General features: G+C 41.1%; 44 protein-coding genes and 1 pseudogene (2 of these 45 cut by a window edge). 31 read left to right on the forward strand and 14 right to left on the reverse strand.

Features of this window, described 5'->3' with window-relative positions; all coding sequences use genetic code 11:
* From F8C76_RS01600 to F8C76_RS01615, 3 genes and pseudogenes are all read right to left on the reverse strand, one after another.
* Positions 1 to 560 carry the 5' portion of a helix-turn-helix domain-containing protein gene (locus tag F8C76_RS01600; RefSeq protein ID WP_170283935.1) on the reverse strand. Its footprint begins 304 nt before the window's first position, so only the first 560 of its 864 coding nucleotides appear in the window; it begins with the start codon at positions 558 to 560; its stop codon lies beyond the left edge, outside the window.
* Positions 561 to 714: 154 nt separating this feature from the next.
* Positions 715 to 977 (reverse strand): annotated as a pseudogene (locus F8C76_RS18935) (transposase); the annotation flags it as partial.
* Complete coding sequence (locus F8C76_RS01615; RefSeq protein WP_152130166.1) at positions 978 to 2,081, reverse strand: alkene reductase; 1,104 nt, start codon at positions 2,079 to 2,081, stop codon at positions 978 to 980.
* A 10-nt stretch (positions 2,082 to 2,091) separates the two neighbouring features.
* Here F8C76_RS01615 and F8C76_RS01620 point away from each other — a divergent pair, with 10 nt between their 5' ends.
* Positions 2,092 to 3,048 (forward strand): AraC family transcriptional regulator, encoded by a 957-nt coding sequence (locus F8C76_RS01620; RefSeq protein WP_152130167.1) that lies wholly within the window; start codon positions 2,092 to 2,094, stop codon positions 3,046 to 3,048.
* Between the two features lie 101 nt (positions 3,049 to 3,149).
* Here the strand turns inward: F8C76_RS01620 and F8C76_RS01625 are convergent, their stop codons facing one another.
* The 6 genes from F8C76_RS01625 to F8C76_RS01650 form a co-directional block, all read right to left on the reverse strand.
* Positions 3,150 to 3,494 carry a VOC family protein gene (locus F8C76_RS01625; protein ID WP_152130168.1) on the reverse strand — a complete coding sequence of 115 codons (345 nt, stop codon included), beginning with the start codon at positions 3,492 to 3,494 and terminating at the stop codon, positions 3,150 to 3,152.
* A 179-nt stretch (positions 3,495 to 3,673) separates the two neighbouring features.
* Positions 3,674 to 4,147 carry a hypothetical protein gene (locus F8C76_RS01630; protein ID WP_152130169.1) on the reverse strand — a complete coding sequence of 158 codons (474 nt, stop codon included), beginning with the start codon at positions 4,145 to 4,147 and terminating at the stop codon, positions 3,674 to 3,676.
* A gap of 155 nt (positions 4,148 to 4,302) precedes the next feature.
* On the reverse strand, positions 4,303 to 4,920 hold the full coding sequence (locus tag F8C76_RS01635) for an SRPBCC family protein (RefSeq protein WP_152130170.1): 618 nt from the start codon (positions 4,918 to 4,920) through the stop codon (positions 4,303 to 4,305).
* 77 nt (positions 4,921 to 4,997) lie between these two features.
* Positions 4,998 to 5,855 (reverse strand): ester cyclase, encoded by an 858-nt coding sequence (locus F8C76_RS01640; RefSeq protein WP_152130171.1) that lies wholly within the window; start codon positions 5,853 to 5,855, stop codon positions 4,998 to 5,000.
* A gap of 85 nt (positions 5,856 to 5,940) precedes the next feature.
* On the reverse strand, positions 5,941 to 6,771 hold the full coding sequence (locus F8C76_RS01645) for an alpha/beta hydrolase fold domain-containing protein (RefSeq protein WP_170283936.1): 831 nt from the start codon (positions 6,769 to 6,771) through the stop codon (positions 5,941 to 5,943).
* Between the two features lie 86 nt (positions 6,772 to 6,857).
* Complete coding sequence (locus tag F8C76_RS01650; RefSeq protein ID WP_152130173.1) at positions 6,858 to 7,307, reverse strand: DoxX family protein; 450 nt, start codon at positions 7,305 to 7,307, stop codon at positions 6,858 to 6,860.
* Positions 7,308 to 7,991: 684 nt separating this feature from the next.
* Between F8C76_RS01650 and F8C76_RS01655 the strand changes: the two genes are divergently transcribed.
* The 6 genes from F8C76_RS01655 to F8C76_RS01680 all read left to right on the forward strand — a co-directional run bounded on the left by F8C76_RS01655 (position 7,992) and on the right by F8C76_RS01680 (position 13,086).
* The gene (locus tag F8C76_RS01655; protein WP_152130174.1) at positions 7,992 to 8,822 is read left to right on the forward strand and encodes an alpha/beta hydrolase fold domain-containing protein; all 831 of its coding nucleotides are present in this window, start codon (positions 7,992 to 7,994) and stop codon (positions 8,820 to 8,822) included.
* 127 nt (positions 8,823 to 8,949) lie between these two features.
* Complete coding sequence (locus F8C76_RS01660; protein WP_152130175.1) at positions 8,950 to 9,363, forward strand: DUF6157 family protein; 414 nt, start codon at positions 8,950 to 8,952, stop codon at positions 9,361 to 9,363.
* Between the two features lie 419 nt (positions 9,364 to 9,782).
* The gene (locus tag F8C76_RS01665; RefSeq protein ID WP_152130176.1) at positions 9,783 to 10,628 is read left to right on the forward strand and encodes an MBL fold metallo-hydrolase; all 846 of its coding nucleotides are present in this window, start codon (positions 9,783 to 9,785) and stop codon (positions 10,626 to 10,628) included.
* A 101-nt stretch (positions 10,629 to 10,729) separates the two neighbouring features.
* Positions 10,730 to 11,359: a LysE family translocator gene (locus F8C76_RS01670; RefSeq protein ID WP_152130177.1), complete on the forward strand. Its 630-nt coding sequence runs from the start codon at positions 10,730 to 10,732 to the stop codon at positions 11,357 to 11,359.
* 43 nt (positions 11,360 to 11,402) lie between these two features.
* Positions 11,403 to 12,320 (forward strand): methylated-DNA--[protein]-cysteine S-methyltransferase, encoded by a 918-nt coding sequence (locus F8C76_RS01675; protein ID WP_152130178.1) that lies wholly within the window; start codon positions 11,403 to 11,405, stop codon positions 12,318 to 12,320.
* A 235-nt stretch (positions 12,321 to 12,555) separates the two neighbouring features.
* Positions 12,556 to 13,086 (forward strand): cysteine hydrolase family protein, encoded by a 531-nt coding sequence (locus F8C76_RS01680; protein WP_152130179.1) that lies wholly within the window; start codon positions 12,556 to 12,558, stop codon positions 13,084 to 13,086.
* A gap of 114 nt (positions 13,087 to 13,200) precedes the next feature.
* Here F8C76_RS01680 and F8C76_RS01685 read toward each other — a convergent pair whose 3' ends face one another.
* Positions 13,201 to 14,064, reverse strand: a complete 864-nt coding sequence (locus tag F8C76_RS01685) for a helix-turn-helix domain-containing protein (RefSeq protein WP_152130180.1) — start codon at positions 14,062 to 14,064, stop codon at positions 13,201 to 13,203.
* Positions 14,065 to 14,410: 346 nt separating this feature from the next.
* The gene (locus tag F8C76_RS01690) at positions 14,411 to 15,007 is read right to left on the reverse strand and encodes an RNA polymerase sigma factor (protein WP_152130181.1); all 597 of its coding nucleotides are present in this window, start codon (positions 15,005 to 15,007) and stop codon (positions 14,411 to 14,413) included.
* Positions 15,008 to 15,121: 114 nt separating this feature from the next.
* Between F8C76_RS01690 and F8C76_RS01695 the strand changes: the two genes are divergently transcribed.
* The 11 genes from F8C76_RS01695 to F8C76_RS01745 all read left to right on the forward strand — a co-directional run bounded on the left by F8C76_RS01695 (position 15,122) and on the right by F8C76_RS01745 (position 34,736).
* A complete protein-coding gene (locus tag F8C76_RS01695; RefSeq protein ID WP_152130182.1) occupies positions 15,122 to 16,285 on the forward strand; it encodes a FecR family protein in 1,164 nt (387 codons plus the stop codon).
* Positions 16,286 to 16,490: 205 nt separating this feature from the next.
* Entirely contained in the window at positions 16,491 to 19,877 is a 3,387-nt protein-coding gene (locus F8C76_RS01700; protein WP_170283937.1) for a TonB-dependent receptor, read from the forward strand.
* A gap of 34 nt (positions 19,878 to 19,911) precedes the next feature.
* A complete protein-coding gene (locus tag F8C76_RS01705) occupies positions 19,912 to 21,474 on the forward strand; it encodes a RagB/SusD family nutrient uptake outer membrane protein (protein ID WP_152130184.1) in 1,563 nt (520 codons plus the stop codon).
* A gap of 43 nt (positions 21,475 to 21,517) precedes the next feature.
* On the forward strand, positions 21,518 to 22,465 hold the full coding sequence (locus F8C76_RS01710; protein WP_152130185.1) for a DUF4380 domain-containing protein: 948 nt from the start codon (positions 21,518 to 21,520) through the stop codon (positions 22,463 to 22,465).
* A gap of 100 nt (positions 22,466 to 22,565) precedes the next feature.
* On the forward strand, positions 22,566 to 24,743 hold the full coding sequence (locus F8C76_RS01715; RefSeq protein ID WP_211372098.1) for an outer membrane protein assembly factor BamB family protein: 2,178 nt from the start codon (positions 22,566 to 22,568) through the stop codon (positions 24,741 to 24,743).
* Positions 24,744 to 24,767: 24 nt separating this feature from the next.
* Positions 24,768 to 25,961, forward strand: a complete 1,194-nt coding sequence (locus F8C76_RS01720) for a lactonase family protein (protein WP_211372099.1) — start codon at positions 24,768 to 24,770, stop codon at positions 25,959 to 25,961.
* A gap of 25 nt (positions 25,962 to 25,986) precedes the next feature.
* On the forward strand, positions 25,987 to 27,231 hold the full coding sequence (locus tag F8C76_RS01725; protein WP_152130186.1) for an aminotransferase class V-fold PLP-dependent enzyme: 1,245 nt from the start codon (positions 25,987 to 25,989) through the stop codon (positions 27,229 to 27,231).
* Positions 27,232 to 27,784: 553 nt separating this feature from the next.
* Positions 27,785 to 28,300 (forward strand): RNA polymerase sigma factor, encoded by a 516-nt coding sequence (locus F8C76_RS01730; protein WP_170283938.1) that lies wholly within the window; start codon positions 27,785 to 27,787, stop codon positions 28,298 to 28,300.
* Positions 28,301 to 28,412: 112 nt separating this feature from the next.
* Positions 28,413 to 29,555 (forward strand): FecR family protein, encoded by a 1,143-nt coding sequence (locus F8C76_RS18635; protein ID WP_170283939.1) that lies wholly within the window; start codon positions 28,413 to 28,415, stop codon positions 29,553 to 29,555.
* A 181-nt stretch (positions 29,556 to 29,736) separates the two neighbouring features.
* Positions 29,737 to 33,111, forward strand: a complete 3,375-nt coding sequence (locus F8C76_RS01740; protein ID WP_152130188.1) for a SusC/RagA family TonB-linked outer membrane protein — start codon at positions 29,737 to 29,739, stop codon at positions 33,109 to 33,111.
* Positions 33,112 to 33,185: 74 nt separating this feature from the next.
* On the forward strand, positions 33,186 to 34,736 hold the full coding sequence (locus F8C76_RS01745; RefSeq protein WP_152131438.1) for a SusD/RagB family nutrient-binding outer membrane lipoprotein: 1,551 nt from the start codon (positions 33,186 to 33,188) through the stop codon (positions 34,734 to 34,736).
* 558 nt (positions 34,737 to 35,294) lie between these two features.
* On the opposite strand, the gene F8C76_RS01750 is transcribed toward F8C76_RS01745, so the two are convergent.
* The gene (locus F8C76_RS01750) at positions 35,295 to 35,888 is read right to left on the reverse strand and encodes an RNA polymerase sigma factor (protein ID WP_152130189.1); all 594 of its coding nucleotides are present in this window, start codon (positions 35,886 to 35,888) and stop codon (positions 35,295 to 35,297) included.
* Positions 35,889 to 36,340: 452 nt separating this feature from the next.
* Between F8C76_RS01750 and F8C76_RS01755 the strand changes: the two genes are divergently transcribed.
* The 11 genes from F8C76_RS01755 to F8C76_RS01805 all read left to right on the forward strand — a co-directional run bounded on the left by F8C76_RS01755 (position 36,341) and on the right by F8C76_RS01805 (position 55,042).
* Positions 36,341 to 37,525 (forward strand): FecR family protein, encoded by a 1,185-nt coding sequence (locus F8C76_RS01755; RefSeq protein WP_152130190.1) that lies wholly within the window; start codon positions 36,341 to 36,343, stop codon positions 37,523 to 37,525.
* Between the two features lie 272 nt (positions 37,526 to 37,797).
* Positions 37,798 to 41,235 carry a SusC/RagA family TonB-linked outer membrane protein gene (locus F8C76_RS01760; protein ID WP_170283940.1) on the forward strand — a complete coding sequence of 1,146 codons (3,438 nt, stop codon included), beginning with the start codon at positions 37,798 to 37,800 and terminating at the stop codon, positions 41,233 to 41,235.
* Positions 41,236 to 41,263: 28 nt separating this feature from the next.
* Entirely contained in the window at positions 41,264 to 43,021 is a 1,758-nt protein-coding gene (locus F8C76_RS01765; protein WP_211372100.1) for a RagB/SusD family nutrient uptake outer membrane protein, read from the forward strand.
* Positions 43,022 to 43,050: 29 nt separating this feature from the next.
* A complete protein-coding gene (locus F8C76_RS01770) occupies positions 43,051 to 44,544 on the forward strand; it encodes an outer membrane protein assembly factor BamB family protein (protein WP_170283941.1) in 1,494 nt (497 codons plus the stop codon).
* A 94-nt stretch (positions 44,545 to 44,638) separates the two neighbouring features.
* Complete coding sequence (gene pafA, locus F8C76_RS01775) at positions 44,639 to 46,288, forward strand: alkaline phosphatase PafA (RefSeq protein WP_152130193.1); 1,650 nt, start codon at positions 44,639 to 44,641, stop codon at positions 46,286 to 46,288.
* Between the two features lie 189 nt (positions 46,289 to 46,477).
* On the forward strand, positions 46,478 to 47,365 hold the full coding sequence (locus F8C76_RS01780) for an N-acetylglucosamine kinase (RefSeq protein ID WP_152130194.1): 888 nt from the start codon (positions 46,478 to 46,480) through the stop codon (positions 47,363 to 47,365).
* Positions 47,362 to 49,239 carry an endonuclease/exonuclease/phosphatase family protein gene (locus F8C76_RS01785; protein ID WP_152130195.1) on the forward strand — a complete coding sequence of 626 codons (1,878 nt, stop codon included), beginning with the start codon at positions 47,362 to 47,364 and terminating at the stop codon, positions 49,237 to 49,239. Before F8C76_RS01780 ends, F8C76_RS01785 begins: the two co-directional genes overlap by 4 nt.
* Positions 49,240 to 49,327: 88 nt before the next feature.
* Positions 49,328 to 50,803, forward strand: coding sequence for an outer membrane protein assembly factor BamB family protein (locus F8C76_RS01790; protein ID WP_170283942.1), 1,476 nt, complete (start codon positions 49,328 to 49,330; stop codon positions 50,801 to 50,803).
* 132 nt (positions 50,804 to 50,935) lie between these two features.
* Positions 50,936 to 51,775 carry an endonuclease/exonuclease/phosphatase family protein gene (locus tag F8C76_RS01795; RefSeq protein WP_152130197.1) on the forward strand — a complete coding sequence of 280 codons (840 nt, stop codon included), beginning with the start codon at positions 50,936 to 50,938 and terminating at the stop codon, positions 51,773 to 51,775.
* Positions 51,776 to 52,095: 320 nt separating this feature from the next.
* Entirely contained in the window at positions 52,096 to 53,310 is a 1,215-nt protein-coding gene (locus tag F8C76_RS01800) for an ElyC/SanA/YdcF family protein (protein WP_152130198.1), read from the forward strand.
* Positions 53,311 to 53,584: 274 nt separating this feature from the next.
* Entirely contained in the window at positions 53,585 to 55,042 is a 1,458-nt protein-coding gene (locus tag F8C76_RS01805) for a sodium:solute symporter (RefSeq protein ID WP_152130199.1), read from the forward strand.
* 309 nt (positions 55,043 to 55,351) lie between these two features.
* Here the strand turns inward: F8C76_RS01805 and F8C76_RS01810 are convergent, their stop codons facing one another.
* A complete protein-coding gene (locus F8C76_RS01810; protein ID WP_152130200.1) occupies positions 55,352 to 55,969 on the reverse strand; it encodes a Crp/Fnr family transcriptional regulator in 618 nt (205 codons plus the stop codon).
* Positions 55,970 to 56,202: 233 nt separating this feature from the next.
* On the opposite strand from F8C76_RS01810, the gene F8C76_RS01815 reads away from it, so the two are divergent.
* Both F8C76_RS01815 and F8C76_RS01820 read left to right on the forward strand, forming a co-directional pair.
* The gene (locus tag F8C76_RS01815; protein ID WP_152130201.1) at positions 56,203 to 56,742 is read left to right on the forward strand and encodes an SgcJ/EcaC family oxidoreductase; all 540 of its coding nucleotides are present in this window, start codon (positions 56,203 to 56,205) and stop codon (positions 56,740 to 56,742) included.
* Positions 56,743 to 56,763: 21 nt separating this feature from the next.
* Positions 56,764 to 57,411: an SDR family NAD(P)-dependent oxidoreductase gene (locus F8C76_RS01820; protein ID WP_152130202.1), complete on the forward strand. Its 648-nt coding sequence runs from the start codon at positions 56,764 to 56,766 to the stop codon at positions 57,409 to 57,411.
* Positions 57,412 to 57,512: 101 nt separating this feature from the next.
* On the opposite strand, the gene F8C76_RS01825 is transcribed toward F8C76_RS01820, so the two are convergent.
* Positions 57,513 to 57,671 carry the final stretch of an SRPBCC family protein gene (locus F8C76_RS01825; RefSeq protein WP_152130203.1) on the reverse strand. It continues 270 nt past the right edge of the window, so only the last 159 of its 429 coding nucleotides appear in the window; the start codon falls outside the window, past its right edge; it ends in the stop codon at positions 57,513 to 57,515.

Here is a 57,671-nt window from a genome sequence, read left to right on the forward strand (position 1 = left end):
TGTTCTTCGACCCTATTGTTCAGGGATTGGATGATTTCCTGCAAGATATACCAATCATGGGTAGGTGGTTTTATTAGGTCAAAAAGGCAATGCTCAATGTCTTGGATGAAATTATTGTCGATTAAAGGGGGAGTGTTATCCAATAAGGACATTTCACCACATGTCAAATAATCGGAAAGCTTTAGAATCCTATTGCTATACTCCTTGGCTGAAACCTTTATAAAAAGGGGCATGCAACCATACCTGAAACGTATGCCGAAAAATCTGAAACCTTGGCTGATTACAATGCGACTTACCTTATTCCGTTGACCTAGGATTATTGCTCCGGGCTCCATATGATCTGCACGGTCCTCTTCTGAATTGTACCAAACAAAAGAAGTGTCCGCTTGAATGATTTCCGTTCTACCTCCAGGTACCAATATTTCTTCAATGTATCCATCTTGCCCTGAATTCCCTTGGCATACCCAAAAGCATTCGATATAGGGTCGAAGCTTGGGGCCGGGTGTTATTTCCTTGTAGTCGAGATTGGAAGCCGTTGTGTAATATGCGGGTTTTGGCATTTCGAAAAAATTGGACGAGCTGTGGTCTAAAGCTAACCATTTAAATCCAATGGTAATGACCATGGAGGGGTTCATGAAAAGGATCTCAACCTTTAGGGAATACCCTGTCGCCATCTCCATTAAGCCATGTACTTCCTCCATTTACCCTAAACCATTCTGATTTGTTTTTGAGCACCCGGTTATGGAGCAACAGTTCGGCCACCGTTTCCTTGAATTGGGAGTTCTCCCAACGGAGTTCCCTTACCTCACTGGTATTGGCCTCGCGAATGGTGTCGCCCATCAGTCGTTTTTTCCTGCTTCAAGAAAATCCTTGCTCCAAAGGTAGTACAGTGCCGGGGCAATGCCCTCGCGCCTACAGATGCGGGATACCGATTCCTCGCCCTTGAGGTCTTCCAGTACGATACGAATCTTTTCCTCCTAGGGCAATTTATCATTATCATATAATACAGGATAATCAATATAACCATTTTCCCCACCATGGTAGAAGGTATCCTTATTGGGAATGGCCAACGGAGCATTATGTCTGATACGCTCTACCAAATCGGGGTTGGATATATAGGGCTTACCAAAACCAATAAGATCGGCCAGATTGTTCCTTAACGTTATTTCTGCTGATTTTGGACTATAACCCCCTGTAACTATAAGAAGATTTTTAAATCGTTTACGGACTTCTTGAATGTAGTTTGTACTTATAGAGTAATTTTCTTTTGAACCGATATTTGAAAGGTGGATATAGAGAATATCCATTTTTGACAATTCATCCGTTATATATTGATGGGCTTCAAATTCCTCATTATATGTGGACAGGCCATTAATTTCTGCAAAGGGAGAAAGCCTAACTCCTGTTCTCTCTTTACCTATGGAGGCCTGTACACCCTCCATTATTTCCATAAGAAACCTGCTTCGGTTTGTTATATTTCCCCCATAGGAATCAGTTCGATTGTTACTTTTGGGGTTTAGGAACTGATCTATCAAAAATCCGTGAGCAGCATGTATTTCAACCCCATCAAAGCCCAGTTCCATAGCATTCTTCGCTGAATGAATGAATAATTGAACCAATTCTTGCGTATCTTCAAAACTTAAAACTTTTGGTTTTGGCATTGGCAAATAAGTTCCTTCGGAAGTAAGTATGGTTTCATTTGCTGCATAATCGGAAGGTGCTACCAAAGGCATCCTATCTTTATGGTTTAGAGGATGTCCGATACGACCGGTATGGACCAATTGGACAAAAATTTTCCCATTTCTTTTGTGTACGGCTTCAATGACTTTTTTCCAACTTTCTCTTTGTTGGGAGTTATAAATTCCGGGAGTGTTTAAATAGCCAATGGCATTGGCCGCTATAGCTGTGTTATCGGTTATTATTAAACCTGCGGACGCCCTTTGCCCGTAATAGTTGACCATTGCGTCACTTGGCACACCATTCATAGCTCTACGCCTGTTCATTGGGGCCATTACAATTCGGTTTGAAAATGAAAGTAGTGATGTGTGTAATGGTGATAATATTTTTTTTGATAAAGCCATAATTGTTGTTTTGGGAATCAAAATTAGATACTGCGGTAATGACAGGCCATTTACAAAAAAGGGTTTGTTTTGTATATTTAGAGGTGTGAATGATAATATATTATATAGCCCTTTCGATATTCATGTTTCGGATTTGGAGCAATGGAACAACCTCCCAAGTATATCCCATTTCTTTGAAATCATTCATATTATGGAAGGTGAGGGGACTCGTGAGGTAAATAGAAACAAATTTCCTTATGCGAAAGGGAACCTGTTTTTGTTCACTCCATTGGATTGTCGAGGATTCGAGAGTGTTGCACCAACCCGTTTTTGTTCCATTCGCTTTTCGGAATTCTTCTTTTCCCAATGTAAAACGGCATGTGAAATAGAAAAAATAAATGTCTGGCTAAAAAGGTTAGAACAGATATTTTATCATCATAATCGTTTTGAGCAACTACAACTTACCAGTACGTCGGATTGTCAAATGATTACTGAGCTTGTTCATAATATGGTAGAGGAATATGAGCATAAGAAATCCTATTACAGGGAGAATATTCAACATTTCATAACCCTAATCCTGAATATTCTGGCCCGAAATGTAACAGATGAAAATAGTATTGTCATCAATACGGGAGATACCGAACCACTAATTAATAAAATGTTGGTGCATATTCGCCAACATATAAATGAGCCTGAAAAACTGCGTATAGCATATCTTTCCTCTAAGTTTAATTTATCTACAAATTATGTCAGTGAATATTTTAGGAAATTTACAGGAGAAAGTTTGCGACAATACACCAATAAATATAAATTGAGTTTAGTGGAACAAAGACTTATATACAGTGAATTGACAATTGGACAAATTGCCGACGAGTTTGGGTTTACGGACGAAAGCCATTTGAGCAAACAATTTAAAAAGCATAATGGAATAAGCCCTATGGAATATAGAAGAGAAAATCAAGGGTCAATTTACTCCCATGATATATGAAAAGAAGTTCTTATTAAATGTCAATACGAGTGGTATTTGATATTGGCAACTTGATATATTTTATTCACGCACAATACGGTGACTTCGGGTGTATTTTGTGATCAGCACACTACTTCAACGGCAAAACCGCCAGGTGCCACCACTATAAATGATAGGCCATGACCTCGTTTCGGCGGCTTGATGACAAAACCATCTTTTGTCAAACGTTCATATATTTTCAATACTGAATCTTCAGATTCTTGTATAAAACCAATATGCGTCGTTTGGGGTGTTGAAATATTATTCCCGGTTTCTTTGAACAGGCTAAGAATGGTTCCACTATCATCCATTAAATGGGTAATCTTATGGTTATTTTTCCCAATACCCTTCATTCCAAAATATTTTTCCAGAAAAATCCGGGCCGCAGCTACCTCTGTAACGGTTATGCCAAAATGGTTAAGCTTCATACTTTTATATTTGATTGCCGATCATTTTACTCGTGATCTCGTTTTGATGATGTTTGCAGGGAAGTGAGTGGGTTGTGGTCCGTAGATATCGTAAGATATCGCTGTGAATCTGGTCATTTGATGGATTCTCTTACTTTTATCAAGGTGCCCCATGACACCATAATAGGTGAGTTTGATTTTTACAGTTCCAATAATAACTCGGATCCATTATAAAACCCTTTCCTATCGATTTGAATCATCCCCGAAAAGTTCCTTTGAAAATATTGCATTAGTTTTCCGTTCACATCATGACCCTTGTCTTTCATTGCATGTATCGGCAATTGAACACAAATTATGTACTTTGTTCTCTTTAAGTGTCCAATCACTTTTTTCTTTTTTAGCTCATAGAAGTTTGGTGTGCCAATATATCCCAATAGCTCTTCCAGTTCCTCTTCCGCAAGTCCATCCGAATTTCCAACTAAGTTCAACTCAACCAAAAGCGGTGGGCTATTTTCATCATAGACCAATTCAAAATGATTCCAGTCTTTGGTTTGTAAATCCCTCTCGTTCAGATTGGAGCGTACTTCAACTCCATTAGCGGTTAAAAAGCACAAAATGTTTTGAACTGTAGGTTTGTTTTTGGTGACACAAAGAACTCTTGTATAATATCCCATTTGTTATTTTAATAAGAATTACAGCCTGTACTTGCCGGTTTTTGAGTTGAAGAGAATGTTTTCGATTCGACGTGTGGGTTACTTATTCCAATCGGATTTGGAGATAGACGAATCAACCGTAAGTTCAGCCATTCATTGCATATGCCCTGTTGGCCCTATTTCTTTTTTATCGATTCGGAAAGGCTCTTTATTTCATTCAATGTCCCCTCCCAGTTTTTATCGGCATGTACGTACATGGTCTGGTTTTTGATTTTGGAATGTACCAATTTCAATGAGGTATGTCCACCCTTTTCTTCAAGTTCAAATTTAACTTTTGAATAGTTTCCAGGTTCATCGATCAACCCGGAAAAATTGCTCCAATACGTATAGGCAAAGAGTTTATTCTTATCAAGTCCTATAATTTTTCCTTTGTCAACAAAACCTTTTCCATCCCAAGAAAATCTGAAAAGTATTGCGCTATTGATTCTCCAGTCTGATTCCACCTCGACACCCAACCATATTTTTATATATTCGGGTTTTGTCAAAACATCCCAAACCGCCGCTGTAGATGTTTCGATAGTTTGTTCTTTCTTTATTTCCATAATACTTTGGTTTTTCAATTCAAAGTAGGCCAGTGGCAATAATGTGAAAAGAAGGAATTCACATTTAGTTTTTATGCCCATTCTTCTTTTCCGGTAATGTAACCTTATATGGTTATCTCTTGGCAGTGGCCTAATCAGCCAATTGACTATTTCCATGGCTTTAAGTTCATGGGTTTCGTTACCTGTTTTCACTTTCTATGTTTTCAATATAAAAGTGAAATGACATACTTGATTTTATAGGTTATAACCGCTAAAACCTTGGCCAAGTATTACTCTTTATATGCTTTGTAAACCTCTCTTTCTCTTTGAATTCCCAAGCGTTGTGTAAAGGTTCTGGGATCAAAATTCACTTTTTTGTATTCTTCAAAGGCACGTTCCTTGGCATTTTCAAAGTGCTCTAAACTTTCCCAAAGAGCTATGGTTACCATTTTTACTGATGTGCCATCTTCATCATTTATCATTACTTCATCTTTGATAAAACCTGGAAGCTTTTTGATTACATCCCGACTAAGGGACATCTTCCCTAAAAATTCGGAATAAGCCTTTTTTGGGACAACAAACCTATCAACGAAATATACTTTTGAACTTGATTTATCTGACATCTCAATTCTATTGGAAGAGAGGTTATCCAATTGCTGCAAAAAGGAAGGTCTAGCCGTTAATATTTCAAAGTCAAGAATTTTTCCGCCTTCCAAGGTATAAATAACATATCCCGTACTGTACCTGGTATCATCTGATGTTAGGTGGTTGTTGGAATCTATTTGGCGAGTTCCCTTTATTGTTTGTTTGACAACAACTTTGTTGTCTTCGCAGATGAGTTCTTCGATAGACCATGAAGCAGTGGGAAAAATATCAATTATACCGCTAATCTCATTTTTAAATGCCTTAACCCCTACATGTCCCTTATCATTGATATATTTTTCCGATATAATCTTCGATAACTCATCCCACTTTCTTTCGTTGATTATTACATGATATAAGTGGTTGATAAGTTCTTTGTTTTGATGATGTGCTTCAATTTTTACTTCCATGGTTTTTGGTCTTGAATGTTCTGTATTTTCTTGAGCCTTTAATGATTGCAGTATTTGTATTGATAGTAGTAGTACAAGAAGCTTTTTTGGTTTCATGTTTCTCTAAGTGTTTGGATAATAATGAAAGACCATAATTTTATTTTTCTTTAAAGCGAGATCAAATGCAATAATCAAATCTGATTCAGTGGTTTAAGAACCCATTGATCTTTTTAAATAATTTTTGCGTAGGCCTAGAAGAAATATTGGTCAATGGCCAAACATGGGTCACTTCTTCAAATTCCAAGAAATCTGAATTTGGTTGGATTCCCTTTATGGTTTTGGCAAAATTTCTACCGTCGTCATAGAGTATTTCGTTTTTCCCAACCATGACTAGACATGGAGGAAATGTCGAAAACGATAAATTTGACGGAGCTACAACATTGATTTTTTCTCGACCTGCATACAAAACCGCATATTTTTTAAGTTCCGTCTTGGTCAAAATAGGGTCTTTATCTTTGTTGTAAACATAGCTTTCGGTATTGCAGTTCAAGTTCAGCCAAGGAGAGATTAAAATCACCCCATCGGGCTGGGATAGGTTGTCCTTTTCCAACTCATGGATAAAGGAAACCACAATAGCACCACCTGCGCTATCTCCTCCCACGAATATGCTTTTTTCCTTGTTTCGAGTACATACCTCTTGGTAGACCGATTTAAAATCCTTTATGCCATGGGGATATGGATATTCAGGAGCCAGTCCATACGCAACCAATATTATTTTTGTGTGCGTATTTTTGGCAAAATGGCTCATGAATGCCTTATGGGATTCAATACCTCCCAAAGCGAATGAGCCACCATGGGCATAGAGTAATATCTTATTTTGCTTTGCATCTTGTGGGCTAAAAGTATATGTCACAATCCCATTAATTCTCTCTTTATCCACTGTAACGCCATCAGAAGGAGGATAAATGGCCCCCAGACTATTGAAAAAAGTTCTTGTTTGCTTCAACTCTTCTTTAGAAATCGTTGCTTCCATAATTTTATGTTTTCGGCTTGAGGAACATGAAATGAATATTAATACAAACAGTAGTTGAGTTTTATTCTTCAATCTCCCGATCATAATCAACATTCTATCGTCTTTCCCTTTTGTGATTTTTGTACAATTTTTGCGTCCAATGAGTATCTTCCTCCACCTAAAACCATAATTGCCAAAGCAATTCCCAAAGCGAGTAAGTGATACTCAAAACCTTCTCCCTGTTGATTTCCGAACCAGTTCATGAAGAAGCCATTGCCCCAATGATAGGGTATTGCACCTGCCATGACCGTAAAAATTAAAAATGCCATTATTCTACTCGCAAATCCGACCAATAGTAACAAGGATGCAAAAAATTCTATAATCACTATTGGGAGAGCTAGAATCGGAGACAAGTCATAGTCTTGGATAAGATGTTCAATGGTACTGCTTATGTTGGTGATTTTATGATAACCGTGTGGCAACATAACGATCCCTAAACTATATCTTAAGATGGTAGGGGATATACTATTGTCAGTCTTGAATACCTTGTTCATCATGATAAAAAAATATTTATATAAGTATTGTCAATTTGAAAGACCACTCAACAGTAAACTAAAATGATCCTGAGCATCAATATTTCTACTGGTATAGTAGTTGGCAAATTTACATTTGCGTTCAATGATTTATATGTCCATATTTCGGTATAAAGGGTATGTTTTTCTTTGCGACCAGATTGCAGGTGTTTTCAAATTACAATCATATCAAACCGAAAAAAGTACTCTTTATACCGAAAATCAGATTGCTTAAAACACTACACTCCATGCTAATTTTACGAAAGGAAGGCAGGTTACCATTGCCCATTGGATGGGGCGTATCGCTTCTACTGAAAATGTGTTTGGAAGCAATGGATAGGTTTTCTATGACTGATTAATGGATGGTTGATGACTTTAAACAGATCTGTAAGTGACACCTTTATCCATATAGGCATATGACCATTATGTATTTCTAAACGATTGTATGTGGGAAGTCGATAAGATTAGGAAATTGATTCTTTCAAACGGAAGTACATGACCATATGCTATGAAAAAAATCTTGGATGTATTCAACAATCAGATAATATCGACTTAATGGCTTTAGGTAGCAGTATGGTTCGGAGTAGTTGGTCTATTGGCAAGAAATAGACCATATAAATTGGCCATAACCAATGACACTACACGCATTGTTTTAGATTATCATAAAGTATGAAACCTAATATTGATTGGCAAGAATTAGACCTGCAAAGAGAGCAATTTAACAAAATTGGAACCCTATATCCGATGGAAGAAAACGTCACTGTTTTCATGAAATCGGTTTCTAACGTTGATTGTTACTTTTTTACGCCTTCAAAAGTCTCCTCCAATAGAACGGTAATCTATTTGCATGGAGGATTCTATGCACTGGGAGGTATTGAATCCCATAGGGCTTTTGTTAGTCATTTATCCTTTAAACTGAATGCTCGGTTTATTTTCATAGAATATTCACTGGCCCCTGAATCACCTTATCCCAAAGGTGTCCAAGAAGTAGTGAATGTCTACAGGGAGCTCATTGAAAAAGGTGAAGGAAGTAACTTATTTATGATGGGAGACGGTTCAGGATGCGGGTTATTACTTCAAACGCTACATTACATTTATAAATCAAGTATATCTGCGCCTGAAGGTATTATAATGGTTTCACCATGGTTGGATTTGAATTGTAATGGTGCCAACCTCTTCTACAATGAAGAAAATGACAAAACTCTGACCATGGAAAAATCATTGAAGTATGTCTCTTTATATACCGGTTCAGATATAGAGAAGGAGTCCAATCCAATAGAAATAGAGTTTGATTCCTTTCCAAGAAATTTCATCCTTGTTGGAGATTCCGAATTGTTGTTTGAAAATAGTTTGGGATTCCATGAAAGTGTGCAGGCGGTCCAACCTCAATCTGAACTTTTTATATACAAGGGAGCGGGTCATGTTTGGCCGCTCATCGACATCGATTCAGAACATAGTCAGGAACTAATGGATGACATTTTGGAATTTCTCGAAGAATAAGGTGTTTTAAGTATGATATGGCTATCAGCCCTATGCAGGAAGAAGCCAAACAATGGTACCTAATTCTATGCAATTTAAAGACTTGGATAGAAACAGGTAATTTAATAAACCTACCAAATCAATAATTATGAAGCATACAGCAAATTACTACAATACGTTTATAGAAATAGCGGAAGATAGTAAAACTGACAAAGGAGAAATGCCACCAATAAAAGGAGGAAAGAAAACTGTGGCTAACTTGCAATTCGATATGCTTTATGAAAATCCATACAAATACACTTCTGATGATGTATTATTTGGTGTATTTGCAATCAGAAAAGAATTTGAAAAAGGAGAGATGGACGAACAAAGAGAGCATTATTTTGCCAAAGGCCAACCTTGTTTTCGTGCCTCACCTTTAACCAAATCATATGGTTGGGGAATACACAGTAACGAAGAAGGAAAAATTGCTATGTACGGAGCAGGAACAAAGGAATATAAGAAGTTTCTTTCAGACGATTCGATTAAGAAAGTGAAAGCAATGAGAAGTAAGCGAAAATAAGAAAGCCAGCCCATAACAATGGCTATGACGATAATGCCCCCTAAACGGTCCCACTACGCATAGCCGAGACCGTCAGACTGACTCAAAACCTCCCGTTTTGAGCAACGTATTCAGGTCGGTGTCTTTTGAGAATTTCCAAATACGGAAATCTCATGGAGGTAAAACGAGTTTTGAGACTGACTGCCGTTATGAATAGAACATTCTTCACTAATAGTTATGTAGGCAGGGACAATTTTACAAATTGACTCAGGCTAAATGAAGTGTAGGAATATTTTTCGTGGGTAACGTATAGCAAGAACTGGATTGTATTCCTTTCGGCGCTATTCTACATTTGAAAACAGTGCACATACATTAATCAATGTAGGAATTAATATCATCAACGATTATATCATTTAAAGGTTTTATACCATAACTAAAAAATGAAACGAAGAGCATTCATAAGGAAAAATGCAACAGCTGTCCCGATGGCTTTTGTGCCATCCATAATAAGATCTCAACAACCTGAAAATCATACTTTATCATCAAAAAATAGTAGCTCTATGAAAATACAGAGACTCGCGTGGGCGGGTATTAAGGTAGAACTGGATGCAACAACCCTATTTGTTGACGCCATTTTCGATAAGGAAACAAATGATATTGAACTGACCTGCGAAACAAAGTATAGACATGCAATTATAACACATCATCACACGGACCATTATGACCCTTCAGCACTTAAAACAGTGTTTGATAAAAACAGTCGCTTGTATTGTCATGAAGATGTGTTGCCCTGGATTGATACAAGGGACATAAGAACCCAAAGTGTCAAATTGCACCAACCTTCTGATATATCAATATGGACGGGAGATTTGATTGCAACACCAGTTCCGGCGGTAGATGGATTTGGTCATCCGCAAGTATCTTGGGTTATTACTGGTGGTGGTAAAAGGATCATTCATTGTGGAGATACATTATGGCATGGCCATTGGCGTGATATTGCCAATGCTTATGGTCCTTTTGATATTGCTTTTTTACCGATAAACGCGGCCCGTATCAAGTTGGAGGAGGTTGTTGATACTGGAATACCTGCAGTAATGAATCCTGAACAGGCAGTTGTGGCATCTAAACTTTTGAAGGCTAAAGTTGTTTGTCCTATCCACTATGGAAGACCATCAGAGGGGTATTTTGAAACACCAGACCCTGAAGGGAATTTTTTGCGTTTTGCAAAAGAGGGAAATGTCAAGCCTCTTATATTGGAGCAGGGGGAATATGTAAAGTGGGAATAATTGATCCAACAATCAGCTTGACTAAGCTACCTACAGTTGTCAAGTCTTTTTCATTGTGTGCTATGTAAAGGAACCACCCTGTTAAATTAAAAATATTGAATATGGACATTAATCTTTGGATCTCTTTTGTAGGGGCTGTATTAATTCTAACACTGACCCCTGGCCCCAGTGTGTTACTCGCTACGGCGAACAGCATGAAATATGGGGTTAAAAAAACCTCAGGAACCATTATTGGGGATTTGACGGCAAACTTGTTGCAAATTATTCTTGCGTCTGGTGGACTTGGGGCCATTTTAATTACTTCAAAGGAATTATTTATGCTGCTAAAATGGCTTGGTGTTTTTTATTTAGTTTATGCAGGAATTGGAAAAATAATTGATAAACCTAAGCAGGGACAGAATAAAAGATTTGCACAAAATAGAAGTTTTTTCAGTTTGTTCACTGAAGGATTTCTAATGTCCATATCCAATCCCAAGGCAATTGCATTTTTTGCAGCATTATTTCCATTATTCATTAGCCAGTCAAAGCCTTTCCTAGCTCAAGTGTTCATCTTGACCATTACATTTTTAATTTTAGATGGACTTTCTCTTTTGGGTTACACCTATTTTGCCACTAAGTTGAAAGGGTTCATGGAGAACAGTAAAAAAGTACATCTGCAAAACAAAATAGCAGGTTCATTGCTGATATTGAGTGGATTAATGCTCTCTATGATTAAACGTACAAATGGCTAGAAATTGAGCTGATGGAGATATTGGGCTGGAATACTTCTAATACATGGAAAACCTTAAGAAAAAAATGTGTGGCCAAAAAGATAAGATGCCGATTAAGTTGGTGAATTTCTATAGAGTGAAACAAGCTATTGAGTATTTATCAGATAATTTTAAAGAGCAACCCGACCTTTCCCTTATTGCAAATAAAATTAATATGAGTCCTTACCATTTTCAAAGAATTTTCAAGGATTGGGTAGGATTGAGTCCAAAGAAATTTTTAAGTTACCTGACCGTTGATTTTCTTCGTCACAAAATTCGGGAGACAGACAATATGATTCATGCTGCTGAAATTTCTGGGCTCTCAAGCCAATCTAGGGTTCATGATCTTTTTGTACATATAGAAGGAGTAACTCCGCACCAATACAAAACTAGGGGATTGGGAATGGAAATTGTATATGGATTCCACGGAACCCCTTTTGGACTATGCTTTATTGCTGTAACCGAGCATAAAATAGTTTCCTTAAAGTTTATTGATATGGATATGGCCGATGCCACATTGCATCTTTTTGAACAGGAATGGAACCGGGCTGATATAGTCCAAAAGCAAGAGTATACCCAAAAATTAGTGACACAGATATTTACTGCTGGAAATAGGAATGATCGTTTGGAATTATTGGTAAAAGGAACAAGCTTTCAGATTAAAGTTTGGGAGGCACTTATAAATATACCATTTGGACAAGTAGCTTCATTTCAACAAGTAGCTGAAATAATTGGGCAGCCCAAAGCGGTTAGGGCAGTTGGAAGTGCAGTTGGGGTGAATCCCGTCAGCTACTTAATACCGTGCCATAGAGTTATCGCCGGTAATGGTACAATGGGCAACTATCATTTTGGAAAGGCCAGAAAACAGTTAATGATTGGTAGGGAAGCAGTCTTCCACGACAGTGATATAACAAGTGGAAAACAATTGACCATGGGAACTTGAAAAACAAGCTGAAGAGGTACTGTATTAACCAGATCCGATTAAAAAATTAACTGCATATAATAGTTGAACAGAATCCATAGTTGCAGTTCAGAACGTGTAAGAAATCTTAATACAGGATTAAAACTGTTGGGCTCCAAAACCGGACATACCGGAGAAATTTCCCAATAGCAAGAAATGGATTGTTGAAAGCCCTTTATAGGGATAGTTTTGAACTATATTTTAAAATAGTGACATAATGAAGGCAATAATTATCGTTGATGCACAAAATGAATTCTCTGAAAAAGGAAAGCGTCCCGTTCCTGGTTTTTTAGATGCCGTAAAGGCAATTTCAAAACAAGTTGAAATCGCAAGGATTGAAAACACACCTATAGCTTGGGTAAGACATTTCAATCAGCCCCACGAAAGTCCTGCTTATATACCTGGTACATGGGGAAGCGAGTTTTATACAGGTTTAGGGCCTTTAAAGAATACAAAGTTAGAAAGGGAATTCCATAAGAATGTATATGGCGCGTTTACAGGATCTGATATAGGTCAATGGCTTGATTCATTACGCATCACAGAAGTGATCATAATGGGGTTTTATACACATGGCTGTGTCTCCACAACAGCTAGAGAAGCTATTATGCTTGGTTTAAATGTTTGTTTACATAGAGAAACTACTGGAGCTTGCGATATTGAGCATGGATTATTGGGAAAAATTGCTGCAGTTGAAGTCAGAAGGTCTGCTTTATTGCAATTGGCCAATATGGGAGCAACAATTTTATAGATTTTTGATTGGAGATATTTGTATAAAAACCTGCAGCAGGTTTTTCACACTATGACACCGAATTCTATCTAAATAAAAAGTTGTCAAAATAATCCTTGATGTTTTTTAGCAACGTTACTTCCTTCGATATTCCAACGGGGACAATTTTTCCATTTTTTTGAAAATTTTGGAAAAATATGAAGAATCTGAGTAACCAAGAATATACGATATTTCTTGGACACTAAGGGTTGTTTGCTTCAAAAGGCTTTTGGCATCAAGGATAACAACATCAATGATATGATTTTTTGCGGTTTTGCCAGTTTCGGAAAGTAAAAACTCACTTAGATATTTTGGAGTTATATTCATTTTTGAAGCATAGAAACTCACTTGTTTTTGTTCTCGAAAGAACCTGGCTACCATGGATTTAAACTTGAAAATCTGCTTTTCCTTTATGGTTAGTTTGGTTTGGTTTTCGGATAATTGTCTATAGTACAGTTTTTTTATGTATTCCAATAACGAATGTACTATACCGGGTAAAATACTGGCTTCTTTCTTAAACTGAGCCATAAATAGAAAAAAAGCCTTTATGTTTTTATAATCTTGATTTTCCAGTTTAAGGACATGGTGTCCTCCTGGCTGAAAAAAGGGTAATGAACTTAAAAAAGTGGATGTGGCAAGACCTTCCAACAATGTTTCCTGGAACAGGATTGTGTCCGTCGGTGCGTCGGAATAGGTCATCCACTGTGACACAATTCCCGGACCAAGTAATATTAAACTACTGTCTGTTATATTATAATGTTCACAAGCAATTTTTACTTGGACGTCCCCTGGTTTGGTAAGGGCTATTCCATAGAAAGTATTTCTAATGGGAAAGTCAATGGAAGCCGCTTTATACGTACTGCTATCCACCATCAAATAAGGTCGCTGTGTATCTTGGAAAAAAGTATGTTTCAAATAATCATAAACATCAAATGATGCAATATCCTTGGACTTTTTCATTTAGTGTGAATACTATAATAACAATCAAAAGTACAAAAAAACATATCTTTTAAATGTAATTTAAAGGTTAAAAACCGAAATAAATACTTTATTTTAAAGTTTAAGTATATTGATGGTTGTACAAAGTGTTTTGTTGGTATGTAGATGAATTATAACATTTCTGGCCCATCCCTCTTGCCATAAATTCGGGTAACTCAATTATATTCCACTTTTTTAAATTCAAGATTGGAACAGAAGTTTTAACCTCTTTCCTATCGATGGAACAGTTTAAAATCGGGGTTTTTCGTGAAGATACGTATACTGGGAACCGGTCCGAGCCCAGCTTCTAGCCATCCAAATTAAGGGATCAAACCCTTTTCTTCTCTAAAATGGGACCCTGTAGCAAAAGGAACAGTAAGGTATGATAGTTGTCTCCCAACTTCTTGCGAAGCAATCTGAAAGCCTTGGTAATATGGGATTCAACGGTTTTTACCGATACATCGAGGTAATTTGAGATTTCCAGATTGGTAAGCCCCTCCTTTCTGCTGAGCATGAAAATTTCCCGACACTTCGGGGGCAGGTTCTGTATTTCTTTGGTTATAATGGTGATGGCCCGCTCCAAACGGTTCTCATCTTGGATAAGGGCAATCTTTTCCAGACTTTCAAAATATTTTTGCTCTATGTTCAAGTTGGTCCGCTGCTTTTTGTATTGGTTGATGAACTCATTGTGGACCGAACGGAAGAGATAGTTCTGTAGGGAAGAGGTAATATGCAATTTCTTTCGCTTTTCCCATGTCCTAAGGAAAACGTTTTGCAGAATATCCTCGGCCATGGCAGAATCGTTGGTCAAGGAAATGGCATACCCGAACAAGCGATGGTTATAAAGATCAACCAAATGGATATACGCTGCTTCGTTTCCCTTCTTCAAGTCTTGGATCAACGACCTTTCATCAGTATGATACATGGCTAATTTTTTTTCTTTAAAAGATATTCTTGATTACAAATGTTATAAAAATATTATAAAAAAGTTAGGGTTTTCAAAATAGGGATTGTCATTCTATAGAGAATGTGAAAAAAGATGCCTCCAAAGAATATAGAAAACCTAATTGTAAAATATTTGCTCAATGAAGCATCAGCCAAGGAGCTGGACCTTTTGTCCGAATGGATTGCCCATACACAGAACGAACATGTTTTTGAGGAATATGTACAGTGTCATTACCAAATCTCACTTTCGATGAACCAACCTGATGCCGATAAGCTTAAAAAGGTCCTGTTGCAAAAGATCAAAAAGGACAAGAAGAAACAGAGTATGCATTTTGCATATAAAATGTTCAAGTATGCCGCCGTTGTCTTGGTCTTGTTTGGTTTGGGATATTTCTATAACAAAGAGACCGGACTGGATTCCGATCATGGGCATGCCAAGTTGGTCCCGACAGAGGAAGCCATAACCATTGAATTGGACAATGGGGAGGTCAAAGTCCTGGTCGCGGAGCAAAGGAAGGTGATACGGGACAAAAAAGGTAGGGTGATGGGGGAACAGAAAGGCTCAATGTTGGTCTACTCGAACCAGCAAAACAGGAAAGAGCTGCTCTACAATACGTTGAAAGTGCCTTACGGAAAGCGTTTTGATGTTGTGCTTTCGGATGGCACCCATGTGTATCTCAATGCGGGAACGACCTTACGGTATCCTGTCCAGTTCATGGATGGGATGAACCGGGAAGTTTACCTCACTGGAGAGGCCTATTTCGATGTGACCAAGAAAAAGGAGACAGGCCAATCATTCATAGTCCATGCAGATGCCATGGATGTGCAGGTCCTTGGAACAAAATTCAATGTTCGCAATTATCCGGAAAACACCATGGTTCAGACCGTATTGGTGGAAGGTTCCGTGGAATTGATGAGTGAACGGGACCCAAGCTTGGCCTCTACCAAATTGGAACCCGGTTATAAAGGGGAATGGGACGGAACGACCCCCGATATTTCAGTTGAAAATGTGAACACTCATTTATATACTGCTTGGATACAGGGCAAGCTGATTTTTAAGAACACCTCTTTTAAAGAGATCAGGAAAGCATTGGAGAGGAAGTACAATGTCAGGATCAAGAACAAGAACGAACATCTGGATCGACAATTTTTCGATGCTACCTTCGACATTGAGAGCATCGACCAGATCTTGGAGTCCTTTAGCCGAAGCTATGCCATCGAATACAAGATCATTGACAATGAAGTAATCATCGAATAACCTAAAACCAAAACCTATGTAAGCACCAACCAAAGACCAATCGAAGAACAAGAGCTTTGTCAAATAAAAAATCGGAAAATGCGCACACATTTTCCGATTGGGCGAAGTGATTTAAAAGAATTAAATCAAATAACAATTCAAAATTATGAAAAACCTCTTAAAACCATTGGTTTTACTGGAATATTTTCCTAAACCAAGTTTAAAAATGAAACTAACGGCACTATTGGTATTGATCTCACTCTTTCAAATACATGCCAACTCCTATGCCCAGAACAAAAGGATTTCATTGGATATGAGGCAAGTATCGGTTGCCAAAGTGATCCAAGAAATTGAGCATAAATCGGACTTCAAATTTTTACTGAACCGAAGGGACGTGGACCTTGACAGAACCGTGAGTATCCAGGCAGACAAAGAACCCATTAAAAAGATACTTTCCCGGCTGTTTAGGGGCACGGGAGTCAGTTTTGAACTTTTGAACAAGCAGATCATCCTACGACAGATTGTCCAAGACAATTCCTCTTCAAAACCCAACGGGAGAGCCTTGGACCGTAAACCGGACCAACTCACCATCTCTGGAACCATTACCGATGGGAATGGGGTTCCCTTGCCCGGCGCCACTGTCATTGAAAAAGGTACCATGAACGGCACGGCCGCTGATTTTGATGGAATCTATGCATTGGAAGTTTCGGGTCCCGGGGCGGTACTGGTGTTCAGTTCCTTGGGGTTTACCACACAAGAGATCACCATAGGAAGTGTATCGACCATCAACGTGTCGATGTTGGAAGATGCCGAACAACTTGAAGAAGTGGTATTGGTGGGATATGGCACCCAAAAGAAAAAGGATCTGGTGGGGTCGGTATCAACTTCTTCCAGAGAGGATTTTGGGGATGTGGCCGTCAGCAATACCTCAGAGCTCATCCAGGGAAAAATGGCCGGAGTCCAAGTGGTCAACAATAGTGGGAACCCCGGTTCGGACACACAGATCATTATTAGGGGAACCGGTTCCTTTACCAATGTGGCCCCCTTATATGTGATCGATGGAATCCAGAGTGATCAGACCATATTCAATTCCTTGAGTCCTTATGACATTGAGGATATCACCGTACTGAAAGACGCCTCCTCCGTGGCCATTTATGGGGCCCAGGGCGCCAATGGGGTGGTCATTGTGACAACCAAGAATTCGAAAAGAGGGAAGGCACAAATCACCTATAATACTTACGCGGGACTTTCATCGGCATGGAAACAGTTTGATATGCTGAACGCTGCGGAGTATACGGCAGTGATCAAAGAGTGGTATGCCAATGCCGGACAGCCATTGCCCCCAAGACTTCAAACACCTGAAGCACAGGTAACGGCGACCGATTGGCAGGATGAAATGTTCAGGACGGGAAAGCTCACCGAGCATCATATCAGTGTGGGTGGCGGTTCCGAGAATGTAAAATATGATTTCTCCATGGGGTATACCAATCAGCAGAGCCAAATAGTAAAAATGGATTTCACAAGGTTCAATGTCCGATTGAATTTGGTCGAGAACATTGGAAAGCGATTTAGACTTGGTCAACAACTGAACCTTCAGTACAGAACGACCAAAGGGGTCACGGCAAACATATTGGCCGGGCTTCGAATGCCTCCCTATATTTCCGTGCTGGATCCAGAAAATGAATTGGGGGGATATGGAATTGCCACAAGCGCCCTTGATGGGAATGATAGTCAGAATCCATTGATACAGCCAAACTTAAGGGACGTAAGGGACCGTAGGTTAAACAATTATGTTCAGTTGTTCGGGGAAGTCGATCTTTTTGATGGACTCAAGTTCCGGTCCCAATTGGGAGTGACCTTCAACTTTGGCCAATACTACAATTACAACCCCACCTATGCAGGGAATCAGCTTATTACGCAAAGTCAGATAAATGAAAGCTATGATTATGGACTGAGGTACATTGTCGAGAATTTTTTCTCGTACAATAAAACTTTCAACAATCACAATGTACAATTGACCTTGGGGAACTCCTATAGGGATGGGGGCATTTCGAGAGGGGTAGATCTTACGGGATCCAATTTTGCCAATGAGATCATCCATCAGATCGGAGTGGCAAAAACGGTCAGCCTTGGATCGGGCTATGCCAATTCCAACGCCCGTTTTGTATCTTATTTTGCCCGTGTCAACTATACCTTGAAAGATCGTTATATCCTCAGCCTTACCGGGCGTCGTGATGCCACTTCTTTGTTCAGTAAGGACAATAGGGTAGGGTATTTTCCTGCAGTTGGATTGGGATGGAAACTTTCCGAAGAGTCTTTTCTGAAAGAGTCATCCTTTATATCCAATCTAAAACTACGGGCCAGTTGGGGCAAGACCGGAAACTCCAATATCCCTGGTTTCCTTTATCAATCCAATGTATGGACCGGTTCAGGAAACAGTGTAGTGTATCCCTTGGGGGTTAACGAAGGATTGGTGAACGGGGCCACTGTGGCCATTGCGGCAAGCCCTGACCTGAAATGGGAAGAAACCACCACATTCGATGCCGGGGTGGACGCATCCTTTTTGAACAACAGACTGGAAGTGAACCTTGGCTATTACAATCGGGACAACGAGGACCTTTTGGTGGAAGTTCCATTGCCCTTGTCCACTGGTTATGGAGGGGTTTCGGGAGCGAACAGTAACCAGACCATCAATGCAGCTTCCGTATACAACCGTGGTGTTGAATTTTCCGTGGGATACCAGGATACCTTTGGAGAACTTGATTTTGGTATCAATATCAATGGGGCCTATAACAAAAATGAGGTTACTTCCCTTGGCACGCAGAATGCGGTCCCCATTATAGATGGGTCGTTTTACTCCGTTCCTGCCATGACCCGCACCGAGGTGGGACAGCCCATAGGATCTTTCTATGGCTATGTGTACGATCATGTTGCCATTGATGATGCCGATGTGGAAAAGTACAATGCCATTGCCCGGAATGCAACGGGTGATGCCGGAGCGGTGTACCAATCCGGTCTGTTGCCAGGAGATAGGATCTTTAAGGATCTCAATGGGGATGGACAGTTGACCGAAGAGGACCAGACTTTCCTTGGAAACCCCATACCCAAATGGAACTATGGGGCAAACATCAATTTGGGATATAAGAATTTTGACTTCATGTTGTCCCTTCAAGGGGTTGCGGATGTGGAGATCATCAATGCCACCAAATATTATTTGGAGGGGATGGCCCTGCCGTTCAATGCCAAAAGAAAGGTTTTGGACCGTTGGCAAAACCCAGGGGATGTTACGGATATAGCCCGAATCGGTCAAAATCCTGGAACTTCTGACAATTTGCGGAACTCTTCCTGGTTTGTGGAGGACGGTTCCTTTACCAGGGTGAGGAACATCACTTTGGGGTATACCGTTCCGAGGGATGTCATTACCAAGTTGACCCATGATACGGTAAGGAACGCCCGGGCGTATTTCACGGCCCAGAACCCATTTACATTTACCAAATATTCAGGGTATGATCCTGAAATAAGTGGAAGCAACCTCATTTTTAGCAGAGGGATCGACACGGGCGCCGTCCCAATGTCGCGGTCGTTCATACTGGGTCTACAAGTAAGTTTCTGACCACATTACACTAACATTGAAAAATCTATATATCATGAAAAATAAAATTGGAATAATGTTCCTGATCATCATGCTGGTTTCTGTGGGCTGCCAAGATAACCTGCTGGATGTCGATAATATGAACGCCTATAGTGATGAGACCTATTTCAAAACCCAGGAACAGTACAATGAGGCCGTTATGGCCACTTATGCTGTGTTCAGTCATGAAGGGATGATGGCAAGGGAATGGTACTTTATATTTGATCTTTTGGCCAATGATGCGGAAAAGGCACCTCCCTTGGTAGGGACCGAACTGCAATTGGCGGAATACAGTTTTACCCCAACAAACCCGGATATTGTTGCCCTTTGGGCATCGCTTTATCGAATGGTGTTCAGGGCCAATTTGGCACTTTTTGTCATGGAGGATTGGGAGCCTACGCCTTCTGAGGTGGCGCTAAAGGAACAGTATATTGCCGAGGCACGCTTATTACGCGGATTTGCATACTTCAATTTGGTGACCAATTGGGGGAGGGTGCCCTTAAAAATGAATTATGAATCATCCCGACAGAATTCGGCACCGAGGGAAGAAGTTTCCACAGTATGGAAGGTGGTAGAGGAAGATCTTTTGGCGGCCATTCCCAATTTACCAGTGGAATATTCCGCAGATCAGTTGGGCAGGGGCACCAAAGGAGCTGCCATTGCATTTTTGGGAAAGACCTATCTGTTCCAAAAAAAATATGATGAGGCCATTGTGGAGTTCGATAAGCTTACCAAGGCTCCGTTCAACTACAGCCTAGACGCCGATTTTGATCGTTTGTTCGGGGAGGACAATATCAATACACCGGAAGCCATTTTTGCTGTAAACCATACCTATACCACTCCCAATACCCAATATTATATGTTCGGGGGACAGGAAGGCTCCAATGGGAGAACCTTCCATACGGGACGTGCCCAGGAATATGGTTTTAACGATTGGCAAAACGTTGTGGCCTCCAATGCACTTGTGGAAGCCTATGCGTATCCCGACCCACAAACCGATGCACCCTACATGGATCCAAGGGCAGGCTTGACCTATTACGGTACTGCTGCAAATGGTGGTGATATCCAATATTGCGATCACTGTCCGGATGGCCCCATCGATTACCCACAGGATTTCTTTGGCAACAGCTACAGAAAATATGAACCCTATGAATTCCAACAGTATACCTCTGCGCCAAGAAGTGGGATCAACACCCATGTCGTACGTTATGCGGATGTATTGTTGATGCTTGCCGAAGCCTATATCGAACAAGGTGCCGATGTACCAAAGGGAATGTCCTTGATCAATGAAGTAAGGAACCGCCCCAGTGTTATGGCCGTAAATTATCCAACCGGATTGAGTCAATCCGAAGCCCGTGATGCCCTAAGGCTGGAGCGTAGGATAGAACTTGCGGGAGAGCAGTCCCGTTGGTTTGACTTGAACAGATGGGGCATTGCGAAAGAGGTCTTGAACACCGAGCACCCCGAAGGCCCGGGACAACAACCTTTTTTGGACAAGCATGTATTGCTGCCTATTCCCCTACAGGAACGGAACACCAATCCAGAATTGGCAGCAGATGTGGATAATGACTGGAATTAAAGGACAGGCTTGGAGATTTTACGATCCAGGGTAATTTGAAATCATGGATTTCAGAATATTCAATGGTACCATGGGTATGCTATGCCTTTGGATGCTGTTGTTCCCCAGCTGTATGGATAAGGAACATGTTGTCCCAATCCTTGAGGATGGGCGCTATACCATACAGCTAGGGAATCAGATAATGGAAATTGATCCATCAACAGGGGGAAGGATAACTTCCTTGAAATTGGATGGAGAGAATTTTTTAACGGATGAGAATGTGGATTCCTTCAACTGGGGATCTACTTTTTGGCCCAGCCCCCAAAGCGATTGGGGCTGGCCCCCATCCCCTGAGCTTGACAATAAGCCCTATACGGATGCATCGATGGGCCCTGTTGTTAAGATGGTCAGCGGAAAGGACCCAAAGACGGGATATGTGATCACCAAAGCCATTAGGGGAAAGACAACAACGGCGTCCTTTTTGATTACCTATTCGATAACCAACACATCGGATAGTGTGCAAAAAGTGGCTCCATGGGAGGTGACCCGTGTCCATATCAATGGCATGGCATTTTACCCTATGGGGGCGGGGAAACGCACCGGGGGATTACTTCCCTTGGTCACTGAGAGGAAAGGTATAGTTTGGTTTGTATATGATGGTGGGGGGCTGCCAACTTCGGGCGATCGCCAATTGTATTCGGATGGATCGGAAGGGTGGTTGGCCCAAGTCAATGACTCTGTGATATTGGTCAAAAAGTTTGAGGACATCGCATGGATCGACAAGGCGCCGGAAGAGGGAGAAGTTGAATTATTTGCCAGCGATATCCGAAAGACCGGAACGGGATATGTTGAAATTGAACACCAAGGGGCATATCAGGAATTGGAACCAGGAGAGTCCTTGGTATGGGACGTGGAATGGTTTTTAAGAAAGCTGCCCCCGGAAATCACCCCCGAAATGGGAAATGATCGACTGGTGGAATATGTCCGTGACCTGATTCAGGCAAGGCCCTAAAGAAATCAGGAAATATGTGACAGGGATGGACAAAGAATGATTAAGAAGGGAACTCTCCCATAAGGGTAAGTTCGAACAATGATTTTAACAAAAACCAAAATTGAGAAAGACAAACATAATCACTGTATTGATCCCATCCATGCTATTGCTGGGCTTGGGATGCGATAAAAAGACCAATCTCGAAAGAACCTGGAGTATCTATAAGGCGGACAACCATAGCAGCAGCTATTCTCCCTTGGAACAGATCAATAGGGAGAACGTAGATGAACTACAGCCCATATGGAGCTTTAGGCCCAATGATGCCCCTAAGGGGACCAGGTTTTCAAGAAGTGAATCCAACCCCATTGTGGTGGATGGTATTATGTACACGACATCGGCCAGGCACCGTTTGTATGCATTGAATGCCAGTACCGGTGCCATGATATGGTCTTTTGACCCCTTTGACGGTGGACCTGGTGGTGGGGTAAACAGAGGGGTCACCTATTGGGAGGATGGGGATGACAAGAGAATATTGTTTACGGCAGGGGACCAACTCTATGCCGTGGAGGCAGGTACGGGAAGGCCCATTGACTCTTTTGGAGATAAGGGAAAGGCCAGCATGAATGTAGGATTGCGAGGTGACCCAGAGGCCATTTCCGTAATTCCTACCTCGCCCGGTATCGTATATGGGGACCTATTGATCATGGGGACCGAGGTATCGGAACTATATGGGGCCGAACCCGGGTACATCAGGGCCTATGACATACGGTCGGGTGCTTTAAAATGGAAGTTCCATACCATTCCCAAACCCGGGGAAATCGGATATGAAACCTGGCCCAAGGATGCATGGAAGTATGCTGGAGGGGCAAACAACTGGGCTGGTATGAGTATAGATGAGGAAAGAGGTATGGTCTTTATCTCCTTGGGGTCGCCCACCTATGATTATTATGGGGCCGATCGCAAAGGAATGAACCTTTTCGGGAATTGTGTGGTGGCCCTTGATGCCGGAACCGGGGAATATATATGGCATTTCCAGACCATTCACCATGATCTTTGGGACTATGACCTGCCCGCCCCACCTAACTTGGTCACCTTGGAACGGGATGGAAGAAAGGTGGATGCGGTGGCGCAAACTTCCAAAATAGGTTTCTTGTACGTACTTGACAGAGAGACGGGGGACCCTTTGTTCCCCATAGTTGAAAAGAAGGTCCCGGCCTCAAATATCCCTGGGGAACATGCGTGGCCCACACAACCTTTTCCCCTCAAACCGGAACCCTATGCCAAACAGTTCATCACCAAGGAAGATTTGAGTTTTTACTCTCAGGAATCATACGATTCCTTACTGAAGGCGTTTAATTCCTATCGTTATGAGGGGCTTTTCACCCCTCCTGACACAATTGGATCATTTTTCTTTCCAGGGAGTAGGGGAGGATCTAGTTGGGGAGGTGGGGCCTACGACCCGAACAGCGGAATTCTCTATGTGAAATCCAACAACTCTCCCGAGATTGGTTTGTTGAAAAGGATTGAAAACAAAAAGGATGTAGGGACAGATGTATCACTCTATGAGAGAGGGGAACAATTCTACGGGAACTTTTGTGTCAGTTGCCATGGGGCCGATAGAAATGGGCAAGAACCAGACAATCCTTCCTTACTGGGATTGCAAGTAAAGATGGGGCGCGAACAGGTCTTGAAAAAAATCAATGAGGGGGCTGGGAAGATGCCTTCATTTTCCAGTGTACTACCTGGGGAAGAAGAGGCGATATTGGCCTACCTGTTTGAACAAAAGAATAAAGGGTCCAAATGGGAGGACCGCCTATTGGAGGAAGTACAGACTAACGAAAAAGCAAATACGGAAGTGCAAACGGACACTTTTCCCAGATATTTGAACATAAGGGCGTATGGACATTTTCGGGATATGAAAGGGAGGCCGGGGATAAAGCCCCCTTGGGGCACCTTGAACGCCATCAACTTGAATACTGGGGAATATGAGTGGAAAATACCTGTGGGTAACGACCCTGAACTACAGGAGGAAGGAGCTCCCCCTACGGGAACTGGGGGATCTGCAGGGCCGATTGTAACTGCGGGAGGTGTGGTATTCCTCACGGGTACCCATGATGGAAAACTATTTGCCTTTGATAAGGCAGATGGCAAAAGGCTTTGGGAAATTTCCCTTCCTGCATTAGGGACTGCCACCCCAAGTACGTATATAAGTGAAGGCAAACAGTATTTGGCCGTTGCCGTTGCCGGCAATGAAGATGAACCCGGAGGGTATATTATGGCTTTTGCACTTCCCGATTAGAAGAATGTAGAAAACTAAAAAGTTATGAAATCGAACAAAACCATTTTGAAGGGCAGATCCAATGGCAGGATCATGAAGAGGGTACTGATGTCTTTGCTGGTGACCACTACCATTTTTTACGGTTCGGCCCAAGAACCGAACCGTGGGGAGTATAACCTTTTGATCGGTACCTATACACAAAGGGGCAAGGACAATGGAATATTTGTCTACCGATTCGATAGTGGTACAGGGGAACTAAGCTATAGGTCGGAAACCAATGGGGTCAAAAACCCTTCCTATCTGGTCATATCCAAGAATGGAAAACACGTTTATGCGGCGAATGAATTGGGTAGGGGAAATGGAACGGTGACCGCTTTATCCCTAGATCCGGAAAAAGGGGAACTTAGTGTCTTGAATGTTATGGGAACCGGAGGAGATGGCCCCTGCTATGTGGCTGTGGATGATATGAACCGATATGTTTATGCGGGCAACTATGGAGGGGGTAGTCTAGGAGCCATACCCATAAGGGAAGATGGTGCTTTGGGTTCTTCCATCCAGTCCATTAGACATGAGGGCGGTAGTATACGACCTGGGCAGAAGAGACCCCGGGTCCATGCAACGGTCTTATCCAATGACAACAGCTTCCTATACGTTCCCGATCTGGGAACGGATAAGATAAACATCTACAAAATAGATGCCTCCTCCAGCAACCCCATGGCCCCTGCCGATCAGTCCTTTGTAAGTGTTGAACCGGGCAGCGGTCCAAGGCATTTTGTATTCCATCCCAACGGCAAGTTTGCGTATGTGGTTCAGGAACTTATGGGAATAGTCACGGCCTTTGATCATGATGGTGGAAAATTAAAGAGCAAACAATCGGTGAGCTTGCTTTCCAAAACGTATAAAGGCGGAGTGGATGAGGCAGATGCCGCGGATATCCATATCTCACCTGATGGGAAGTTTTTGTATGCTTCCCTGAGAGGGGAAAGTAATGAATTGGTCATTTATGCCATTGAAGAAAATGGAATGTTGGAGTATGTGGGCAGGCAATCCACCTTGGGCAAGGTGCCAAGAAATTTTGTAATAGACCCATCGGGAAGGTTTGTATTGGTAGGAAACAGTGCCAGTAATGAGGTGGTTGTTTTTAAACGGGATCAAAGTACAGGGCTTTTGGAACCGACCGGAAATACCATTTCGGTACCTGCTCCTGTGTGTCTGAAGTTCACAAAAATGGACCTATAAACAAACAACCCAAAAACAATAACAGATGATTACAAGGAGAAAATTATTGAAAAACTTATCGGCTGTTCCGGTAGTAGGTGGATTGGTAGGTACCGGAATGGTATCGGCCTGTGAATTCAACAAGACCGACCCGGGAGCTGGAACAGAAGAAGCGACCAGGAACTTTTTTGAGGAACTGGGCGTGACACCGGTAATCAATGCGGGGGTTACCATGACCTTTCTATCGGGCTCGTTGATGCGTCCAGAGGTGATGGCGGCCATTAACTCCACCGCCCATGATTTTGCCAATATGTACCAACTACAGGACAAGGTAGGTGAAAAGATAGCCGAAATGCTCAACGTGGAAGCCGCTATGGTGACCTCGGGAGCAGCCTGTGCCATGGTATTGGGTACCGCTGCGACCATAACAGGTATGGATTTGAAGAAGAGAAGGCAATTGCCTGACCTTCCCGATCCACGTCCGGAAGTTATCATGCAGAAAAGCCATAGATATGTCTTCGATCAAGCAATTCCTACAGCAGGTGCTCGGATTGTAGAGGTGGATGGTGCCGAGGAAATGGAAGCTGCCATCAATGAGAACACCGTAATGGCCTTGTACTTCAATGCGGCAAGCGGACCAATTTTACACGAAGAGTTCGTAGCCATAGCCAAGCGTCATAATATACCCACGTTCATTGATGCCGCTGCTGATGTACCCCCAAAGGAAAACTTGTTCAAGTTTCAGAAAATAGGTTTCGACCTGATTACTTTCTCAGGAGGAAAAATGATCAGGGGACCTCAGAGTGCCGGACTTCTTTTTGGTAGAAAAGACCTTATTGAAGCGGCCAAATTCAACCATAGCCCCCATGAGGCCCCAATAGGTAGGCCAATGAAAGTCAACAAAGAGGAGATTTTTGGGATGTACGCAGCCCTTAAGGCCTATTTGGAACTGGATCATGAAAAGGAGTGGCAAGATTGGTTGGACCGTATTGAACGTATCAAAACCAAGATAACCACCATTGAGACCGTAAGTGGGGAGACCCATGTAAGCCCTGGTCCTGCAAATGCCTTTCCAAGTATGTTGGTGAGCTGGGATCAAGAAAAGGTGAAGATGAGCCCAAAAGAGGTTAGTGATGCTTTAAAAGCGGAAAACCCAAGTATTGTGACCAATATTAGAAGGGGAAGGGATGGTGCCGAGGACAGATTGAGCGTTGGTGTTGTGCTTCTAAAGCCGGAACAGGTAGACTACGTGGCCGAACGTTTGGCCGCCGTATTGAGTAAAGCCGTTTAAGGTTTTAAGATATTTGGTCATTGTGAATCCAAATGCAATGGCCCCGCTACTCTTCAAGTGGCGTGTAAAATCGAGCAATCATTGGAATTGTTTGGTTAGTTTTTTAGATTGTATGGGGCGCAGGTGACAACCAGCGCCCCTTTTTCACATACTTCATTGAATTATAGGTGTTTGGATGCTAAACTGTTAGTGTGGTAGAGCGTAAGATTTGATGGATGACCTCTTTATCTTCGTCATCAACTTTAAAGATTTGGGGATTAAAAATCATATAGATTTTTTATGGTAATATCTTACCCTCGGGAAATCTGAGTATTTAATGAAATTCCCCATTATAGTTTTAGAACAGGGGTAAGGTTATGGCTTGAGAAAGTAGAGTCGATGAAAAGGAAAACCCAGATGATAAAATTGAAAAATAAAAATCGAAAAAAATTAATAAGTTTATACTGATTTTTTGGATTTTTTAAGCTTTAATGCTGTAAAGTTCATAGAATAAATCATAAAATGACCAATGCCTATAATAGGTGTTAAGTGCAATATAAACCTTGATCCCTCTATGAAAACCTCGTTCAAAAACGAAATTAAGGCGTTGTTTTTGAAACATTATGAGGAATGGTGCCTGATTTCTTTCAGATATGTAAAGGATATGGCTGAGGCCGAGGATATTGTGCATGACGTCATATATAAAATGTTGACCTTGGGCGACAAGGCCATTGAAATTGCCCATATGAAAGGTTACATTGTAACCTCCATACGAAATCTGAGCATAAAGAAAGCGGGGGTCAAAAATAAATTGTCCAGACTTGAAGATGCGGAAGTGGTTGTGCCTGTGGAATTGCTCCAAGAGGAAAGACTCATATGGAAGGAGGACTCAAAGAAGATCCAGAAAGCCTTGGACAAGTTGCCCGAACAAAGCAAAAAAGTCTTTGAGCTATGCGTCATGGGAGGGGTAAAGTATAAAAATGCCGCCGAGATTCTTGGGATTTCCATCAATACCGTAAAGTATCATCTCCAAAAATCTTTTAAGATCTTAAGGATAAATTTGAAGAATTTTTATCTATTTCTCCTGTAGGGTATAACACTTGATTAACATTAAGTTAATATTTTCTTCTTTTTTCACTACCCTTTTTTTGTTTTCGGGAATCTTATAAGAAAGGCCTTTGCTTTTTAATTGACCCATGATTATGAAATTAGGTAAACTGATATATAAAAAATTGAACCATTCCCTTGCTGGTGAAGAAGAGTCGGAATTTATGCAATGGTTCAATGCATCAAAGGAGAACCAAGAGACTTTTCTTGCATTGAAATCTTTTTATGAAGAGGGAATAGATCTTTCCGACCTACAACATTTGGACGCTGAAAGGGCTTGGAAAAAATTGTCGGATCAGTGGAACGTCGATCATCCCAAAAAATATCCATTTAGGGTTTATGGCCGTTATGCAGCAATTTTTGTTGGTGTCTTGGGACTAGCTTATGGATATTGGCACTATTCCCAAAATGTTGGACTTCCAGCCATGCCTGTTGTAGGCGATGCCATCACCTTGGATCTTGGTAACGGCAATACCCTCAAGTTGTCTTCTTCCGAGTATGAAAAGATTACTGATGGAAAGGGGAACACTTTGGGAGTGCAAGAGGGAGAGACCTTGGATTACTCCCAAGGAGAGGGCACCAATGAATATGCAATTAATACACTGAGCATTCCCAACGGCAAACGCTTTACCCTTCTTTTGTCTGATGGGACCAGGGTCCATCTCAATGCGGGATCTTCGCTGCGGTATCCTGCAAAGTTCAAGGAGAAAGGCAATAGGGAGGTGTTTCTTGCAGGGGAGGCTTTTTTTGAAGTGAGTAAGAACCAAAAGCAACCCTTTATTGTGAACAGTGACAAAATGGACATCAAGGTACTGGGGACCAAGTTCAATGTATCGGCCTACCCGGATGATGAGATGATAAACACTGTTTTGGTGGAAGGATTGGTCCAATTGGGCTCCCCTGGACTGCCTCCTGACCAATCAACTTTTCTTGAACCTGGGTTCAAAGCGGAATGGGACAGTGGCCAAAAAACCATAAAGAAGGAAAAGGTGGATACAGGGCAGTATACTGGATGGATGGAAGGCAAGTTCATAGTTAGGGAGATGGAGTTCAAAAGCATTTTGAAAAAGCTGGAAAGGCATTACAATATTTCCATCACCAATAACAACAAAGCACTATCCAACAGGGCGTTCTCTGCCACTTTTACCACTGAGACCATAGAGGAAGTACTGAACACCTTTGCCTTGGAGACCAGCTTTGAGTTTGAAATATCAGATGATCATATAATTATTAAATAACCTTGACCTAAAAACTGAAGCCTATGAAATAAACGAAAGGAAATAAAAAAATCGGGACATGCGGTAACATGTTCCCGATTCGAATAATCAACTTAAATAAGCTAATTAAAAACATTACAAAAGTATGAAAAATTGCAATAGGCGAGTTTCGCTTAGTTTAAACCAACACTTTCTATTGACCATGAAACTTTCTGTTTTCTTTTTGATAGTTTCATTTTTCTCTGCGGAGGCCAGTACGTACTCACAAAAGGCCATGGTGACCCTTGATATGGAGAATGTGGAAATGGGGACGGTCCTTGAAAACATAGAGGCCCAGACCAAGTTCAAATTTTTCTTTGACAGCAATAAGATAAATGTCAGGCAAAAGGTGTCCATAAGTGCAGACAATACGGTGATAACTGATGTTCTGGACAATCTTTTTAAAGGAACCCAAATTTTCTACATCTTTAGAAAGGAACAGATAGTATTGAATATTAGGACACTGAAGAGCCATGCTTCCGACCAGAAGGAAAACATTTCAAAAAGTATATCCCCTGCACAAATGCAGGTTTCCGGGACCATAAAGGATAGCAATGGAACCCCTATTCCGGGGGTTTCTGTTGTGGAAAAAAATACCTCCAATGGTACTGCGGCCGATTTTGATGGCAACTATGCCTTGACTCTTCAAGGAGACAATGCAGTCTTGGTATTTAGTTCCATTGGATTTGCACCCCAAGAGATTCCCGTGGGACAATCTACACGGATTGATGTTGTTTTGAGGGAAGATGCCGAAAGCTTGGACGAAGTAGTGGTCACCGCACTGGGAATGTCCCGGGAAAAAGCTGCACTACCTTACTCGGTAAGCGAAGTAAAAGGAGATAAACTTACCCAAGCCAGGGAGATAAACTTGGGAACGGCACTTTCAGGTAGGGTAGCCGGTGTAAATGTGACGAGCACGGCCAATGGTCCCAATGGTTCCAGTAGGGTGATCATTCGTGGAAACGGTTCGCTTAGTGGTGAGAACCAACCCTTGTATGTGGTCAATGGCGTTCCAATGAACAATACCAATCAAGGAAACCCTGGAACCTATGGGGGGGTCGATGGTGGTGATGGTCTTGTGAGTATAAACCCTGATGACATCGAATCCATTTCGGTCCTCAAAGGTGGGACGGCAGCGGCTCTTTATGGATCTAGGGCGGCCAATGGTGTGATTTTGATCACAACAAAATCAGGTTCTGCCCAACAAGGTCTTGGTGTGGAAGTAAATTCAACCTTTACCATGGAGACTCCCCTTTCCTTTCCAGATTGGCAGTATCAATACGGTTCGGGAAGCCAAGGACAGAAACCAAGCTCACTATCCGAGGCTGTGGCCTATGGTAGGACATCATGGGGAGCACCTTTGGATGGTTCCCCGGTAATTCAGCCTGATGGAAATGAGCATCCATACTCAGCACAGAAAGATAACATCAGAAATTTTTACGACAATGGTACAACCTTTTCCAATACAGTGGCCATAAATGCTGGTAATGAAGATGCCCAAATGCGGTTTTCGGTCTCCAATATGGACAATAAGGGAATTGTGCCCAATGCATCCATGAACCGAAAAACGTTTAATCTTAGTGGAAATGCCAATTTGGGCAAGAGGATTGAGTTTGAGGGTAGGGCACAATATAGTATAGAACAGAACAAGAATAGGACCTATGTAGCAGACTTTACCAAAAATCCCAATGCATCCGTAGGTTTGGTTGCCACTAATATAGATGTCAGGACTTTGGCTCCCGGCTATGATGAACGTGGTTATGAAAAGGAATGGAACGACTATGTATTTGTAGTGAATCCCTATTTCGCTTCGGAAAAAGTAAAGAACCAAGATGAAAGAAGACGATTCATTGGCTCGTTCGTGACCAAGCTCAACATTACGGATTATCTCTATGCCCGTACCAGAATTGGGATAGATTATTTCAATATTGAGGCAAATGATATTACCCCAACGGGTATCCTATACAGTCCACGAGGTAGTATGAGTGAAAGGGAGGTCAAAACCTATGAGACCAATATTGAAGCCCTTTTAGGCTTTAATAAGCGATTTGGGAACATTTCTGTGAATGCCATTGCTGGTGGAAATAAAATGTATACCCAGAACAAGCAGGTTGAGTTCTCCAGTGGATTGTTCAATGTACCCTTTACCTATTTTATTACCAATGGCAGTAGTCCTACCTTTGAAAAGGGTTTTAGGGAAATGGCCATAAATTCCTTGTTCGGGTCTGTGGATATAGGGTATAATGACTATTTATACTTAACGTTTACGGGGAGAAACGATTGGTTTTCCACACTTTCACCAGAGAGTAACAACTTGTTCTATCCATCCGTTGGGGCCAGTTTTGAGTTTTCGGATGCTTGGGCGTCCAAACCGGAGTGGCTTAGTTATGGAAAGATTCGATCCTCTTGGGCACAAGTAGGGGGAGGGGCTCCAGACCCCTATGGGCTTAACTTGGCCTATGTGGCACAGACCGCATCACATTTGGGCCAACAGTTGATGAATGTTTCCAGCAACAATATCCCCAATACGCTTAAACCGTATACTTCCACAACCGCTGAGGTTGGTCTGGACCTACGATTTTTTCAAAGCAGATTGGGAGTGGATCTAACCTTGTACAACAGAACAACAACAGATGATATTGTCAATGCCTCTGTCCCCTTCTCATCAGGATACCGAAGTGTTTCCTTGAATGTGGGAAAGATAAGCAATAAGGGTGTGGAGTTGTTGGTAACAGGTACCCCGATCGATCGTTCCAAAGATTTTGGCTGGGAAGTGAGTTATAACCTGGCATACAACAAGAATACCGTGGAAAGAATAGCGGATGGGCTTACTTCCCTGCATTTACCGGGAGCTACTGCAAGGACCCAAAACGGATTCATATACCACTACGAAGGAATGCCATTTGGTATGGTGGCTGGTTATAAACGACAGACCAACGATAATGGTGATATAGTATATAATCAAGCCAATGGTTTGCCATTGCAGGGAGACTTTGTGGCCTTAGGCCGTGGAGTGCCCCCTCTTACCATGGGACTTACCAACAACTTTACCTATAAGAACTTTTCCATGGGTGTTTTGTTGGATGGCAAGTTTGGATCAAAGCTGTATACCTCCACAAATGCTTATGGAACGTACTATGGGCTACACAAGAATACTGTGGCCAATGGGGTAAGGGAGAATGGGGTACAGGTATCGGGAGTGGATACCAATGGGAATCCATATAGTGCTACCATCGATGCACAGACCTATTTTCAGAATACGGCCTTTTCCATAACGGATGATTTTGTATCCGATGCAGGCTTTATCAAGCTGAGACAATTGACTTTTGGGTATACCTTTCCCCACTCTATCTTGACCGAGACTCCTTTTGAGCATGTCAGTGTTTCCTTTGTTGCAAGGAACCTCATGTTATTGTACAGTCAAGTGGACAATGTAGATCCAGAGTCCAATTATAGTAATTCAAACGCCCAAGGTCTGGAAAATTTTGGGGTACCACCCACTAGGAGTTTTGGGCTGAACCTTATGGCGCGGTTCTAAAATCAAAGATTGTTTTACAATTAAAAAAAGATATGATGCAAATAAGATGTCTATTATATAAAAGAATAACTTGGATGATGATGGTGGTTACTCTGCTCTTTTCATCCTGCGATAGTGGATTTGAGGATATGAACCAAAATCCCTATGCCTATAACGAACCTGTAATCGGAAGTCTGTTTTCCTATGCTGTCGTGAAGACCGCTGGAGATGGTGATGGAAACACACTGTATCCCAATGATAAGCTGTCCGGTGCCTTCATGCAATATTTTGCCTCACTGAATCCATGGCAATGGACAGGTGACAAATATTTGTACAAGAATGAGTACAACAAAGGTCTTTTTGAAACAGCCTATAATGTTGAGCTGAAAGAAATCCAACAAATGCTCAATCTTCTCCAAGATGACCCAGAAATGAGCAATCAATATAACATCGCCAGGATTTGGAGGGTTTATATTCTGCATCGGGTTACCGATATGTATGGGGACGTACCCTATTTTGAGGCAGGAACAGGCTATATTGATGGCACCTATAAACCAACCTATGATGCCCAATCTACAATTTATGCTGATATGCTGAAGGAATTGGAAGAAGCTTCCCTGGCTTTGGATGCCGGCAAAAGTAGTTTTGGGTCTGCCGACTATATCTATGCAGGAAATACAGATCAATGGAAAAAGTTTGCACACTCGTTGATGTTGCGATTGGGCATGAGACTGACCAAGGTGGATGTTGCAATGGCCGAAACCTGGGCCAAAAAAGCGTTGGATGCGGGTGTCTTTGAAAGCAATGCGGATTTGGCCAAGCTGGACCACACGGATGGTACCTCAAACAATTTTTATTGGTCAGGAAGGGAACTTCGTGGAGGTGAAGGTGTGCCTCCTTCAGCTGAAGGACGAGGGTATGGTAAAATGTCCAAGACCTTTGTGGATCATTTAAAAAACACCAATGACCCAAGGTTGCCATTTTATATCACATTATGGCCAGGAAACGCAGATCCCACCAATTTGCCAACCAGTACCATTCCCGAAGATCAAAGAGGTCTCCCCAATGGCTATGACAATTCCACGATCAAGGAGATCATTCCAGATTGGACAGATGATATGCTTCCCCAGATTTCAGAGATCAATTTGAATACCATTGCCAATAATGCAACACCTTCGATTTTTATCAGTTTTGTGGAAATGGAACTGTTAAAGGCAGAGGCTGCATTGCGGGGCTGGATTACGGGCGACCCACAATCCTTTTATGAGAGTGCGGTAAGGGCCTCCATGGACATGCAGGATATTTATCCCGGGGGTATGAGCGTATCGGAAGGGGAAAAAGACCAGTATTTTTTGGACAATCCCTATAATGCGGGCAGCTTTGATGAGCAGATGGAGCAAATCCATACCCAATTCTGGGCATCTCTTTTCATGAACAATATAGAGGTCTATGCCAACTGGAGAAGAACAGGGTTCCCTGTACTGGTCCCGACCAATTATCCGGGAAATGAAACGGGAGGATTGATCCCAAGACGTCTTCGCTATCCGGAATCCGAAGCAAACCTAAACCCTGAAGCCTATAAGGCAGCTGTCCAGGCACAGGGACCGGATTTATTTACAACCAGAATTTGGTGGGACAGTGAATAATGGGATATCTCCTCAAAATGAGATAAAGTTAAAGCGTTGTTTTGAGTTAGTTTTGATTGAAGAAGCCCCTGTCGTGAGACAGGGGTTTTCTTATCTTACAGGGAAGTGGTCCAAAAAAATGGTGTGTTCATTCCCTAGATCAGGGAACCATATAATACGGGTGTCGAGGTGGCAAGTCTATATATTGATGTATTTATATTGGTAGGGACAGACCTGCTCGATGAAAAAGAATGTGCTGAGTACTGGTTGGCGACAAAAAGTTGGTGGGATGTACCCTAAGGTAAGCCTGACAGATGATAGCATCATTACCGATTCTGCCCGGACTCTCCTGATTTTTACGGGACGTTGCATTACTTCTCAAAGATACTATTGGACTTGATCCGAGATGGAACCTAAAGTATTTCGGATTGTTGAATTCCAGTGGAAACCATTGTATGTTCACTGGGTAACCCTCTTCAAAAAATGTACCTCTTGGAATTGATTAAAAAGAGGATGGTCTTCCAACTCTTTAAACAATCGATTCCAATAGTTAGAATCACCCAAAGCTTTATGAATAGATTATAACGGTCTTAATTTTGGTCCAAATAATAGAAATAAAAAGTTTTTTACTTTCTCCAAGCAACTTTTTCTCAAAATTGAATAGGCTTTGGTGATTTGGCCCTCGACCGCCTTTATGGAAATGCTTAGATGGGATGCAATTTCAGTATTCGTCAGACCTTCTTTCTTGCTCAGTAAAAATACTTCCTTGCACTTGACAGGAAGTTTTTCAATTTCGACACGTATGATATTGATTTTTTTCATGACCATATCATCATTCTCTTCGGAATTCATTTGATCCAGCATTTCAACAAACTTTTTTTCAAGGTTGGAAATAGCTCGGTTTTTATGGTACAGGGTTATAAACTCGTTATAAGCTGTTCTGAATAGAAAACTTTTTATTGGATAAACAGGATCCAATTTATCCCTGAATTCCCAAGTTTTTAAAAATGTATTTTGAATAATGTCTTGGGCTTGTTCATAATCATTGGTCAAAGAAAATACATAACTGAAAATTCTGTCATGATACTTTTGCACCGCAAAGTTATAGGCCTTCTTATTGCCTTGTTTTATTTGTGACACAAGTAATTCATCACTTTCATTGAAACTTTTCATTGGGCTAATGCGTCAAAAATATATTTATAAATGATTGTTGGTTACGGTAACAATTTAATGACAAATATTTTAAAAAAAAATTTTCCAAAATAAGGTCAGGGTTCGCTCTTTATTCTTCTCAAAAGTATTGCTGTAAAAATCCTACAATTGAAAAGTCACTTTCTTAAGTATACCGATCTAGCGTTCAGGGTCAGTGGATTGATGTTTTTTGTCGGGCGATGGTATGCTGGGAACATGGTGAAAGTCCCTAATTGTTTACTTTATGTATGGATTGGATCTTGAACAGTGGAAAGGTTTTCATTTGGGGATAATTCTCCAACAAGCAAGATTGAATGTTAAGGAGAGGTATCCACAATACTCCCCATGAAAGAATTATTTGAAAAAAATATGGAATAAAGCTAGGGTATTCTGAAATGGCTTAGTATTAGGGTAAAATTATAAGTGAACGGTAAATGCAGGCAGAGATTGAAAAATTGATTGTAAAATTTCTAAATAGGACCATTTCCAATGAAGAGGAAGCTTTATTGGAAAAATGGTTGGCAAACCCTGTCAACGAGCATGTATTCCATGATTATGTACAAGTGCATTATGCCATATCAATGGATTGTATCGATGATCTACGTTTGGAACAATCCAAGGATCGCTTGATATTACCTGAAATCGAAAAAGTAAGGTCATTGGATCATAATGTCAAACCCAAAGGTTTCAGTATAAAGCCCTATTTAAAGTACGCAGCCGTCCTGTTGGTCGTAGGGGGAGGGATATTATTGTTGTTGTCCAAAGCGAATGAAATGGAAAATCCTGTTGAAGTGGTTTCGGAAAGCGAAGTGATCATTGCCCCAGGAACCGATAGGGCCATTTTGACCCTAGAGGATGGGAGCCAGATAAATCTGGAAAATGATAGTATATATGAGGCTGATGGGGTGAAGGCAAGCCGTGCCATGATCACCTACAATGCTACGAAAGGCAAGATTTCAAGTGAAGTGCAATACAATTACTTGACCATTCCAAGGGGTGGGCAGTTTTATGTGGAATTGGCCGATGGAACAAAAGTTTGGTTGAACTCTGAATCCCAATTGAAATATCCTAAAAACTTTATTTTGGGAGAAACCAGAAAAGTTGAATTGGTCTATGGTGAGGCGTATTTTGATGTCTCTCCAAGCACCGAACATCAGGGAAGTAGGTTTAAGGTGGTCAACGAAGACCGGGAAATTGAAGTTCTGGGCACAAAGTTCAATGTTAAGGCCTACAAAGATGATATAAATGCTTTGACTACCCTTGAAGAAGGTCTTGTCCGTCTTGATGTGGACGATGAGGAATTTGTCATAAAACCTGGACAACAAGTGGATGTCAATAAACTCACCCATGAAGCTTCCGTTAAATACGTAGATGTCGCTTCTGAAGTGGCATGGAAGGATGGGGTGTTTAGTTTTAAAGGAAAACCTCTGAAAGAAATCATGAAAACCTTATCCAGATGGTATGATGTCAATGTTGTTTTTGAAGATAAAAGTTTGGAAACAGTAAGGTTTAATGGGGTTATACGGAAAGATAAAAAATTGGAAGATGTCCTTGGCATCATGAAATCAAGGAAAATCAATACATATAGAATAGAAAACAAGACCATAATATTGAACTGAACAATAATTAAACCTGATGTAATCTATGGGAATACACTAAGAAGAAGATAAATAAAAAAGGGACAAAGTCTTTCCTCGTCAAAGTAAATGCCTTTATCCCTGAATGGCATTAATTGATTAAACAATATTCAACCAACTAACTATGCGAAATTATGAAATTTAAGTTTACTGCTGCTTTTTTTAAACATAGAAAGCGTTTTTTTATGCTCATTATGAGGACATTCATTTTCCTTTTTTGTGCTTTTGTTTTTGGTTTTGCACCAAATAACCTTGTGTCTCAAAATTCTAGAATCATTGTAAAGGAGGATAAGACCGTAACAGTGGATGAAGTTTTTGACCTGATTATGGAGCAAACTGATTATGACTTTTTTTATGAGGAGGGCATTTTTGATGCCTATCCCAAGGTCAATTTGAAAAAAGGGACCATAAGGACCAACAAACTCCTTAGTGAAGTCCTAGGTTTCGGTAATTTACTGGTTACCGTACAACCCAATAAAACCATCATTATAGAAGGTAAGGTATTAAAGGAGGCTAGCGCTCCGCAAGCTACAGTTTCCGGAATGGTCACGGATGGCTCAGGTCTACCTCTGCCTGGGGCCAGTATTGTCGAGAAGGGGACCATAAATGGGGTGCAAACCGATTTTGATGGAGAGTTTGAAATTACTTTAAAAGGAAAGGATCCGACCATTGTAGTGTCTTTTATTGGATATGAGACTAAGGAAGTGGAAGTTGGAAGTCGGCAGATTGTAAATGTGGTGCTTAAAGAAAGCGTATCAAATTTAAAAGAAGTGGTGGTGGTTGGTTTTGGTACGGTAAGAAAGGAAAATCTGACCGCCGCTGTCGACCAGGTCACCGCGGATGAGTTGGGAAATCGCGCCAATACCAGTATTGTGCAGTCCTTACAAGGGGTAATGCCTGGTCTGAACATCCAGTCCAATAATGGAGATCCTAGACAGAACCCTGAAATCAACATAAGGGGCTTTAACTCGATAAATGGTGGTTCACCGTTGGTGCTGGTCGATGGGATTGCAGGGAATTTAAATTTGTTGAACCCTTCGGATATAGAAACAGTAACGGTTTTAAAGGATGCCGGTTCGGCCGCAATATATGGAGCGAGAGGTGCTTTTGGAGTTATTTTGGTCACGACAAAAAAAGGGAAGGAAGGCTCTGTTAAAGTAAATTACAATAGTACCGTCTCCCTTGCATCACCAACCGTTAGGACTGATTACATTTCGGACCCCGTATTGTATGGAAAAACGGTGGATGCTGCAATTTATGGTTATAACGGAACAAGTTATACGGGCTACACCAGTGATTTGGATTGGGAAAGACTACAATCTGTGGCAGATGGTGTATATGCACCTTGGCAGGAACTTCAGGCTGATGGTACTTATAAGTTCTACGGAAATACGGATTGGTACGACTATTTGTATAGAAAGCAGGTTTTTTCCCAAATCAATGACGTGTCCATTTCGGGAGGGAATGAAACTGTACAGGCGTATCTTTCTGGACGTGTGTATAAATCTGGTACCGTTCAAAAATTACAAGATGAGGATGTCGTACGGAAAAATATAAAAGGGAATATATCATTTAAGGTCAATGACTGGTTAAGATTGTCCAATGATATCCAGTATAATACGGGGAATCAAATTGAGTATGGAGGTCGTGCCGCAGGTTGGGGGTCGACATGGACCTATGATAATAACTATTTGTTTGCCTTTGATTCCCCAATAATTGATGGTGTCCCGTTTAACAGGGCAGGTGGGGTAACATTTGCTTCCGTTTTGACCGGAAATTCCTATGAGGATTACGATTATAAACAGTTGGTAAACACATTCAGTACCATCATCACCCCCTTTGATAACCTAAAGATCAATGTTGATTATAGCTATAGGTTTACCAATACCAATTGGAGTAGGCGTCTAAATCCTTTTCAATCGTTGATTGGTGAACGATTGGAAGAGCAAACTAGGGGATTGAACAGGCTGACAGAACAGAAAACAGAAAATGTCTACAATGTTTTGAACGCCTATGCAAATTATAGCCAAAGTATTGGGAAACACCACAATTTAAAATTGACCTTGGGGTATAACCAAGAGGATTTAAATGAAGATGACGTGATTGCCGAACAAGGAGGACTCTTTGATCCAAACTATTCAAGTTTGAATTTAGGGACGGAGTTGTTACGGGCCGATGGGTCTTCCACCAATTGGGCGGTCCAAGGGGTTTTTGGTCGTTTCCATTATGATTTTGATGATAAGTATTTATTCGATTTTACTGCCCGTTATGATGGGTCTTCCAGGTTTCCGAAGGATAGTCGTTGGGGTTTTTTCCCTTCGGCATCGGCTGGATGGTTTTTAAGTAAGGAGAATTTTTGGGAAGGTATTGAACCAACGGTGAGCATGTTCAAATTACGGGGATCGTATGGTATTTTGGGAAATCAAAATGTGGGGTTGTACACCTTTTCTCAATTATTGGCAATAGATACCACGGATTGGTTGGTTGGTAGCGCCAGATTAAACATGGTCAGCGCCCCAAATCCATTGCCAAGTTCATCTACATGGGAGAATACGGCCACTACCAATTTTGGATTGGACCTTGGTTTTTTTGACAACAAGTTGACAACCTCTTTGGATGTATATAGAAAAGAGGTCACCGATATGTATTTGCCGGGAGAACCTCTACCCGGGGTTTTTGGAGCCAACGAACCTAGGGAGAACAGTGCGGATTTGGAAGTGAAGGGCTTTGAATTGTCCTTGTCATATCAAAATACCTTTACCTTGAAAGGAAAACCATTGCGCTTTAAAGTAGGAGGTAGTTTGAACAATTCCGTTGGAAGAATCACAAAGTATTCCAATCCTAATGGACTATTGAGTTCGTTCTATGAGGGACAGACCTTGGGCGAGATTTGGGGATATAGGACCGATGGGCAGTTCCAATCGGATGAGGAGGCCCTGGAATATCAGAATACCTTTGTCAATCCGGAACTGCATCTATCCGATGTTTATAACTTCGTCTTTAATGGCGCACAGAACAATGCATTCAAAGGTTTAAGAGGTGGGGACGTAAAATATCTTGATGTCGATGGTGATGGGAAAATCCATAATGGGGATAACACCCTTGAAGATCATGGAGATTTAAGGGTCATAGGAAATGCGATGCCAAAATATCAATTTGGCTTTTTGATCAGTTCCGAATGGAACGGGTTTGATCTTTTGGTTCAGGGATCAGGTGTGGGATCACAAGATTGGTATCCTCGAGGTCGAATGTATTGGGGAACTTACGAGCGTCCTTATGTTGCCTATATCAGAAAGGATTTGGTGAGCAATGCTTGGAGCGTTGATAACCCAAAGGGTAATTATCCCCGGATAGAAAGAGGATATACTGCCTTATCATCTAACCGACAGTTAAGTGCTGTAAATGACCACTATCTTGAGAATTTAGGGTATTTAAGGGTTAAGAATCTAACCTTGGGATATACGTTACCGCAAGAAATTACGAGAAAAGTAAGTATTGAACGTTTAAGACTATACTTCAGTGGTGAAAACCTTTTCACCTTTAGATTTGGTGGCTTGACAAAATACCTGGATCCTGAACAGGCCGGGTCGGGAGTGAGTTTGTCAAATCCCAATGCCGCGACAAGTAGTTCAGATGTCGAGGATTATCCGATGAACAAAATGTTTTCTCTGGGTGTGAACATTACACTTTAAGATTGTTGTTTAAGCTAAATTTTAGAAGATGAAAGAGTATAGAAGAACTTTGAATAGGGTGTTCTTTATAGTAATGATGGGTGTGTTAAGCATTGCATGCGATTCAGATTACTTGGATACCCCTCCGGAACACTTGATAGAGGCCTCAAGCTATTTTAAAACAGAAGAACAGTTACAGGCCTATGTCAATGGCTTTTATGATATGCTTCCTGAAGAAGAGGCCTATACGGATGACGCTGCTTCGGATAATGTGATACCACTATCTGTTGCAGAACGTGTTAGAGGCTCAAGAATCGTTCCTACGGCAAGTGGAAGTGGAGGATGGTCTTGGGGAGATTTAAGGACCATTAACTATTTTTTGGAAAATTCCAATAATGTCGATGATACTGATATAGAGCTAAAATACAATGGCTATGCCAAGTTTTTTAGAGCGTTGTTTTACTATAACAAGGTAAAGCGTTTTGGAGACGTGCCTTGGTATGATCAGGTTTTGAACGCTGATGATGAGGGCTTGTACAAGCCTAGGGATTCTAGAAAATTGGTCATGGACAATGTTTTGGCAGATATTGATTTTGCCATAGAATACTTGCCAAGCGAGGTTAGGATAAACGAGATTACCAAATACACCGCGCTGATTTTAAAGGCCAGGATCTGTTTGTTTGAAGGGACGTTCAGAAAGCACCATGGCTTAGGGGATCATGAGCTTTTTTTGAATGAAGCTGTAAATGCGTCGGAGGCTTTGATAAATTCTGGGGTCTATTCCCTGTATTTCAATGGCGATGTCAACACTTCCTATAGGGAGTTGTTCGACATATATGATCAAACCTCCACTGAAACCATTTTGGCAAGGGATTACAATTTGGATTTTATACGACATAATCTTGGTAATTTGGCCACCTCCCCAACCAATGGGTCTTTTGGTGCTGCCAAGGATTTGGTCAATAGTTATTTGTTGGTGGACGGATCGCGTTTTACAGATATTTCAGGATATGACACCATGGAGTTTTATGATGAGATGCAAAACAGGGATCCAAGATTGACGCAGACCATTGGAGGACCTGGATATACCGCGTATTTATCCGAATCCCCAGAAATTGTGGACATTAAGGCCACAACCACAGGGTATAGGGTGATAAAGGGGATTTCAAGTAAAGACCAATGGGGGAACAAATCCTCATATAATGATCTCATTCTATTCCGATATGCCGAGGCACTTTTGATTTTCGCAGAGGCCAAAGCTGAACTGGAAACCATTACCCAATTGGATTTGGATAAGTCCATCAATAAGTTAAGGGATCGTGTAGGAATGCCCCATTTGGATATGACCAGTGCCAATGCCAATCCAGACCCGTATTTAGAGAATATGTATCCCAATGTAAGTTCCGGTTCCAATAAAGGTGTGATTTTGGAGATTCGTCGTGAACGGCGTATCGAATTGTTCATGGAAGGTTTCCGTTGGGATGACTTAATGCGGTGGAAAGAAGGTAAAAAGCTGGAGCAACCGTTGTTGGGCATTTATTTCGGCGGTTTAGGAGCATATGATTTTAATGGAGATGGTGGTGCGGATGTTTATTTGCATGATGGAAATGCTTCAGGGGCACCGGCAGGTACGCCCAATATCATCAATGTAAATGAAAGGCAGCTTACCAATGGAACCTCAGGCAATTTTACTCCTTTTAATCTAAGCATAACCTTTAGTGAGGATAAAGATTACTACTATCCGATTCCCATCGAGGAATTGTTGTTGAATAAAAATTTAGTTCAGAACCCAGGATGGGAGAATTAAGAAAACTAACCATGCAAATAAAGAATCAAATGAATTTTCATAAAATAGTATTGGCCTTGTTCGTTTTTTGCGGGGCGTTTTTAGGGTGCAGTACCGATGAGAAAGAGGCTCCCATTGTTGTCATAGCAACGCCTTTGGTAGAGTTTTCATATACACCTACCGAGATCAGGGCAGGACAGGAGGTAAGTTTTAATGGACGATTTCTGACCGGATCTAGTGCGATTACGTCCTGGGTTTGGAATTTTGGTGATGAGGCCCAATCTTCCGCTGCTTCACAAACGGCAGCTTTTACCTTCCCCAATGAAGGGGTGTATACGGTCACTTTGATCGCTTCGGATAAAAATGATGTTTCTTCAACGGTTACCTATGATGTTACGGTCCTGGAACCTTTGGCAGATCCTTTTGAAGCATCGGTTGTTTGGGCATATAGCAATGAAACCGCGGTAACAAACTATAATGACGGTTCATCATCGCCAGCGATTGCTGATGATGGTACGGTATATTATTTGGAAAGTTTTGGAGGGGCTGAAAGTAGATTGGTCGCAGTGACCGACCATGGAACTACGGCAACAAAGAAATGGGATTATAGTCCTGGGGTTAACTTAAGAAATGCACCGACCATTGGTCCGGATGGCAGTATTTATTTAGGGGCATGGAGTGTTGACGGTATGCGCAAGATCAATGCCCTGACCGGAGCTGAAGTATGGTTTGCAACAACGGGTTCAGGTATTTCCAATTCAACGGCGGCCATAGATGCAGAAGGTAATATTTATGTGGGAACCAGGGCCGAAGGGATTTTTTCATGGACAGCTGGTGGAACGGAGCGATGGAAGTTCAAGGAAGTGACCGGGACAGGGTATTATGCCTCCCCCGTACTTAGCGCCGATGGATCTACTTTATATGCTTTGAAGACCAATGGATTGTTATATGCCATCAATACGGCAGATGGAACGGCAAAGTGGAACGAAGGCATGACTTTAACGGCTGATGCAACCGGAAGTTCATTGTCCCTAGATAGTGATGGAACACTATACTATACAACGGCAGAGGAAGTTGTTGCCGTTACTGATAATGGTACAGGTGGAACGGTTAAATGGAGTTCTGCGGCTGAAGGAGCAAACAGTTCAGGTGTGGTAATAGGTCTGGATGGCAGACTATATGTAGGAAGTTCAACCGGTTTAATGGCACTTGATCCGGAAAACGGTTCCGTGGTTTGGACCTATGAAGCAGCTATGAAGGAATCTGTTCCGGCGGTCGATGCCAAAGGAAATGTGTATTTCGGAACTTCTGATGGAAGGCTTCTTGTTGTAAACCAAGAGGGTGAGTTGTTAAAACAATTGAATTTGACGACCAATGAGGTACACTCCCCGGTTATAGCAGATGATGGTACCGTTTATGTGGAAGGCTATAATGGTTCCAGTATAACATTGTTCAAGGTTGCCGTAGAGAATGGTGAAGGTCCTGTGGATTCCTTTTGGCCCATGAAAGGGAAGAACAAAAGAAACACGTCGTTTGATCTGTGAGTTTAGTTTAGTTAGCAAGTGAAAGAGGGTAAAACCTGGATTTACCCTCTTTTTAAGGGATTGATTTTCAAATTCAAACGGATAACACAGGAAAATGAACCTACTGAATTCCATTAAGACCATATTGTTTTTTATGGTGGCAGCAGTGACTTCTTTCACATACGCCCAGAATGGGGGCCAACCCAAGTTGGTGGTTGGCGTTGTTGTAGATCAAATGCGCTATGAGTATTTATATCGTTTTCAGGATAATTTTACCGAAGATGGTTTTAAACGCTTAATGCGTGAAGGGTTTAATGCCAAAAATACCCATTATAATTATGTGCCAACCGCGACTTGCCTGGGACATGCCACTATTTATACGGGCACAACCCCATCGAACCACGGAATTGTTTCCAATAGTTGGTATAGTAGGGATTTAAAACGTAAAATGTACTGTGTCGAAGACTCTACCGTGTTTCTGATAAACCATTCAGGTATGGAAAGATCAACTGCGAACAAGCATTTTTCCCGATCGCCAAAAAACATAAGGACAACGACCATTACCGACGAACTCAAACTGTTCACCAACGGACGTTCAAAAGTAATAGGGTTGTCGATAAAGGACAGAAGCGCCATTTCCCCGGCAGGACATTTGGCAGATGCAGCATATTGGTACAACGGTAAAACTGGTGATTTTGTCACAAGTTCATATTATCTAGAGGAACTTCCCGATTGGTTGAAGGTGTTCAATGCAAGTAAGAAAGCGGATTCATTGCTTGACTTAAGCTGGAAGCCACTTTTGCCCATAGGGCACTATAGAAACAGCACTGTTGATGATGATGGGTTTGAAAAAGTTTTTAAGGGAAAGGAAAAAAGTGTATTCCCATACCACCTAAAGGAACTGAGGGAATCCAATGGGAATTATGGTCTTATTGCTGAAACCCCATTTGGGAACACCATACTTACACAGCTAATCAAGGCGGCCATACAGGGAGAGAAACTGGGGCAGGGTCTTGAAACCGATTTTTTGGCAGTTAGCTACTCAAGTACGGATTATGTAGGTCATAATTTTGGGATTCGTTCCAAAGAAATGGAAGATACCTATGTCAGGATGGATCGTGAAATAGGATGTTTACTGAAAACTTTGGATCAACATGTTGGAAAGGGGAATTACATCTTGTTTTTGACTGCAGATCATGGAGCCAGTGACCATCCTACATTTTTGAAGTCCAAACAAATACCTGGAGAGTTTTACAGTACAAAGCAACTAAACAAGGTTTTGAACGATCATTTAAAAGCCGTGTTGGGAGATGATGATTATGTTGCTTTTTTCGACAGTACCCAAATTTACTTTAACGAAACAAGTGTTCAAAAAAACCGGGTCATTAAAGAGGCGGTAGTTTTTTTGAATTCCGTTGACGGGATAAAGGAAGTCTTTGCCCCATCGATCTTGGATTGGAATTTGGGCAATAGCGGTATGGGGGAGTTCATAAAGAACAGTTTCAGTCCGGAGGAGTCAGGGGATATTATATACCATACCTATCCAGGCTGGATGAATGAAAGGGCATTTGGAACTACTCATGGAACATCTTACACGAGTGATACCCATGTACCACTCTTGTGGTATGGATGGGGAATACCCAATGGTGAATCAGTAAAACAGACAAGGATAACCCAAATAGCACCGACCTTATCATTTTTATTGAATATTCCGTTGCCCAACTCATCTGACGGCCAAGCTATTGAGGAGCTGTTTTCTAGATGACGCAAAGAATAGGTATATGTCCTAGCCAAGTACTGAAATTTTAGAGGACCGGTTTTGAAAGGGTTGAAAGTACTTTTCCATCCAGTATGGTCAGGGGACGAACAAAGAATTCTTTTGAAAGTTTAATGGGTGGTAAATGATTGTCCATACCCATGTTTTGTAATCCATAGTATAAAAGGTTAATGATTTATGATACTAGTTGCCGATAGTGGATCCACCAAATGTGATTGGGTGATCTTTGATAATAGCGGACAAACCATTTTAAGGATATCGACAAGTGGTATGAATCCAAGATTGCTCAATAGTGGTCAAATGCGTCAAATCGTATATGGCAACAGGGAATTGAACGCCTTGAAAGAAGAGATAGAAAAGGTGTTTTTCTATGGGGCGGGATGTGCAAACGGGAAGTCGTGCACAAATCTTAGAAAAGTACTAGCCGATTTTTTCTCAAATGCCCGGATAACCATTGAAGGAGACTTGACCGCTGCAGTATTGGGTGCCACTTCCAGGCCAGGGGTCGTATGCGTTTTGGGGACAGGTTCCAATTGTTGCTATTATGATGGGGAAAGTATCCATGTCAAGCAGCCCTCATTGGGATATATGGTCATGGATGAGTGTAGTGGGAACTATTTTGGAAAGAAATTGCTACAAGCTTATTTCTACAAGAAAATGCCGCATGAATTGTTTGATAGGTTTGGGAAACAGTATGATCTGTCTTTCGAAGTCATAATGAAAAATCTTTATGGAAATAGGAACCCAAGTTCCTATTTGGCAGGTTTCTCGAGATTTTTGATTGACAATCGAAGTGTTCCTTTTATGGAACGGATCATCAAAAGAGGAATTGGAGAACTGTTCGATGACCTTATCTCATGGTATCAAAAAGAACTGGTTCATCATCCATTGCATTTTGTTGGTTCAATCGGCTATTTTTTACAGGAAGAAATAATTCTCGAGGGCGCACGCAGGGGATATATGATGGGATCTTTTGTGAAAAGTCCAATGGATGGTATCGTTGCTGATAGAACTGATTTGATTGAAAAAGTTAAAACTATTTATAACCAAAATGAAAAACCATGAAAAATAAGTTACGAACGTTAAAATTTTATTTGGTCACATCTTGTTTTGTTTTAGGGGCGTCCTGTTCCAAGTATGATTATACTATTCAGGAAGATAGTGGAATTGCCCCTGAATTTACTGAAAGCGTTGCAAGTTCCGGCAATACCGTTAGTATGTTGACCTATAACATACACCGGGGAAAAGATCGTAATGGAGTTGATAAATTGTCCGATATCGCCACTGTAATCGATTCTTCAGGGGTTGATTTTGTATTTCTTCAAGAGGTCGACAAAAACACGGTGTCATCAGGAGGGATAGACCAGACGGCATGGCTCGCATCCCAAATAAGCGGACTCAATTATTATGCCTTCGAAAAACATTATGACTATGATGGTGGGGAATACGGATTGGGGATATTGTCAAAGTACCCTCTATCGGATATTAGGAACAACCGCCTTACGGTCAGGAGAAGTGGCCAACCCAATAGAACCATAGCACTTTTAACGGCAAGGGCAAAACTAGCCAATGGTAGGATGGTCTCTCTGGCATCTACTCATTTTTCCAGTGATGATAAAGTGGAACAGGCAAATGAAACCATCGAGTATTTAAGATACTATAGTAATTTGCCCATGATTCTTGGTGGGGATCTGAACTCTCTACCGGGCTCCGGGGTCATGGATGTGATGTTAGGACATTTTGACGATACCGAGAATAGGTATTCCAGTTCCATTTATGATTATTTTACGTTTCCAGCACATAATGTCCCAGATTCAACGTATTTGAAAAAGATTGATTACGTACTGGTGGACAAAGCCCATACATCAAGTATAATTTCAAGGGAAGTAATCAAGACACCTAACCCTACAAGAGACCATTATCCCTTTAAAGCTACTGTGGAACTGAAGGATAATCTTTTTGGTGAAGGAAACCTATTGGTTATGCGATATGGAAACGGGACTGCTTTAAGCAGTAAAACCACACAAATTTATGTGGATGAATATTCTCCGTCAGGTACTTTGATCAGGACACTGAACATGCCGGTAACAGACCAAGTTATTGGTGGGGTTGAGTTCAACAAGAAGATTACTGGAATAGGGAGCGGAAATTATGAAGGATTGATGACCTTGTCCCGGGATGGGCAATCCGTTTCTTTGATGGGATACGACCTTGCACAAAATGTAACAGTTCCCTATCCCATATCTGAGCGGGTTGTAGGTTTAATTTCAGCGGATGGGGTCATTAACACCTACACTTCAACAAGTACGGATATCGGTAGCACAAGATGTGTGGCCAGTATTGATGGTAGTGGATTTTGGGCAGTGGGTTCAAAAAGAAATATAAGATACTTGCCTATGGGGTCATCGGGAGTTGCTGCCACGGATTTGGGAGGACCGTCAGGGTCAAGAAGTATTTACTTGTATGACAATAATGAAAGACTGTATCTTTCAACAACCATATCGGGAGGTCCAAGAATTGCCAGAGTAGGTACCGGCTCTGTTCCACCTACAAGCGGGACCCCTACCATACAAGCTTTTCCCGGGTATCCCCTGACAGCTACCTCTCCCAACCAATTTGTGTTGATCGATACAGGTACCAACAATACGCCTGATAAACTTTATGTTGTGGATGATTCGGCAGGGCAAATCTTAAAGTATACTTATTCAGGTGGTTGGGTGGCCCAAGGAGCTGTTTCCGTGCCTGGAATAAAAAGTATAACGGGGGAAATAACATCAGGTACCGTAACCTTATATGTTACAACGATCGGAAGCTCATCTTCGGTTAAAAAAATCGTAAACCCCAGTGGTAGTACCCTTGCGGGAGCAACGGTTCATCATATTGTATCGGCGCCAACAAATACCGTATTCAAGAGTATTGTTTTTGCTCCCACTTTTTAAGTTAGAGTATATAATATCATAGAGTCGACCAGAATTGATGAGGCTTACTTTTTCTGGTTTTGTTTTAACTGTTTTAAGAAGATGTTTTATGAAAATGAGAGTTTTGGGCTTGCTTTGTATGGCAAGCGTGGTATTTGTTAGCTGTGACAAAGAAGGGATGGACAATACGCTTAAACCATATGTGGATTTTAGCTATAGTCCAGAGGAAATACGGGTTGGAGATGAGGTTTTGTTTAAGGCTTCGGCCGAACCGGGTTCCAGTGAGATTGTTTCCTGGAATTGGGATTTTGGACAAGGTTCTTCTTCCCAAGGAAAGGATGTGTCGTTTGTTTATGGTGAGGCGGGTAATTATAAGGTGATATTAACGGCAGTCGATATTCTTGGGGTTTCGGTTGAAGAATCCAATGATATCACTGTATTGGAAGAAGAAGGGTCTTTTTCTGCTGAAATCGCTTGGTCATTTAATAATGGGACAGATGTAACCAATGTTAATGACGGCTCTTCTGCACCGGCCATAGGTGATGATGGTACAGTATATTATTTAGAGGGGTTTGCAGGGGCATTGAGTACAATGGTTGCCGTAGTTGACCAAAATACTTCGGGTCAGAAAAAATGGGAATATGGTTTTGGGGCAAATGCCAGAAATGCACCTTCCATAGGGCCCGATGGATCGATATATACTTCTGCATGGCTAGGGGATGCCGTCTTCAAATTTAACAAGGAAAATGGCAATGTTCTATGGCAACAAACAACAGGTAGTGGGATCTCAAATTCAACGACGGCAATAAGTAGTAATGGTGATGTGTATGTTGGGACTAGGTCACAGGGTGTGTATGGCTGGTCTTCAGATGGTACATTGCTTTGGCACCATGAATCGGCAGATGGTTCCAAAACACCGTTTTATTCTTCTCCTGTGCTTGGCAAGGATGAAAGTACATTATATATACTGATGACAGCCACTGCCGGGGAGGTATGGGCCTTTGACGCAATGGATGGATCACCAAAATGGAACGAACCTGTTGCAGTTATCGGAAGTCTAGGTTCTTCATTGTCCATTGACGGGGACGGAACCGTTTACGTGACCACGGATAATGGCGTTATAGCCATAACGGACAATGGAAGCGATGGGGCTGTAAAATGGTTTGCGGAATTGGAAGGCGCTGGCAATTCCGGTATTGTTATTGGACCTGAAGGTGATTTATATACGGGTGCCTCTTCGGGTTTGGTGTCTTTAAACCCTATGGATGGTTCCTTAGCATGGACTTATCCAACATCTGTTAAGGAAAGTGTTCCTGCGGTGGATATCAATGGCAATATTTATATCGGTTCTGTTGATGGTAAATTCCATATTGTAGATCCCTTGGGGGAAGCATTGAAAATATTTGAACTTGGGGATAATACCGTTAACTCCCCCACCATAGCTGATGATGGAAGCATTTATGTAGAAGCCGTAAAGAATTTTCAGGTGATCTTATATAAAATTTTAGTGGAGGATAGTGGCCCCGCAGATTCTCCCTGGCCCATGAAAGGTCAAAACAGAATGAACACAGGAAGGGCCCTCTAGGCTCTTGTGATTTTTGTTCATGACTTATGTTTAACTGTGCGCCTTCACATTGAGGGGGCCGATGTATTGAAACTGTTTTAACGTAATCTGAAAAGTCAATTTTTTTAGATAGTATTTTAAACCTAATATAAAATGAAAAATTTAAAAAAGTCCAAATCAAGTGTTGTCATGTGGATATCGTTGTTTGTTTTGAGTTTTATCGCTTGTAGTTCGGAAGCGGAAACGGATAAAGAAAATACTCCGCCCGAAGAAGGGAAGGAGTATGTTTTTCGCATTCTGACGTATAATATCTTTCACGGGGAAAAAACCAATGGGGATATCGATATGGATCGTTTTGCTGAAATCATAAATAACGAGTCCCCGGATATCGTGGCTCTCCAGGAAGTTGATAAGGGGGTTGAGCGATCTGAGCGTCTTGATATTGCAATGGAACTGGGGCAACGAACAGGAATGGACAGTTATTTTTTTAAGTTTAGGGACTTTCAAGGGGGTGATTATGGCTCAGCTATTCTTTCCACATATCCAATTCGGGAGGAACATTTAATACAGGGGTACAGAACGGGAAGTACGGGGGTTGTAATTCCTTTTGTGAAGCTGGAAATAGATCAAGGCACTTATGTTTATTTTAATACATCCCATTTTTCCACTGAATTGGAAGAAAGGGAGGTTCATATCAAACAAGCCGTTAATTATTATGTCAATAAAGTGGATAGGGCCCCAACCCTTATATGCGGGGATTTAAATGCTGAACCCGGTTCTTCGGAGATGGAGGTTGTTTTTGAAGAGTTTTCGGAATCCGATAAATCATTGGGAAATACTTTCTCCACCAGAACGGGAATGCGAAAAAAGATTGATTACATTCTCCATCCCAAGAATGATAATTGGGAGGTAATGGAAACCAAGCGTATCTGTCCGGGAGATGCTTCGGACCATTGTGCTTTATTGGCGGTTATAAAGTATAGAAAACCTTAGTGGTCGATATCCATGAAGGGATTCTTTATCCACCTGCTCCAGTAAACCCTTAAGCATTATATCACAACTATTTTTAGGGATGATTTCGGTTTTCGGGCATGACCCCTCAAGGAACGGACTTTTGGGAAACATCAAAAGGGTAAATGGTCGAATCGAGGTAATCTAGGTTTGATGAATAAATACACAAACTGTACCATGGTCTAACCGGTATGTTTTTTCAAGGCAAATATATATACCAATGTTCCATAATAGCTTAATGAATATTACAATTTTGATTATCAATTAACCAAAATCTACTTGGTTTATCTAAATATGTCAACATGTACACACTAACATTGCTCCTTAGACTTGGTTTAATCTTGTTTGGTAATCCAATCGAACCTGATATTGGATCAAGATCATCATATTATACGGATCACAATAATGTGGGAATGTTGGTCCTTGGTTCTGCCAACCAACAAACTTTGATTGAAAGGGTAGAGCTTGCGCACAGCCTATATCTATCAAAGAATGGACAGTTTGATTACATCATAGTTTCAGGTGGGTGTGGAGCGCATGGTTCGCAAATTTGTGAAGCGGGGCAAATGAAAGACCTATTAATGGAAAAGGGGATTCCGGAACATATAATAATCAAAGAAGAAAAGTCCAAAACGACGGCACAAAATTATTGTTATAGCAGGATTCTAAGGAATCCTGATGGTACAAAGGTTATAAATAAGGATGATACGTTATATGTAGTGTCCAATCATTGGCATGCAATAGCCGTGGCGGGATGTTTTAGTGTTAGGGAAGATGTAAAAGGGACATATTATATAGAAGGCGATATTAAGCCAAAAAGTAATGATAGCGTTGATTATACCCATATCTTGGAAAATTGCTCCAATAATCAAAATTATTGTGAAGATTTACTATGGCCTTATATTACTGCTAGCTATTTTAGGAATCTTGATGGTCAGAATGAAGTTGTTCATTTATTGGGTGATCACGTTGCGTACTCGGATTCAAAAGCTAGTGAGAGCAGTTTCTTTCTTACAAAAAAAAATCATCACCCCGTGGTCCCTAAAAAATGGCAGGATCAAATTGATGCAGCATTTTACAATAGGACAGAAAATAAAATTTACTTTTTAATGGGTGGGCATTCCATCAGTTTTGGTCCTGACGAAAAGTTCAATGAAGACCGTTTAATGCCTCTGAAAAAATGGATCAAAGATTTACCAACAACATGGCAAAACGGAAACATAGATGCGGCTTTTATAACCAATGATGACCATAAACTATATCTACTTAAGGGAAGTGGCCTTCTTACCGTTTCCATCCCGGATATGACCATTGTCAATTTTGACGATAAAATTTCCAACCGCTATCAAGGATGGCCCTTTAGTTGGAAAAATGGCAATGTTGACGCTGCTTACTATGATGAAATTTCAAACAAACTATTTCTTTTTCGGGGTAAGGAATACATTAGAATTTCTTGGAACGATAACAAAACAGTGGATTCTGGATACCCTAAATCATTGCCAATAAAGAAACCGTAAGGAGATTTTATGGAAAGGCTAAAAAAACTAGGCCGAAAAATTCATTCACAAAAGTATTCAACAATAATCGATTGGTTAGCATTAAGGGCAGTTTCCTTTGGGAATGGGTTAAGTATGAACCGATCTATGGAGACTTCGGAAGAATCACCACGGGACTCTGCTCCAAGCAAGTTTACTTGGAGGAACAAATAAAAATCATCTGATCTAAGATCTGGGAAAAGGGAGGAATACAGATTCACCATTAAAATCATTCAATATAAAATAGTACTACATTTTGAATACCTACATAGTCCTTGTTGCGATTACAGCTTATTTTTCATTGTTGCTACTGATATCTTATCTGACCTCCAGAAGGGTAGGTAGTGAAACGTATTTTACCGGTGATAGACAGTCCCCATGGCTTTTAGTGGCCTTTGGTATGATTGGAAGTGCCATGTCGGGAGTTACCTTTGTTTCATTGCCGGGCATGGTGGCGAACAACGATCTTTACTTTTTTCAATTTGTACTGGGAAATGTAGTAGGGTATCTGTTCATCACATTTGTACTTTTACCAATTTACTATAGATTAAGACTTGTGTCCATTTATGGTTTCCTAAAGAATAGATTTGGAAACGGTTCCTATAGAATGGGCTCGTTGATTTTTCTTGTATCACAATCATTTGGAGCTGCATTGCGCCTTCTTTTAGCTGCAAAGATTTTGCATTTTGCCTTTTTTGGGCAGCATGGGATCCCCTTTTTCATAACGGTGGCCATCATTTTGATATTTGTTTGGCTATACACGAATAAATCTGGAATCAAAACCATTGTATGGACTGATACCATGCAAACATTCTTTCTGATTTTGGGAGCCATGGTCACTATTTATGGAATTAAGAATGCACTTGATTTTTCATTCCTGGAAATGGTAGAGGCGGTTTCCCATCATAAGTATTTTGATGTTTTCAATTGGGAGGGCAAATCAGGGAACAATTTTTATAAACAGTTTGTTGCAGGGGTTCTTATTGCCATTGCCATGATTGGTCTAGACCAGAACATGATGCAGAAAACGCTCACTTGCAAAAGTCTTCGGGATGCCCAGAAGAATACATTGATATACAGTATTGTATTGGCTTTGACCCAATTTCTTTTTCTAGGTCTCGGGGTATTGTTATACATCTATGCGGCCGATATTCAATTACTGCTGGAAGTTGACCAATCAGGGATTTATTTAAATACGGACAATCTCTTTCCCAATTTGGCGCTGAACCATCTGGGTGTCCTTGTTGGCATTAGTTTTCTTCTTGGAATTATTGCCGCATCTTTCTCAAGTGTTGATTCTGCCTTAACGGCCCTGACGACTTCTTTTTGTTATGATTTTCTGGATATATCCCATAAGTCTGCCAAAAAAATGCGTCGTATTAAAAACACATCTTTGGTGGGCTTCTCAATTTTAATATTTATGATCATAATGGCATTCTCCCACAGTCAAGGTGATGTTATATCCCATATCTTCAGGGTGGCGGGATATACTTATGGACCTCTGTTGGGAATGTTTCTCTTCGGGATGTTCACTAGGTATGATATTAAAGATAAATATGTCCCCATTCTCTGTATTACCGCTCCAATATTGACCTATGGTTTGAGTGTATATATGAAAACTGCGTTCAATTTTGATTTTGGCTTTATGAATATAGCGGTAAATGGGTTGTTCACGGTTTTAGGGCTTTTCTTGATTAAAGTAAACAGGGATTGAATTCCAATACTTGATATCATTTTGTAGTCCCAACCTGATATATTAGGATGAACTGCATATTGAATTTATAAAATGGTTGATGGGGCTTAGTAAATGATTCTTTGGATATTTCTTTCTGATCGTATGGGAAGAATATAAGGAACTGTTTAAAGGAGTTAATTTGAATCACCTTATATTTTTATCTTATGGAGAGTATATCGATACCTTATTGGTACTCTTACTATACACATCTTTTCCAAGTGAAAGTAATATGTTATGTCGGTTTTCGAGTCATTTGTTGGGTATTAATGAAACCATGGCATTAGCTCTCTATTCTGTTTCAGTCTGAGCTTTCACTCCTAAATAGGCTGCCCTTGTCCGGCTAAGGGTTTCCCTGCTTATGTGCAAATATTTGGCAAGATTGGTCAAGGAAAAGGCCTGTACCCACTCCTTTCGGTTTTCCAAGAGAAGCCCATACCGCTCTATTGGGGATTTTAGGGTAAGGATTCTATAATGCTCCTGTTTCTTTTGTATGATTGCCTGTGATAGATCGATACAGAGTTGTAACAGGTCAGATTCCTTCTTGAAGATCGTGGTCATCTCCCTTAGGGGGTATTTGATGAGGAGGGTGTCTGTAAGGGCACTTATGGAGTAGGGAAGAGGGCTTTGTTGGTGTATATCGCTCCAGTTGTCCATATACTCATTGTCGGTACAAAAGGTGGAGATACGTTCAATCCCACTTTCATTTATGTGAAATAATTTCAGCTGTCCCTTCACTACAAAAATTCCATGGTTCAATTTTTCACCTTCCCTGCATAAGACCTCATCTCTTTTTAGGGTTTGGACAATGGAGATTTCTTCGAGTTTTAGCCAACTTTCTTTTTTTACATAGGGGTACTTGAAAGCTATTTTTTGATGAAAATCGTGGATAACTTTTGGGTCGTACATCACTTCGTATACTGTTTTGGCCTAAAACGGATGTTCTGGTAAAGGTACGGATTTTAAGGGTGTTGTTCCAGTATAATGGAAAGCAAGGGCCCGATGGCTATTTTCTTTTCCATCGTTAAAGGGAACAGTATTTCTTGAGGGATCCATCAATTTTTGGACAAGTGCCCTTACGTGATTTCAATCACGCTCCAAGGCATTCAATAGACCTAGTTTTGTATTAAAATAAACATCATATGGAATTGAAAGTTTTAGGCTTGGGAGCAGAGTACAATAGGTTCATTCGGACAGTATTTTTATCGTTCTCATTGAGTAGCAGTGTTATGGCACAGGGCCAAGCAAAGGAGACAGGATTCATTTTTAACAATACCATTTTGAACATGAAACATAAAGTGGAAATCAGAAATGTGTTTCGAACCTACGAAGAAGTTTGGAACTTGAATGATATTGAGGCTTGGGGAGAGCTTTTTACCACTGACACCGATTTTATCACGTGGTCTGGCGTTTGGTTCAGGTCCAATCAGGTAAATGTCGAGAACCATCAAAAGGCCCATGATGAATTAAAGGAAATGGGGCAGAACATGACCTATAACCTACAACTTGAAAGTATAGACTTGATCAAGGATGATACCGCTTTGGTGCATGCTACGTGGTATTGGCCCTCTTTTAAGGTTGAGGGTCGAATCGAGAATCGCAAGGGGATCTTGACCATGTTGATGTTCAAGAACGAAGGGGAATGGCTGATACGAACCACTCAAAATACCAGAATCGATTGATAATGAACGGAAAATTTTTATATGGACACGAAAACGATATTGATCATAGGGGCCGGACCAAGGGTCGGGCTTTCCACTGCATCAAAGTTTTTTAAAGAGGGGTTCAAGATATTGTTGATAAGCCGTGATGGATCTCGTCTGGAAAGAATGAAAAAGGACATCTCTGGGAATGGACAGGTTGTTTCGGTTTATGAAGCAGATGTGGCAGATAGTAATACCCTCTTGAACACCTTTAAAGAAATCATATCGGCCCATGGTACCATCGATGCCATACTATATAATGTGGCGCATATCGTCCATAACAATATTTTGGAAGAGTCAGAAGAAGGTTTGGTCCATGATTATAGGGTCAATGTCATAGGTTTGCTGACAGCGTCCAAATTTTTCTCCAACAGTCTGCAGAGAACCCAAGGAAGCATATTGATAATTGGAGGGAGTATTGCCGTTGAACCTAAACCGGAATACGCTTCGTTATCCATGACAAGTGCTGCTTTAAGATCTATGATGTATTGTTTGGCCGATACTTTAAAGGACAAAAATATTTATGTGGCCCTGTTGATGATCCACGGCAGTATCGATAATGGTACTCGGCTCCATAGCCCGATAAACATTGCAAATATGCTTTGGGGCCTTTATCGAGACAGATTGGTCAATGAGATAATGGTTTGAGCAATTATCACATATAGTATATGATTCATCATATGACATAAAATGCAGTTGGTAAAAGCGGAAGCGAAAACAACCTTCCGCATTTATACACTTTATGGGGATTAAAAATCCCTTTCTTGAAAGGGAAGACCTTTCTCCTTTTCACAATAGGTTTTCAAACTGAACAAGAACATGGCCCAGTTGTAATTGCACCATTGATAAAACTCGGTCATTTCACGCCAGTTTGAGTGCTTTAACAGTACTTTGGTCACATGATCCTT

Origin of the sequence: Flagellimonas olearia, from assembly GCF_009184425.1 — a bacterium.
Lineage (GTDB): Bacteria > Bacteroidota > Bacteroidia > Flavobacteriales > Flavobacteriaceae > Flagellimonas > Flagellimonas olearia.

Coding starts and splice junctions, on each gene's coding strand:
- F8C76_RS01615 (WP_152130166.1), bottom strand. CDS start 2,081: ATGGCTTTATCAAAAAAAATATTATCACCATTACACACATCACTACTT.
- F8C76_RS01625 (WP_152130168.1), bottom strand. CDS start 3,494: ATGAAGCTTAACCATTTTGGCATAACCGTTACAGAGGTAGCTGCGGCC.
- F8C76_RS01630 (WP_152130169.1), bottom strand. CDS start 4,147: ATGGGATATTATACAAGAGTTCTTTGTGTCACCAAAAACAAACCTACA.
- F8C76_RS01640 (WP_152130171.1), bottom strand. CDS start 5,855: ATGAAACCAAAAAAGCTTCTTGTACTACTACTATCAATACAAATACTG.
- F8C76_RS01645 (WP_170283936.1), bottom strand. CDS start 6,771: ATGGAAGCAACGATTTCTAAAGAAGAGTTGAAGCAAACAAGAACTTTT.
- F8C76_RS01650 (WP_152130173.1), bottom strand. CDS start 7,307: ATGATGAACAAGGTATTCAAGACTGACAATAGTATATCCCCTACCATC.
- F8C76_RS01655 (WP_152130174.1), top strand. CDS start 7,992: ATGAAACCTAATATTGATTGGCAAGAATTAGACCTGCAAAGAGAGCAA.
- F8C76_RS01660 (WP_152130175.1), top strand. CDS start 8,950: ATGAAGCATACAGCAAATTACTACAATACGTTTATAGAAATAGCGGAA.
- F8C76_RS01665 (WP_152130176.1), top strand. CDS start 9,783: ATGAAACGAAGAGCATTCATAAGGAAAAATGCAACAGCTGTCCCGATG.
- F8C76_RS01670 (WP_152130177.1), top strand. CDS start 10,730: ATGGACATTAATCTTTGGATCTCTTTTGTAGGGGCTGTATTAATTCTA.
- F8C76_RS01675 (WP_152130178.1), top strand. CDS start 11,403: ATGGAAAACCTTAAGAAAAAAATGTGTGGCCAAAAAGATAAGATGCCG.
- F8C76_RS01680 (WP_152130179.1), top strand. CDS start 12,556: ATGAAGGCAATAATTATCGTTGATGCACAAAATGAATTCTCTGAAAAA.
- F8C76_RS01685 (WP_152130180.1), bottom strand. CDS start 14,064: ATGAAAAAGTCCAAGGATATTGCATCATTTGATGTTTATGATTATTTG.
- F8C76_RS01690 (WP_152130181.1), bottom strand. CDS start 15,007: ATGTATCATACTGATGAAAGGTCGTTGATCCAAGACTTGAAGAAGGGA.
- F8C76_RS01695 (WP_152130182.1), top strand. CDS start 15,122: ATGCCTCCAAAGAATATAGAAAACCTAATTGTAAAATATTTGCTCAAT.
- F8C76_RS01700 (WP_170283937.1), top strand. CDS start 16,491: ATGAAACTAACGGCACTATTGGTATTGATCTCACTCTTTCAAATACAT.
- F8C76_RS01705 (WP_152130184.1), top strand. CDS start 19,912: ATGAAAAATAAAATTGGAATAATGTTCCTGATCATCATGCTGGTTTCT.
- F8C76_RS01710 (WP_152130185.1), top strand. CDS start 21,518: ATGGATTTCAGAATATTCAATGGTACCATGGGTATGCTATGCCTTTGG.
- F8C76_RS01720 (WP_211372099.1), top strand. CDS start 24,768: ATGAAATCGAACAAAACCATTTTGAAGGGCAGATCCAATGGCAGGATC.
- F8C76_RS01725 (WP_152130186.1), top strand. CDS start 25,987: ATGATTACAAGGAGAAAATTATTGAAAAACTTATCGGCTGTTCCGGTA.
- F8C76_RS01730 (WP_170283938.1), top strand. CDS start 27,785: ATGAAAACCTCGTTCAAAAACGAAATTAAGGCGTTGTTTTTGAAACAT.
- F8C76_RS18635 (WP_170283939.1), top strand. CDS start 28,413: ATGAAATTAGGTAAACTGATATATAAAAAATTGAACCATTCCCTTGCT.
- F8C76_RS01740 (WP_152130188.1), top strand. CDS start 29,737: ATGAAACTTTCTGTTTTCTTTTTGATAGTTTCATTTTTCTCTGCGGAG.
- F8C76_RS01745 (WP_152131438.1), top strand. CDS start 33,186: ATGATGATGGTGGTTACTCTGCTCTTTTCATCCTGCGATAGTGGATTT.
- F8C76_RS01750 (WP_152130189.1), bottom strand. CDS start 35,888: ATGAAAAGTTTCAATGAAAGTGATGAATTACTTGTGTCACAAATAAAA.
- F8C76_RS01755 (WP_152130190.1), top strand. CDS start 36,341: ATGCAGGCAGAGATTGAAAAATTGATTGTAAAATTTCTAAATAGGACC.
- F8C76_RS01765 (WP_211372100.1), top strand. CDS start 41,264: ATGAAAGAGTATAGAAGAACTTTGAATAGGGTGTTCTTTATAGTAATG.
- F8C76_RS01770 (WP_170283941.1), top strand. CDS start 43,051: ATGAATTTTCATAAAATAGTATTGGCCTTGTTCGTTTTTTGCGGGGCG.
- pafA (WP_152130193.1), top strand. CDS start 44,639: ATGAACCTACTGAATTCCATTAAGACCATATTGTTTTTTATGGTGGCA.
- F8C76_RS01780 (WP_152130194.1), top strand. CDS start 46,478: ATGATACTAGTTGCCGATAGTGGATCCACCAAATGTGATTGGGTGATC.
- F8C76_RS01785 (WP_152130195.1), top strand. CDS start 47,362: ATGAAAAATAAGTTACGAACGTTAAAATTTTATTTGGTCACATCTTGT.
- F8C76_RS01790 (WP_170283942.1), top strand. CDS start 49,328: ATGAAAATGAGAGTTTTGGGCTTGCTTTGTATGGCAAGCGTGGTATTT.
- F8C76_RS01795 (WP_152130197.1), top strand. CDS start 50,936: ATGAAAAATTTAAAAAAGTCCAAATCAAGTGTTGTCATGTGGATATCG.
- F8C76_RS01800 (WP_152130198.1), top strand. CDS start 52,096: ATGTACACACTAACATTGCTCCTTAGACTTGGTTTAATCTTGTTTGGT.
- F8C76_RS01810 (WP_152130200.1), bottom strand. CDS start 55,969: ATGTACGACCCAAAAGTTATCCACGATTTTCATCAAAAAATAGCTTTC.
- F8C76_RS01815 (WP_152130201.1), top strand. CDS start 56,203: ATGGAATTGAAAGTTTTAGGCTTGGGAGCAGAGTACAATAGGTTCATT.
- F8C76_RS01820 (WP_152130202.1), top strand. CDS start 56,764: ATGGACACGAAAACGATATTGATCATAGGGGCCGGACCAAGGGTCGGG.